General features: G+C 71.7%; 34 protein-coding genes and 2 pseudogenes (1 of these 36 running past the window's edge). 12 read left to right on the forward strand and 24 right to left on the reverse strand.

The features are described 5' to 3' along the window. On the forward strand, positions 1–2780 hold a 2780-nt coding region (dnaE, locus tag ABD987_RS03520; RefSeq protein ID WP_345386837.1), incomplete at its 5' end, for a DNA polymerase III subunit alpha. Here dnaE and lepB read toward each other — a convergent pair. The 7 genes from lepB to ABD987_RS03555 form a co-directional block, all read right to left on the reverse strand. Beyond that, on the reverse strand, positions 2770–3564 hold the full coding sequence (gene lepB / locus ABD987_RS03525; RefSeq protein WP_345386839.1) for a signal peptidase I: 795 nt from the start codon (positions 3562–3564) through the stop codon (positions 2770–2772). The two genes, dnaE and lepB, sit on opposite strands and share 11 nt — an antisense overlap. Positions 3565–3603: 39 nt before the next feature. Continuing rightward, on the reverse strand, positions 3604–3936 hold the full coding sequence (locus tag ABD987_RS03530) for a YnfA family protein (protein ID WP_345386841.1): 333 nt from the start codon (positions 3934–3936) through the stop codon (positions 3604–3606). Positions 3937–3964: 28 nt separating this feature from the next. Beyond that, a complete protein-coding gene (locus ABD987_RS03535; protein WP_345386843.1) occupies positions 3965–5518 on the reverse strand; it encodes a serine/threonine protein kinase in 1554 nt (517 codons plus the stop codon). Continuing rightward, on the reverse strand, positions 5518–7656 hold the full coding sequence (locus tag ABD987_RS03540) for a transglutaminase TgpA family protein (RefSeq protein WP_345386845.1): 2139 nt from the start codon (positions 7654–7656) through the stop codon (positions 5518–5520). The genes ABD987_RS03535 and ABD987_RS03540 overlap by 1 nt, the downstream gene beginning before the upstream one ends. A 165-nt stretch (positions 7657–7821) precedes the next feature. Then, complete coding sequence (locus ABD987_RS03545) at positions 7822–8964, reverse strand: DUF58 domain-containing protein (RefSeq protein WP_345386847.1); 1143 nt, start codon at positions 8962–8964, stop codon at positions 7822–7824. Beyond that, positions 8964–9932 carry an AAA family ATPase gene (locus ABD987_RS03550; RefSeq protein WP_345386848.1) on the reverse strand — a complete coding sequence of 323 codons (969 nt, stop codon included), beginning with the start codon at positions 9930–9932 and terminating at the stop codon, positions 8964–8966. Before ABD987_RS03550 ends, ABD987_RS03545 begins: the two co-directional genes overlap by 1 nt. Next, positions 9929–12106 (reverse strand): fibronectin type III domain-containing protein, encoded by a 2178-nt coding sequence (locus tag ABD987_RS03555; protein WP_345386850.1) that lies wholly within the window; start codon positions 12104–12106, stop codon positions 9929–9931. The genes ABD987_RS03550 and ABD987_RS03555 overlap by 4 nt, the downstream gene beginning before the upstream one ends. A gap of 112 nt (positions 12107–12218) precedes the next feature. Here ABD987_RS03555 and ABD987_RS03560 point away from each other — a divergent pair, with 112 nt between their 5' ends. Then, the gene (locus ABD987_RS03560; RefSeq protein ID WP_345386852.1) at positions 12219–13142 is read left to right on the forward strand and encodes a DUF5829 family protein; all 924 of its coding nucleotides are present in this window, start codon (positions 12219–12221) and stop codon (positions 13140–13142) included. An 18-nt stretch (positions 13143–13160) separates the two neighbouring features. Here ABD987_RS03560 and ABD987_RS03565 read toward each other — a convergent pair whose 3' ends face one another. From ABD987_RS03565 to ABD987_RS03575, 3 genes are read right to left on the reverse strand one after another with little or no spacing between them, the layout of a single operon-like run. Continuing rightward, on the reverse strand, positions 13161–13805 hold the full coding sequence (locus ABD987_RS03565) for a maleylpyruvate isomerase N-terminal domain-containing protein (protein WP_345386854.1): 645 nt from the start codon (positions 13803–13805) through the stop codon (positions 13161–13163). A 40-nt stretch (positions 13806–13845) separates the two neighbouring features. Beyond that, positions 13846–14550: a class I SAM-dependent methyltransferase gene (locus ABD987_RS03570; protein WP_345386856.1), complete on the reverse strand. Its 705-nt coding sequence runs from the start codon at positions 14548–14550 to the stop codon at positions 13846–13848. Positions 14551–14584: 34 nt separating this feature from the next. Then, on the reverse strand, positions 14585–14929 hold the full coding sequence (locus tag ABD987_RS03575) for a hypothetical protein (RefSeq protein ID WP_345386858.1): 345 nt from the start codon (positions 14927–14929) through the stop codon (positions 14585–14587). A gap of 193 nt (positions 14930–15122) precedes the next feature. On the opposite strand from ABD987_RS03575, the gene ABD987_RS03580 reads away from it, so the two are divergent. Together ABD987_RS03580 and ABD987_RS03585 are read left to right on the forward strand one after the other, a co-directional pair. After that, positions 15123–15860: a class I SAM-dependent DNA methyltransferase gene (locus tag ABD987_RS03580; RefSeq protein WP_345386860.1), complete on the forward strand. Its 738-nt coding sequence runs from the start codon at positions 15123–15125 to the stop codon at positions 15858–15860. 99 nt (positions 15861–15959) lie between these two features. Next, positions 15960–16697, forward strand: a complete 738-nt coding sequence (locus ABD987_RS03585; RefSeq protein WP_345386863.1) for a DUF3558 domain-containing protein — start codon at positions 15960–15962, stop codon at positions 16695–16697. 139 nt (positions 16698–16836) lie between these two features. Here the strand turns inward: ABD987_RS03585 and ABD987_RS03590 are convergent, their stop codons facing one another. Both ABD987_RS03590 and ABD987_RS03595 read right to left on the reverse strand, forming a co-directional pair. Continuing rightward, positions 16837–17490: a cutinase family protein gene (locus ABD987_RS03590; protein WP_345386865.1), complete on the reverse strand. Its 654-nt coding sequence runs from the start codon at positions 17488–17490 to the stop codon at positions 16837–16839. A 205-nt stretch (positions 17491–17695) separates the two neighbouring features. Further along, complete coding sequence (locus ABD987_RS03595) at positions 17696–18064, reverse strand: VOC family protein (RefSeq protein ID WP_345386867.1); 369 nt, start codon at positions 18062–18064, stop codon at positions 17696–17698. 63 nt (positions 18065–18127) lie between these two features. Between ABD987_RS03595 and ABD987_RS03600 the strand changes: the two genes are divergently transcribed. Beyond that, on the forward strand, positions 18128–18583 hold the full coding sequence (locus ABD987_RS03600; protein ID WP_345386869.1) for a MarR family winged helix-turn-helix transcriptional regulator: 456 nt from the start codon (positions 18128–18130) through the stop codon (positions 18581–18583). Between the two features lie 293 nt (positions 18584–18876). After that, positions 18877–19260, forward strand: a complete 384-nt coding sequence (locus ABD987_RS03605; protein ID WP_345386871.1) for a VOC family protein — start codon at positions 18877–18879, stop codon at positions 19258–19260. An 87-nt stretch (positions 19261–19347) separates the two neighbouring features. Here the strand turns inward: ABD987_RS03605 and ABD987_RS03610 are convergent, their stop codons facing one another. From ABD987_RS03610 to ABD987_RS03640, 7 genes are read right to left on the reverse strand one after another with little or no spacing between them, the layout of a single operon-like run. Beyond that, a complete protein-coding gene (locus tag ABD987_RS03610; RefSeq protein ID WP_345386873.1) occupies positions 19348–19752 on the reverse strand; it encodes a metal-sulfur cluster assembly factor in 405 nt (134 codons plus the stop codon). Then, positions 19749–20198: a Fe-S cluster assembly sulfur transfer protein SufU gene (gene sufU, locus ABD987_RS03615; RefSeq protein WP_345386875.1), complete on the reverse strand. Its 450-nt coding sequence runs from the start codon at positions 20196–20198 to the stop codon at positions 19749–19751. The genes ABD987_RS03610 and sufU overlap by 4 nt, the downstream gene beginning before the upstream one ends. Position 20199: 1 nt before the next feature. Beyond that, positions 20200–21486, reverse strand: coding sequence for a cysteine desulfurase (locus tag ABD987_RS03620; protein WP_345386877.1), 1287 nt, complete (start codon positions 21484–21486; stop codon positions 20200–20202). Between the two features lie 50 nt (positions 21487–21536). Beyond that, positions 21537–22304: a Fe-S cluster assembly ATPase SufC gene (gene sufC, locus ABD987_RS03625; RefSeq protein ID WP_345386879.1), complete on the reverse strand. Its 768-nt coding sequence runs from the start codon at positions 22302–22304 to the stop codon at positions 21537–21539. 33 nt (positions 22305–22337) lie between these two features. Beyond that, a complete protein-coding gene (sufD, locus tag ABD987_RS03630; protein WP_345386881.1) occupies positions 22338–23510 on the reverse strand; it encodes a Fe-S cluster assembly protein SufD in 1173 nt (390 codons plus the stop codon). Between the two features lie 2 nt (positions 23511–23512). Further along, entirely contained in the window at positions 23513–24973 is a 1461-nt protein-coding gene (gene sufB / locus ABD987_RS03635; RefSeq protein WP_345386883.1) for a Fe-S cluster assembly protein SufB, read from the reverse strand. Next, entirely contained in the window at positions 24970–25749 is a 780-nt protein-coding gene (locus ABD987_RS03640; RefSeq protein WP_345388215.1) for a helix-turn-helix transcriptional regulator, read from the reverse strand. Before ABD987_RS03640 ends, sufB begins: the two co-directional genes overlap by 4 nt. A 218-nt stretch (positions 25750–25967) precedes the next feature. Between ABD987_RS03640 and mptB the strand changes: the two genes are divergently transcribed. From mptB to ABD987_RS03655, 3 genes are read left to right on the forward strand one after another with little or no spacing between them, the layout of a single operon-like run. Then, on the forward strand, positions 25968–27575 hold the full coding sequence (mptB, locus tag ABD987_RS03645; protein ID WP_345388217.1) for a polyprenol phosphomannose-dependent alpha 1,6 mannosyltransferase MptB: 1608 nt from the start codon (positions 25968–25970) through the stop codon (positions 27573–27575). A 5-nt stretch (positions 27576–27580) separates the two neighbouring features. Next, positions 27581–28507 (forward strand): ABC transporter ATP-binding protein, encoded by a 927-nt coding sequence (locus ABD987_RS03650; protein ID WP_345386885.1) that lies wholly within the window; start codon positions 27581–27583, stop codon positions 28505–28507. 55 nt (positions 28508–28562) lie between these two features. Beyond that, positions 28563–29348, forward strand: coding sequence for an ABC transporter permease (locus ABD987_RS03655; RefSeq protein WP_345386887.1), 786 nt, complete (start codon positions 28563–28565; stop codon positions 29346–29348). Between the two features lie 80 nt (positions 29349–29428). On the opposite strand, the gene ABD987_RS03660 is transcribed toward ABD987_RS03655, so the two are convergent. Then, positions 29429–30319 carry a phosphotransferase gene (locus ABD987_RS03660; RefSeq protein ID WP_345386889.1) on the reverse strand — a complete coding sequence of 297 codons (891 nt, stop codon included), beginning with the start codon at positions 30317–30319 and terminating at the stop codon, positions 29429–29431. Between the two features lie 243 nt (positions 30320–30562). Between ABD987_RS03660 and ABD987_RS03665 the strand changes: the two are divergent. Together ABD987_RS03665 and ABD987_RS03670 are read left to right on the forward strand one after the other, a co-directional pair. After that, positions 30563–31324 (forward strand): annotated as a pseudogene (locus tag ABD987_RS03665) (lysozyme); the annotation flags it as partial. 796 nt (positions 31325–32120) lie between these two features. Further along, positions 32121–32873 (forward strand): thioesterase II family protein, encoded by a 753-nt coding sequence (locus ABD987_RS03670; protein WP_345386891.1) that lies wholly within the window; start codon positions 32121–32123, stop codon positions 32871–32873. 16 nt (positions 32874–32889) lie between these two features. On the opposite strand, the gene ABD987_RS03675 is transcribed toward ABD987_RS03670, so the two are convergent. Together ABD987_RS03675 and ABD987_RS03680 are read right to left on the reverse strand one after the other, a co-directional pair. Then, positions 32890–33657: an ABC transporter ATP-binding protein gene (locus ABD987_RS03675; RefSeq protein WP_345386893.1), complete on the reverse strand. Its 768-nt coding sequence runs from the start codon at positions 33655–33657 to the stop codon at positions 32890–32892. Positions 33658–33790: 133 nt separating this feature from the next. Further along, a complete protein-coding gene (locus ABD987_RS03680) occupies positions 33791–44062 on the reverse strand; it encodes an SDR family NAD(P)-dependent oxidoreductase (protein ID WP_345386895.1) in 10272 nt (3423 codons plus the stop codon). A 292-nt stretch (positions 44063–44354) separates the two neighbouring features. Here ABD987_RS03680 and ABD987_RS03685 point away from each other — a divergent pair, with 292 nt between their 5' ends. Next, positions 44355–46883 (forward strand): ABC transporter permease, encoded by a 2529-nt coding sequence (locus tag ABD987_RS03685; protein ID WP_345386897.1) that lies wholly within the window; start codon positions 44355–44357, stop codon positions 46881–46883. A gap of 79 nt (positions 46884–46962) precedes the next feature. On the opposite strand, the pseudogene ABD987_RS03690 reads toward ABD987_RS03685, so the two are convergent. After that, positions 46963–52209, reverse strand: a pseudogene (locus tag ABD987_RS03690) (type I polyketide synthase); the annotation flags it as partial. Between the two features lie 49 nt (positions 52210–52258). Further along, positions 52259–57671, reverse strand: the end of a protein-coding gene (locus tag ABD987_RS03695; RefSeq protein ID WP_345386901.1) for an SDR family NAD(P)-dependent oxidoreductase. It continues 10367 nt past the right edge of the window; 5413 of the gene's 15780 nt are visible here — the last part of the coding sequence; its start codon lies off the right edge, out of view; it ends in the stop codon at positions 52259–52261.

The following is a 57671-nucleotide window of genomic DNA, read 5'->3' on the forward strand; positions in this document are numbered from 1 at the left end:
ACGGGGATGGTTACTACCTGAAGTCGGCCGCGGAGATGCGGGAGTACTGGGACAAGGAGGTCCCCGGTGCCGCCGACTCCACCCTGCTGATCGCCAAGAGCGTCGAGTCCTACGAAGAGGTCTACGCACACAAGGACCGCATGCCGGTGTTCACCGTCCCGGATGGACATACCGCCGAGAGCTGGCTCCGCGCGCAGGTGACGGACGGGCTGCAATGGCGTCTCCCGGGCGGCGTCCCGGACGCCTATCTCGAACGGGCCGAATACGAGATCGACGTCATTGTCCACAAGGGATTCCCCGCCTACTTCCTGATCACCGCGGACCTGATGGCCCACGCCCGCCGGGTGGGTATCCGGGTCGGCCCCGGCCGTGGCTCGGCGGCGGGCTCGCTGGTGGCCTACGCGCTGGGCATCACGAACCTCGACCCGATCGATCTCGGCCTGCTGTTCGAGCGGTTCCTCAACCCCGAACGCGTCTCGATGCCCGACATCGACATGGACTTCGACGACCGGCGCCGGGGCGAGATGGTGCGCTACGCCACCGAAAAGTACGGTGCCGACCGGGTCGCCCAGGTGATCACGTTCGGCAAGATCAAGACGAAGGCGGCGATCAAGGACGCGGCCCGTGTCCACTTCGGACAACCGGGGTACGCCATCGCCGACCGGATCTCGAAAGCGCTTCCCCCACCGGTCGCGGCGAAGGACATCCCGCTGTCCGGCATCGTCGACTCCCAGCACGAGCGCTACGGCGAGGCCGCCGAGGTCCGCGCGCTGGTCGAGACCGACGAAGAGTGCAAAACGATCTTCGAAACGGCGCGGGGGTTGGAGGGCCTGATCCGCAACGCGGGTGTGCACGCCTGCGCCGTGATCATGTCCGCCGAACCACTGGTCGAGGCGATTCCCCTGTGGCGGAGGGACGACGGCGCGGTGATCACCGGCTGGGACTATCCCTCGTGTGAGGCCATCGGCCTGCTGAAGATGGACTTCCTCGGCCTGCGGAACCTGACCGTCATCGGCGACGCCATCGACAACATCAAGGCCAACCGCGGCGCCGACATCGACCTCGACACGCTCGGCGTCGACGACGAGGAGACCTATCAGCTGCTGGTACGCGGGGAAAGCCTCGGCGTGTTCCAGCTCGACGGCGGCGCCATGCGCGATCTGCTGCGCCGGCTGCGGCCGACCGGCTTCGACGACATCATCGCGGTCAACGCGCTCTACCGCCCCGGCCCGATGGCGATGAACACGCACAACAACTATGCCGACCGCAAGAACAACCGGCAGGCCATCGTCCCGATCCACGCCGAGCTCGCGGAACCACTGAAGGATATCCTCGCCGAGACCCACGGCCTGGTCGTGTACCAGGAGCAGATCATGAAGATCGCCCAGCGTGTCGCGGGTTTCTCGATGGGCCGCGCGGACGTACTGCGCAAGGCCATGGGCAAGAAGAAGAAAGACGTTCTGGAAAAGGAGTTCGCTGGTTTCCGGGAAGGTATGCGCGGCAACGGTTTTTCCGACGACGCGGTCCAGGCGCTCTGGGACACGATCCTCCCGTTCGCCGGGTACGCGTTCAACAAGTCCCACGCCGCCGGGTACGCGCTCGTCGGCTACTGGACGGCGTATCTGAAGGCGAATTTCACCGCGGAGTACATGGCGGCGTTGCTGACGTCGGTGGGGGACAACAAGGACAAGTCGGCGGTGTATCTGTCGGAGTGTCGCCGGCTGGGGATCAAGGTGCTGCCGCCGGATGTGAACGAGTCGGCGTTGCGGTTCGCGGCCGTCGGGGACGACATCCGGTTCGGGCTGGGTGCGGTGCGGAACGTGGGCGCGAACGTGGTCGAGTCGATCATCAAGACGCGTGAGGAGAAGGGGAAGTACTCCTCGTTCACCGATTTCCTGGACAAGTCGGAGCTGGTGGCCTGCAACAAGCGGGTGATCGAGTCGCTGATCAAGGCGGGCGGGTTCGACTCGATGGGCAACACCCGCCTGTCGATGATCCAGGTCCACGAAGACGCCGTCGAAGCCGTCGTCCCCCTCAAACGCCAGGAAGCCATGGGCCAGTTCGACCTCTTCGGCGGTGACGACACCCCACCCGACTCGGCCGCCTCCCCGCTCGCCCACCTGAAGCTCACCGGCGCGGAATACCCGCGCAAGCAGCTCCTCGGCTACGAACGGGAGATGCTCGGCCTCTACGTCTCCGCGCACCCGCTCGACGGCGCGGAACGGATTCTCCGCAAGCACGCCAGGAAACCCCTGGCAGCGCTTCTGGCAGATCCTCCGAAGGAGGGCGAAGTGGTGCTCGCGGGGCTCATCACCGCGCTGGAACGCCGGGTCAACAAGAAGGGCGAGCCCTGGGCCATCTGCACGGTCGAGGACATGGACGCCGCGCTGGAAGTGCTGTTCTTCCCCAAGGCCTACGCACTTTTCGCGGCGGAACTCGTCGAAGACAACGCGGTCGCCGTGAAGGGCCGCGTCAACTGGAGGGAGGACAAGATGTCCGTGTTCGGCGGCGGACTCGTCCCACTCGACCTGTCCGATGTGGACAGTAGCGACGCGGATCAGCCGCTGGTGCTGCTGGCCGTGGCCGAAAGGCTCGACCTCGCCGTGGTGAGCGAGCTGAAACAGACCCTGCTCGCCCACCGCGGCGACACCCCGGTGCGGCTCGAGCTCGTCAGCGAGCGGCGCCGCAGCCGCTACGCCCTCGACGACTACCCGGTGACGGTCGGCTCTCCCCTGCTGGCCGAACTGAAGGGCATCCCCGGTGTGTCGGTCAGGGGATGACTTTGGCGAGCCGTCGCTTCCGCGCGGACCGGGTGATGACCACGAGGAAACCGACGAACCCGGCCAGGAACACCACGGCCCCGCCGAGGAACAGCCAGCGGGCCGTCGCGTACCCGCTGTCGGCCAGCGGGGCGCCGGGCAGCCCCGCGTCGGTGAACGCCGTCGTCGGGGTGAGCGCCCGCGCGGTCACCGGGTTCCCGGCCGCCACGACCACGCCGTACACCTCGGACACCGGAATGGCTCCCGCGCCGGATTCCGTGCTGATGATCCGCGAGTCGAAGGAGTTGTTCCGATGGTCGCCCGCGACGAAGACCGTCCCCGGCGGTACCTGCGCGGTGAAGGCCATCTGGTCCTTACCCTCCTCGGGCGGCAGGTGGAGGTACTCCTCCGCGACCGGTTTCCCGTTGACCTTGATGCGGTTCTGCTGATCGCAGCAGGTCAGTGTGTCCCCGCCGAGGCCGATGATCCGTTCGATCACCCGGCCCGAACGGTCGGCGCCGGGGTAGGAACCGAAGTCGAAGACGATGATGTCCCCACGGTGGAGTTCCACGCCGTCGGCCGACCGGTAGGCGATCATGCCCTGCGGCAGGGTCGGTCCCATACCGGAGGCCCTGACCGCTACCCGGTGATAGCCGAAAAGGGCGGTCCAGCCGCCGTAGACGGCCACGCCCGCCCCGAGGAGCGTGGCGACGATCATCAGCGCGAGTAGCGGCGAAACCCCGCGCCGCGCCGGGGCCGGGGATGACGGCGGCGGTGGGGGCAGCGGAAGATCCGGTTCGGTCACGTCACTCTATCGGGTGAGGCCCCCGTCCGTTACGGAAACTCATCCCGAGCGGGGCGCGTACATGATCACCGCGACCCCGGCGAGACACAGCAGCGCGCCGATGACGTCGTAGCGGTCGGGGCGGTAGCCGTCCGCGACCATGCCCCAGGCGAGCGAGCCCGCGACGAACACTCCCCCGTACGCGGCGAGGATCCGGCCGAAGTGCGCGTCGGGCTGCAGGGTCGCGACGAACCCGTACAGGCCCAGCGCGAGGATGCCGCCGCCGATCCAGATCAGGCCGCGGTGTTCGCGGACTCCCTGCCACACCAGCCAGGCGCCGCCGATCTCCAGCACGGCCGCCGCGACGAACAACAGGATCGACCGGAGAAGCATGCCGTCACCGTAACGGACCGGACCCGGCTCACGACGCGCACTGCGCGCCCCGCACCGGAATCCGGCTGCTGTGGTAGACCTGACCGCCCTCCGTGGCCTGCACCTCGAAGCAGTACCGCAGTTTCGGGTCCACAGGCACCGTCAGGGTGGTGGCCCGCAGCACCAGCTGGGTCCGGGTGCCCTGTCCTTCCGTGGCGATCACCACGCCGGACTCCATCGGCCGGGGTGTCCGCCAGGTGAGCACGATGTCGTTGCCCCGGTCGATCGGCGGGTCCACCACGATCTGGACGTCGGGGGTCGTGGGCGGGGCGGGCGAGGGGGACGACGACGTGGACGGTGCGGGTGCCCCGGACGAACCGTCCAGTGACAGCCACACGACGGTCGCGCCGGCGAGCACACAGGCGGCACCGACCCCCGCGAACGACAGCACTCGCAGCGACCCGGCGACCTTGCCCTTCCCCTCGACCGGCTTGGCGAAGTCCACTTCGGACGGCAGGACGACCGGCGTCACCGCGGAGGAGGCCCCGCGGGACGGCGTGGCGGAGGGCTGGAGCGCGACGGAGGGATCCGGACCGGGCGCCGCCGGGCCCGGGGGTTCGGTGCGGGGCAGGGGCACCGGCGGGAACGTCGAGTCGGTGCCCGACGACGGCGTGCCGGAGAACCCGAAGGGCTCGTCGGGCTGCGTTTTCGGCTGCCACGCCTGGTTTTCGTCTTCCGGCCACTGCGCGACCGGGAACACGACCGGCGCGAGCGACGCGCCCGGCAGCAGATCGGCCAGCTGCTCGGCCACCCACGCGGCGCCCGGCGGGCGGAGTCCCGGCTCGGGCAGCAGCAGCCGGGCGACCAGCTCGGCCAGCGGGCGCGGGACGCCGTCCCGTTCGATCATCGGCACCCGGGTCTTCAGCAGCCGCAGCATGCGGTCGCCGATGCGTTCGCCCAGTTTGCTCGGCAGCGGCGGCTCCCCGGTGAGCGCGGTGTGCAGCAGGGCGCCGAGCCCGTAGAGGTCGCTGCGTTCGTCGAGGGTGTCGGACCGCAACGTCTCCGGCGCGAGGCCGTCCAGCAGCTGTTCGGCCGGCGGCCGGAACGCCCGCCGCAGGGCCACCCCGAAGTCGGCCAGCACCGGCTGCCCGGACATGCGGATCAGCACGTTCGACGGCTTGACCCCGCCGTGCACCACCCCGACCGCGTGCGCCGCCGCGAGCGCCGCGGCGACGGCGTGCCCGAGGCCGAGGACCGCTTCCGGCGTGAGGGCGCCGATCCGCGCGACCACGCCGGCCAGCGACTCCTGGCACAACTCCATCCGCAGCGCGTGTTTGCCGTCGCTGACCTGGTCGATCTCGTGCACCGGCAGGATCGCGTAGGTGTCCACGAGCCTGGCCAGCTTCGTCTGTTCGTCCTCGACGGCGACGAGCGTGCGCCGGTCGAACCGCTCCGGGAACACCTTGAACGCCACCGGGGCGCCCTCGGCGTGTCCGGAGTAGACGGTCGCGACCGGTCCGGCGCCGATCGGGGCCGACCAGGCACCCGGCGAGGTCGTGCCGCCGGAGCGCCTGCGCCGGAAGGACGAACGTTGCTGGGTCATCATGCCACCGCCACCACCTCTCGTGGAGGGAACAGACAGCGTGGATCGAACGCCGCCCGCACCCGTTCGCGCCGCGAACGCCCGGCGAGACTCCGGCGGATCGCGGCGACGGCCGCCCAGGCCTGGCTCAGCGTACCGCCGTCCGCCCCGGTCCCCGACCAGAGCGCGATGTCCACCTGGGCGGCCAGCCACACCAGGCCGTCCACCACGGTCCGGTCCAAGGTGGCCGAGGCGGCCACGGACAGCTCACGGACCGTGGTGCCCGCCGGGCAGGCGACCCCGTGCGCGCGCACCAGGTCCCGCGCCTCCCACCAGGCCGCGATCACCCCGGCGGCACCGGTGCGGCGGCGACGGCGGTGCCGGCGCACGGCCTTGACCACCGGCAGCCCGGCCACGCCCAGCACCGCCAGCACGACCAGGCCCAGCAGCACCGGCAGCAGCACCCGCAGGAACGGGAACCCGGCCGTGCCGGTGTCCCCACTGTCCTCATCGGACGGTGGGAGCTGGGGATCCTTCAGTTCCTTGGTGGGCGGGAGATCCGCGCGCGCCTGCGCGGTCGCCGCGGCCAGCCCGGTCGGCGCGGCGCCCCGAGGGCCGCCGGGGCCCGCCGCCGTGCCACTCGGGTCCAGCGGCACCCAGCCGATCCCGGCGACGGCGACCTCCGGCCAGGCCAGGACGTCGCCGTCGCGCACCACCACCGGCGCGCCGGGCGGGCCGGCGGGCGCGCGGAACCCGACCGCGATCCTGGCCGGGATACCGACGATCCTGGCCAGCGCCACGTAGGCCGCCGCGAACTGCTCGCTCGTCCCGCGTTTGGTGCGGAGCAGGAAGTTCCCCAGCTGCGGCCAGCCGCTGCCGGTGGGCAGGTCCGGGCCGGTGGCGACGTGGTAGTTCGTGCTCAGGTAGCGCTCCAGCACGAACGCGGCCTGGAACGAGGGCCGCAGCCCGCCGACGGCCGTCCTGGCCAGCTCGCCGATGCCCGGCGGGACGGCGCCGAGCCCGTGGGCGGGCACCGTCGAGTCGATCGGGGCGTCCGCGAGCTTCCTGGCGTCGACGTCCGGTTCACGCCAGCTCAGCCGGTAGTCGACCGGCCCGGGCGGCTGCTGGGCCAGCAGCATGCCCGAATCGGGGGCGATCAGCGGGGCGGTCCCGGTGAACTCGGCGGGCGCGGCCTGGCTCGGCAGCCACGGAACGTCCACAGTAGACGCGGTGACCTGTGCGCTGTGGACGGTCGTGGGCACGGTGAGGCCCGGCGCGGCGTCGAGCCTGCTGCCCATCCTGCGGTAGTCGTCGTCGGGGAACCAGCTCGCGCCGTCGAACTCCGCCAGCACGGCGAGCCGCCAGCGATCGACCCGGTCGGGGCTCGTGTAGCTGAACACCGGCGTCTCCGGCCGCTTCAGCCGGGCCGCGACCTCGTCGAGCGGATTGACCACCCGGGTCGGCGGCAACGGCACCTCACGGCCGGTCCGTGCCGAGAGGGACGGCCGGTTCCCCTGGTCGAACACGGTCACCAGCACCGCGCCCGCCGTGCCCAGCAGCACCGGCGCGACCAGTGCCAGCGCGGTCACCCGGCGGGCGCTGACCGACGACGGGCGGCGCAGCACGAACAGGGTGGCCGCCAGCGCGGCGTAGGCCAGCCCCGCGGCCGTCGCGACCGGCCCCGTCAACGCGACGTACGCCTGGCTCAGCCCGAGCAGCGCCAGCCCCGGCACCAGCGCGGCCGGGGTCCAGCGCAGCAGTTCGACGGCCGCCACGGCGGCGAGCAGCACCGCCAGCGGCACGAAGAGCAGGAGTTCGGCGTCCGGTCGCGCCGGCCAGGTCGACTGCAGGGTCAGCTGCCACGACTGGCTCGCGCCCGCCACGAGCGCCCGCAGCGTCTCGCCGGTCGGCAGGCCCGCGCTCGTGGTGTCGCGCAGTTCGGTCTCGACGATCGCGATCAGCCCGAGGACCACGGCCAGCAGCGGCCGCCACGGCCGCAGCACCGGCAGCCGCGCGCAGAGCTCCGCCACGAGCGCGCACGAGACCAGCACCGCCGCGATCGGCAGCAGGAGCGGGACGAACCCGAACACCGGCGTGAACATCAGCCCGGGCACCGCCGCCGCGAGCAACGCGCACCAGACGGCCAACCGCGACCTCATGCGATCGCCTCGCTCCGCGAGACAGTGTCCAATTCCTTATGGCGCATGATGTCTTCGATTCGCTCGCAAGCGTCGCTCATGCGATCGCCTCGCTCCGCGAGACAGTGCCCAATCCTTCTTGGCGCATGAATCCCTTACAGCGCAACATATCCATGGTTCGGTCACTCATCGCGGCATCACCGCGTTCCAGCGGCGGACGGCGTCCACCGCGCCGTGCGCGGCCACGACCTTCGCCCCCGGCACCACCGGCACCACCCCACCGCCGAGGGCGACCACGACGAACGGCGAGTACCGCGAGCGCACCCCGGTCAGCGACGCCAGATCGGTGGCGGGCAGGGCCCCGGTGACCACGGCGAGCCCGCCGCCACCGGACCGCGCGAGCGGACCGGGCACCAGCGCCAGCCCCTGGTCGCGGTGCGGGGCGAGCAGGGTCAGCTCGTCCAGCAGCAGCCGCACCGCCGTCGGCCCGCCCGCGGTCGCGACGTCGAGACCGCACGAGGTGAGCAGGCGGCAGCGGTGGCCCGCCCCGGCGGCGGACGCCGCCAGCGAGGCGGTGAGATCGACGGCCTCTTCGAACTTCTCGTCGGGGAACCGGGTGTCGAGCAGGACGGTGAACCTCGGCTGGTCCGGGTCGGTGTACTCCCGCACCATCAGCTGCCCGGTCCGCGCGGTGGCCTTCCAGTGCAGGTGCCGCACCTCGTCCCCGACCGTGTACTCGCGCACCTCGCGCAGGTCGAAGGAACCGCGCAGCGCTTCGTTCGACCCCACGCCTTCGTGGTGGTGCCGGGGATGCCCGCCCGCGAGCGCGCGGACCGGGTGCACCCGCGGATGCACCCACAGGGTGGTGGTGTCGCCGGTGGTCACCCTCGCGCGGCCGAGCCCGAACGGGTCGACGCGGTCCAGCGTCAGCGGCCCGACCTGATGCCGTCCCCGCCGGTCGGTCGGCAGATCGTAGACCCGCTCGGCCTCCCGGCCCGGCCGCAGCGCGGGCACCGCGACCGCGTGGAACCCGCGCCCGATCCGGTCGCCCGCGGTGAAGCCGGCCTGGCGCCGGTTCGCGGTGCTGCGCACCCGCAGCTTCGCGAACGCGGCCCCGCCGCGCTCGACGCGTTCGGGATAGACCTCGCGGGTGACCTCCACCCGGGGCCGCCGCGCGGTGAGCGCCAGCGCCGCGAGCAGGGTTCCGCCGCAGAACCCGGCCAGCGCGAGGAGAAGCGGATAGCCCGCCCACTGGCCGGCGGCGAACAGGACGGGGGTGGCCGCGAGTACCGCCACGCCCCGCCGGGTGGGCCGCATCGCCGGGGTCATCAGGCCCCCGAGCGGGTCATCCCGGGCGCCGGCACGGCGGCGAGCACCTTGTCGATCACCTCGGCGGGCGAGACCTGGTTCAGCTCCGCCTCGGAGGTCAGGATGACGCGATGCCCGAGCACCGGATGCGCGATTTCCTTGACGTCGTCGGGAGTGACGAACGCGCGGCCACGCGTGGCCGCGACCGCCTGCGCCGCGCGGATCAGCGCGATACTGCCGCGCGGGCTCGCCCCGTACCGGAGCGCGACGTGCTCGCGCGTGGCCGCCGCCAGCTTCGCCGCGTACTCGCAGATCGCGCGCTCGACGTGCGAGGCCCGCACCTGCGCCACCGCGCCGAGCAGCGTCGGGATGTCCACCACCGGGGACAGGTCGTCCGGATCGACACCCGCGCAGTCGCTCATGATCACCATGACCTCCGCCGCGAGATCGGGGTAACCCACCTCCAGCCGCATGAGGAACCGGTCGAGCTGGGCCTCCGGCAACCGGTAGGTGCCCTCCATCTCGATCGGGTTCTGCGTCGCCACCACGAGGAACGGGCGCGGCACCTCGTGCCGCACGGAGTCCACGGTGACCGTCCGCTCGGCCATCACCTCCAGCAGCGCCGACTGCGTTTTCGGCGTGCCGCGGTTGATCTCGTCGGCGAGCACGATGTTGGCGAACACCCCGCCGGGATGGAACTGGAACCGCTCCGCGTGCTGGTGGTACACCGGGACCCCGGTGATGTCACCGGGCAGCAGGTCCGGGGTGAACTGGATGCGGTTCCAGCCGCCGCCGACACTGCGCGCCAGACAGCGGGCCAGCGTGGTCTTGCCGAGACCGGGGACGTCCTCCACCAGGAGGTGTCCCTCGGCGAGCAGCGCGGCGATCGACAGGCGCACCAGGTCGGGCTTGCCACGGACCACGGTCTGCACATTCGCCGCGATCCGTTCGTAGACCTCGTGCGCCGGTACCGCAGGCGCTCGATTCATCGTTTCTCCCACGTAATCGTATTGGATCTTGTGATCACTCTGCCGTTGGCGTCAAGCACTTCGATCCGGACGTTCTGACCGGGCTGGTCGTAATCGATCTTGTTGTAATTCACGGAACCGTTCGCGTCGGTCGGAGTGGCGTTCTCCTCGTGGACGACGTGGCTGGCGCCAGAAACCAGCCTGAGTCTGTATACAGTATTCGCTGCGAAGCCCCTCAAAGACGCGTTGACCCAATAGCAGTTCTTAGAGCACTTGTCGCTAGAGGCTGGCGCGCCCTGGCTGATCGTGATACTCCCCTGCGTCGCGATCTGGAGCGTCGTCGACCTGGATGGGCCGTTCAGCGTTTGTCCGTCGGCGGTTTTCGTGACCGCGTAAACAGTGAAGGTGACCGAGCCGCTTAGCCCATTGAATGTCGCGCTCGTCCCGGGAACGTTTTGCGTGGGCTTACCGGTCGCACTGACCACATAATTCTGAAGCGTTCCACCATTCATCGGGGGCGCTCCCCAGGTTACAACCGCCGCGTTGCCGCCCTGCTGCTTCGCGGCGAGGTTGGTCACCGCACCCGCGGCGGCGACTGGAGTCACCGTGGCCGACGCGCCCGGTCCGGTGCCCGCCTTGTTCACCGCGCTCACCGTGATCGTGTAGCGGGTTCCGTTGGTCAGCCCGGAAATCGGCGCGCTGCGCGCGTCACCGGGGACGGTCGTCGACCCGCCCGCCCAGCTGATCTTGTAGCCGGTGATGGGTGCGCGGTTGTCCGCCGCCGCACCCCACGACACCGTCGCCGAGCCGTTGCCCGCGGTGGCCGACACCGAGGACGGGGCGCCGGGCGGGCTCGCGGGCGCCACTGGCGGCTGGGGCGTCGGGGGCGGTGGCTTCGGCGGTTCGACGGGCGGCGCCGCCGGTGGTACCTGGGGTTTCGGCGGTTCCGGCCGCCGGGGTTCCTCCCGGCCCTGCGGGCCCTGCCGGTCCCCCGGTCCCTGCTGGTGCTGCCCACCGGGCGGCGCGGTGGTGCCCTGGCCGCCGGGACGGTCCGCGGGCGGCACGACGCTGCCGTCCGGCGGGTTCTGCGGTTTCGGCACGTCACCGGTGCGGTCGCCGCCGATGGGGACGTCGACGATCTTGCCGTCGTGGTCGACGACGAGCACGTGCGCGCCCTCGGCGCCGTCGACGTAAACCCGGCCGTCCTCGCCCCGGCTCACCCGCGGCGGACCCGCCTCCTCCGGAACCGGCTGCGAGCCGACCTTCCTGCCGGTGACGTCGTAGGTCACCAGGGTGTTCGACTTCCGGTCGACCAGCGCGACGACCCGGCCGGTCGACACCGGATCGCTGTACTCGCCCTCGGGCAGCTCGACGATCACCGGCTTCTCGCCAGGATTCGCGCTGACGAAGTACAGGTGCCTGCTCGGCCGGTCCAGGATCGCGACCCGGCCGGAAACATCGTTGGCCGCCGGGTTCGCGTGCGGCGAGGGGGTGAAACCGAGCGGCACCGGTGTGCCGAGGCCCGCCGCGCCGACCGGCCGCAGATGGGCCGCGGTGGTGTCGACGAACCAGGGCTGGTCGGCGACCAGGGTCAGCGCGCCGGTGTGTCCCGGCGGGACGGTCACCGGGCAGGCCGAGAGCTGGTCCGCGCCGCTGACCAGATCGCACAGCAGCGCGGAGGTCCTGCGGAACAGCCACAGCGTCCCGTTGCTGGTGGCGACGGGATCGCCCACCGGCCCGCCCGCCGACATCGACGCGGGCGGACGGCCGAGCCGCACCACCCGGCCCGCCTCGCGGTAGACCAGGTACGGCCCGCCCGCGGTCTCGACCCCGACCGCGACCTCACCCGTCGGCGGCGCGATCGAAGGCTCCACATGGAGATTCGACTTGCCGAACTCGGTGATCCGGTCCTGGCCGACGACGTAGCCGCTGCTGTCGCCCTGCACCACCTGGCTGCCCGGCCCGCCGGGGACCGGGGCCTGGGCGTCGACGCTGCTGGTCGCCCCGTCGACGTGGAACACCGAGCGCGCGGCGAGGTTGTAGACCCAGTGCCCGACCGGCAGGAACTGCATCCCGCCCAAGGGCTTCGCGGCCCCGGTCAGCGCGACGGTCACCGTCGCGCCGCAGGTCACGGCGATCAACACCACTGGTACACGACGGCGCCAGGCACGGGCGCCCGCAGTCGTCCCCTTCACCGGGCGGAGCCTAGACCCGGCCGCCGGGAGGGGTCCCGAAACCGCCGGACAGCCGTGGCGGAGCGGCCGAAAAGACCACCGGAACGGGTTACGTCGAATTACCATCCCTGCCATGACGATTCGCCGGACGTTGCGCAAGACCTTGCTGTTCACCGCGGCACTGACCGTCGCCCTCTCCGGGGTGGCGACAGCACAGGCCGAGACAACCACGCCCGAAAGACAGTTACTGTTCTTCAATCACTCTTATGGAGTACTGGACCGGGAAACCGCCGACGCCATCGAGCATTCGGCCTACCTTCGGGACTTCGCCAGCTTCGAGGTCCGCACCACGACCGGGTCGGGCGGGGAGAAGTGGACCGGCCGCTACCTGCGGGGCCGCGAAACCTACCTCGAACTGTTCGGGGTCGGCGACGTGGCGGGCCAGGACGGCACGCTCGGTGCCGCCGGGATGGGGGTCTCGGTCGAGCGGTCCGGTGACCTCGCCACGGTCGCCGACCGGCTGAAGGACGAAGGAGTCACCCCGCTCAAGTTCCTGCAGACGCGGGACTTCGGCGACGGCGTCCCGGTGCCGTGGTTCGACGCCGTCTTCACCACCGAAAAGTACGACGGCTTCGGCGCCTGGGGCATGGAATACCGGCCCGAGTACTTCGCCGACGCGCGAAGCAAGACCGAACCGGCGCGCTTCCCCGGCGACGTCGGCCGGGAACGCTACCTGAACAACGACTACCGCGATCACCAGATGCGGGACGTCGCGGGCATCCACCTCGCGGTCACCGAAGGGGACCTCGCCAGCACCGTCCCGTTGCTGAAGGCGGGCGGGTTCGCCGTCCGGACCGTCCCCGGCGGCGTGGTGGCCACGCGCGGCGGCACGACGATCCGGTTCGAGGCCGTCCCGCGCGCCGCGGCCGGGCTGCGTCAGGTCGAGCTGACACTCAACCGGCCGGTGGCGGGCAGGCACGAGGAGCGGATCGGGCACTCGACGCTGGTCGTCGGCCCCGGTTTCCGCGCCGTGTGGACGTTCCCGGCGAACGGCTGAGGAACACCGGTTCCCGGGTCAGAAGGCGGAAATCACCCGGGAGCGCTCTCGCCGCGTCAGCGCGCTGATCACCGCGGACTGGCCGTGCCGCCGCACGGCCAGCCGCACCAGCAACGCGCGCACCGGGGCGAACACCTCGTCCGGGAACTCCGGAGTGGGCACGCCGACGCTCAGCGCCAGATCGTCGGCGTGCACCACGATCTCCAGCATCCGGGTGAGCAGGAAGTCGTCCCGGCGCAGTGCCCATCCTTGCCAGGGAAGGAAAACGGTGTCTCGCGCGCGGCCGTCGGCGAGGATCCCGCGTACCGTCTCCGATGCCGTGGCGACCCGCTCCAGCAGCGCCGCCACCCCCAGTTCCGCCTCGGCGTCGTCGGGGCCGCGGTCGTTGGCCGGATCGTCCGGCGAGGTCGAGGTGACCCACGCGGCCCGGTGGTAGTGCGCGTCCACCGAGTCCAGCGCCGGGACGTCCGAGGGCACCGGCAACAGTTCCGCGGCACGCACCATCTGCCGTCCGAAGTGACACGCCAGCGCCCCGACCGACAGTTCCGGCAGGACGCTCGGCCGCGCCCACCGGTCGGCGACCTCGGGGCGCCGGATCAGGTCGAGGGTGATCGCCCCCGCCGTCGGGAACACCGCGTCCAGCTGATCGATTCGTGTCCGCACCCGGGCAGTCTGGCAGATCTTTCCCCGGCGCCCCAAGGCATTAACCGGGGAAGGGCCGGGCCTTCAGCCACAGGAACAACGGGAACCGGGTGCCGTGTTCCCAGAGCCCCTGCTCGTCCCGGACCTTCGCGGCGGGTTCCCGGATCGAGGTGATCGCCAGGCCGGCGGCTTCCAGGGCGCCGGCGTAGGTTTCGATCGGCCGGGCCCACCCGGCGAAGTGCATGCTCAGGCCCCGTGCCTCGGCGGCGGTGTCGAAATGCCGCTGCTCGAAGTACGTTTCGCCCGCTTTGAGGAGTTCGAGATCCACCAGCGGATGCACGACCGAGAGGAACAGCGTCCCGTCCTCGCGCAGCACCCGTTTCATCTCGCCGACCGCCGCGGGCACGTCCCGCACGTCCATCAACATGTTATAGGACATGACCAGGTCGAAACTCGCGTCCTCGAACGGCAGAGCGCCCGCGGGCGCGACGACGTACTCGTGCGCGGACCCGGCCTGCTCCGCGGCGGCGACCATCTCGGCGACGGCGTCGGCCGCGGTCACCTGGTAACCGAGGGCGGTCAGCAGCCGCGAAACGCGGCCCTCGCCGCACCCGACGTCCAGCGCTTTCCCTTCGCCCGCACCGAGACAGTCCGCCAGCGCGTCGCGGTAGGCCCAGAAGGCGTCGTGGTCCGGCGCCCGCGCCCAGTCCACCCACTCCGCCGCAACGCGCGTCCAATGTTCCTTGTCTCCGCGCGCTTCCCCCATGAAACCTCCTTGTCGTGGAACGGGAACGGTGCCGTCAGCGCACGGTCAGGTTGGCCACCATGATGACGCCGAGGAGCATCCCGATCCCGCACAGGACCATGCCCACGATCGCCAGCGCCTTGCCGCGGCGCGCACCGAGACAGCCGATGATCCCCAGCGCCACGCCAACCACACCGGGCGGGAACGCGACGTAGGCACGCACCCCGGTCAGGTCGACCGGGAGGAGCGGCGCCACGCAGGCGCAGAGGCCGAGCACCAGCGCCGCGACGGCGTAGCCCATCCCCTGTGGACGGTCGGCCGGCGGCGGCCCGCCGGGCCATCCGGCACCACCCGGCTGTGGGACCGGCGCGTTCGGTTGCGACGGCGGGCCATACGTCATGGGAAATCCTCACTCGCGAAGGACCATCGGCACACACGGGCGGGAGCTCGGCGGGCTTCCGAAGCGCACGTTCATCGAAGCCGTTCCCCCGATCGGAGGACGACGTTACACCACGTCCCGGCCGTCCGGACGGGTTCCGGCGCGTCCCGAAAATCGGTGGACGGCGCGGCCGGACGCGGTGATGGTGGAGTGCATGCGCCAGGAGGAGATCTGGGATGCCGACGCCGCGCAGCACTACGACACACCGGGTACCGGCATGTTCGCGCCAGAGGTGCTGGGACCGGTGGTGGACCGCCTCGCCGCGCTCGCGGGCGACGGTCCGGCACTCGAGTTCGCCATCGGCACCGGCCGGGTCGCCGTCCCCCTCTCCGCGCGCGGGGTACCCGTCACCGGCATCGAACTGTCCCGCCCGATGCTCGACCGGCTCCGTACCAAGGTGGACGAACAGACGATCCCGGTGGTCGTCGGCGACATGGCCACCGCCACCGCGCCGGGGCGCTACCCGCTCGTCTACCTGGTCTACAACACGATCTCGAACCTGCTCACCCAGGACGAACAGGTCGGCTGTTTCCGCAACGCCGCGCGGCATCTCGTCCCCGGCGGCCGGTTCGTGATCGAACTCGGCGTTCCCGATCTGCGGACGCTCCCGCCGGGACAGGACGCCGTGGTCTTCCACTCCGAATCCGGCTATCTCGGCGTGGACACCTACGACGTCGTGCGCCAGCACCTCGTCTCGCATCATTTCGAGTTCGGCGAGGGCAGGCGGTTCCGGCTGGGCCGCAGCCCGCACCGCTACGTCTGGCCCGGCGAACTCGATCTGATGGGCAGGCTGGCCGGGCTGGAGCTGGAGTCCCGGCACGCCGACTGGTCCGGCGCCGAGTTCACCGCCGAATCCACCTCCCACGTTTCCGTCTATCGCCTGCCCGTATAGGTCGTTATACGCAGCTCAGCCTGGCCGGCCCCGGGCCGATCTCGGCGATATCGGCGCGGCAGGCCGCGCCTCGCGTCGAGGGCGGGCACAATCTCGATGGTGATCACGGAGATTTCTCGCCGTCGAGGTAAGGGCCCGGATCCGGCCGCACAGCACCGAAGCCGGGCGGAGCAAGATGACCGCGAGCAGATGAACCAGGAAGCAAGGGAGTCTGAGCACCAGATGCCGCACCGCACCGTCCGACTCGCCGCGGCCGCCGTCGCCGCGATCGGCCTGCTCGCCGCCTCCGCCTGCGGCGGTGGGACCGGCGGGGCCGGAGGAACTGCTCAGCCGCCGGCCGGCGCAGGCTCAAGCGCTCCGGCCGACAGCGGCGGCTCGGGTCCCAAGGTCCCGTCCCCGCTGCCTGCCAAGGACCTGATCGCCGACCCGTGCGGCGTGCTCAACGCCACGGAGGCAGAGCAGGTCGGCCTCAAGTATCCCGGTGAGAAGAGCACCGGCGCGCTGAACGGCTGCCGCTGGACCTCCTCCGGAAGCAACCTGAACTTCGTCAACAACACGCCGATCGAGCAGAACAAGCACGGGATCAGCGACATCTACGCCCAGAAGGCCAAGCAGGCCTACTTCGAACCCACCACGATCAACGGCTACCCGGCCGTCTTCGCCGCCACCGAGGACAGCCGCTCGAACGGCGTCTGCACCCTCTGGGTCGGTGTCACCGACCAGCTCGCGGTCTCGGTCCTCCCGAACATCAGCATGGGTTCGAACAAAAAGGACCCCTGCGGCATCGCGAAGAAGTTCGCCACCGCGATGATCGGACACCTTCAGGGGACATCGTGACCGTCACTCGACCTCCGCGTCGGCTCACCGGCTGAAGCTGTGGTCACAGCCGACCAGCTGATGGCCCGCGAAAAGACAGGCCATCAGCTGGTTCCGCACTCCGTTTCCGCGAATCCGGCCGCCCCTGGAGGCGTTCCGGCTACCAGTTGGCGGGGTGCCAGGCGCCGTTGAACCACATTTCGTTGGCGTTGTCGTTGTGGTGGTTGCCGTCCCAGTCGCTGGGGTAGTTCTCCATGTGGGCCTTCGGATACTGCGTGGGATCGGCGGACGCGTCACAGATGTAGTCCCAGTTGCAGACCGTCTTGACGGGCACGTTGCCGAAGAACCTGTCGGTACCGGCCAGCGGGAATCCGATCACACCGCCGAACGGCTCACCCGAGCCGTTCGCCCCGGGAGGGCCCTGGCGCTTGGGGTCCGCGATGAGGATGGCGTTGACGTTGTCGAACGTCTGCCAGTTCTCCGTGACCCACGTGTGCACCACCGCGGCCCCCAGGGAATACCCCATCATCTTGACGTGCTGGCCCGGGCACGCGGCACGCTGGTCACGGACCAGCCGGTTCAGCTCGTTGACGCCGGTCCGGGCGTTGGCGCCGGTGGGAAAACGAGCGTCGTACCCGACGTGCTGCGTCACGTTGTAAAAGCCGTCGTGATCCCAGGTGCTGCCCGTCCCGCCCACCGCGATCGAGTACGTGCCCTCGCACGGAGCGGTCGCGTGCGCGGCCGGCGCGCCGACGAGCGCCTGCCCCGCGATCGCCAGAACACCGGCCACGAGAACCGAAAACCTTTTTCGCATGCAAACCTCCGCATTCGGTTGTTCTACCCGTGGCGACGGTAATGACGACCGATGAAATATGGATGACACCGGAGACGCACCCGCACGGCAGCCACCCACGATCCCTCGAATGGGCTACTCGGCCTCACCTTCGAGAACCCGCACAGTTCTCGAAACGCCTTTACACCATCGTATTTTTCCGCGCTCCTTCCACCACGTTCGCCCGTCAGGTGCGGTCGTGGAGGGTGACCCGGTAGCCGTCGGGGTCGGCGAAGGTGAACGTCCGGCCGAAGGGGCCGTCGATCGGCGCGGAGACGATGGTGTGACCGTCGGCGACGAGCGCGTCGTGAATGGCCTGGACGTCGGTGGCGTGCAGCCAGATCGCGGCGCCGATACCGGGCTGGGCGACGGAGTCGAGATCGGTGCCGGGAACGATGTCGCGCAGGGCGAACGCGATCGGCTTCGTCTCGAAGACGACGGCGTGCGGAGGTCCGGCCGGCGAGCGGACGAGGCCGAGGTACTTCTCGTAGAAGGCCTGCGAGGCGTTCAGGTCGCGTGCCTGGAACGAGATGAAGTCGGGGCCGGTGGCGGGCATGGTGCTACTCCTTCTTTTCGTGTCAGTCTTCTGACACGAGTCAATGTATGTCAGAATACTGACATGAGTCAAGACGGGGCGGGTGTCAACCTGGAGACGTCACTGGGTTACCTGCTGAAAGAGGCGTCGACCGCCCTCCGCGTGGCCATGGAGGAGGTACTGCGGCCGCTCGGGATGAGCGTGACGCACTACTCCTGCCTCGAACTGCTGGCCCAGCGGCCGGGCCTGTCGAACTCCGAACTCGCGCGGGGCGCGTTCGTGACCCGGCAGTCGATGAACGTGCTGCTCCAGACCCTGGAACGAGAGGGCCACGTGACCAGGCCGACGGAGGCGCCCGTCGGGAAGGTTCTTCCCACCCGGCTCACGCCTCGCGGACGACGGAGTCTCGAAAAGGCCAGCGCGGCGGTCCGGTCCGTCGAGGTCAGAATGCTGGCCGGCCTGACCGGGGCCGAGCGGGCGGAGGCGTTCCGGATCCTGCGGGGCATGATCCGTTCCCTGCGCGAGGGCGACGGCGCATAGCTCGTCACACCCACGCCGGGCGCACACCCCTACCGGCCGGATTTCCTTACCCGGCCGGATATTACTCGTCGCGGGCGACCGGGCCACCCTCGGCGGGCACCGGTAGCCCGCAGACGGTGTCGCCCAGGGAAGCCAGAAGAGCGGAGACTTTCCGGTGGCGCGCACCCCTTGCCGCTGTCATCGCACCATCGTGCCATCGACGGGCAAGCGCCTTGACCTCCAGTAAACTGGACATTTTATCGTCGGCAGTGGTCCGGTGCCGACCGCGCCGGCCCGACACCGGAGGGAGCATCATGGCCATCCAGCTGAACCACACGATCGTCGCGGCCCGCGACAAGGCGGCGTCGGCGGCGTTTCTGACCGATCTGTTCGGACTGCCCACCGCGTCACCTCTCGGCCCGTTTCTGGCGGTACAGGTGGACAACGACGTGACGCTGGACTACGTGGACAGCGAAGGCGAAATCACCTCACAGCACTACGCGTTCCTGATCAGCGAAGAGGAGTTCGACACCATCTTCGGCCGGATCACCAAACGCGGCCTGGACTACTGGGCGGACCCGCACAAGGAAAAGCCAGGCGAGATCAACCACGCGGACGGCGGGCGCGGCGTGTACTTCGACGACCCGAACGGGCACAAGCTGGAGATCCTCACCCGCCCGTACGGCAGCGGAAGCTGATCAGCCGGAAACCAAGCCAAAGAGCCGTTAAGGCCGCCTTACGGGCGTCTGACGCCCGTAAGGCGGCCTTAACGGCACGATGAAGATCTAGACGGTGAAGCCGAGGGCGCGCAGCTGTTCGCGGCCGTCCTCGGTGATCTTCTCCGGGCCCCACGGCGGCATCCAGACCCAGTTGATCCGGAAGTCGCTGACCAGCCCGCCGGAGGTCAGCGCCGCGCCGGTCTGGTCCTCGATGACGTCGGTCAGCGGACAGGCCGCCGAGGTCAGCGTCATGTCGATGGTGGCGGTGTTGTCCGCCTCGACCCGGATGTCGTAGACGAGGCCGAGGTCGACGACGTTGATGCCCAGCTCGGGGTCGACGACGTCCCGCATCGCCTCCTCGACGTCCTCGACCTTGGCGACGTCGGCGGCGGGCGCCGCCTGCTCCGGCAGATCGGCGGCCGTGCGGCCTTCCCGGTGCTCGGGGGTCTCGGTGGTGATGGGTTCGGTCATGCTGTTTCAGCTCCACTGGTGGTTCGGGCTACCGCGTCCTTGAAGGCCATCCAGCCGAGCAACGCGCACTTGACCCGCGCCGGGTACCTCGCGACACCCGCGAAGGCGACGCCGTCCTCCAGCACGTCCTCGTCCGGTTCGACCTTGCCCTTGCCCTGCATCAGTTCCACGAAGGCGTCCATGGTGGTGAACGCCTCCTCCACAGTGTGCCCCACGACGAGATCCGTCAACACCGACGTCGAGGCCTGGCTGATCGAGCAGCCCTGACCCTCGTACGAGATGTCGGCGACCTTCCCGTCGTCGAGCTTGACGCGCAGCGTCACCTCGTCGCCGCAGGTCGGGTTGACCTGGAACGACTCGGCGTCGAACGGCTCACGGAGCCCTCGCCCGTGCGGGTTCTTGTAGTGGTCCAGGATGATCTCCTGGTACATGCTCTCCAGGTTCATCTCACGCGACCCCGAAGAACTTCTGCGCCTCGCGGACACCGGCCACCAGCGCGTCCACTTCGGAGGGTGTGTTGTAGAGGTAGAACGAGGCGCGCACGGTCGCCTGCACCCCGCACGCCCGGTGCAGCGGCCACGCGCAGTGGTGCCCGACCCGGACCGCGATGCCGAGGCTGTCCAGCACCTGGCCCGCGTCGTGCGGGTGCACGCCCTCGATCTCGAACGCGATCGTGGCGCCGCGGCTCTCCAGATCCGCGGGCCCGACGATCCGCACGCCGGGGATCGCGCTCAGCCCGGCCAGCGCGCGCTCGGCGAGCAGGTGCTCGTGCGCGGCCACGCGGTCCATGCCGATCGCCGAGAGGTAGTCGACGGCCGCGCCGAGCCCGATGGCCTGCGAGGTCATCGGCACGCCCGCCTCGAACCGCTGCGGCGGCGGGGCGAACGTCGAGCCCTCCATCTTCACCAGCTCGATCATCGAGCCACCGGTGAGGAACGGCGGCATCGCGGCCAGCAGCTCCTGGCGTCCATAAAGGACACCGATGCCGGACGGGCCGAGCATCTTGTGCCCGGAGAACACCGCGAAGTCGACGCCGAGGGCGTGGAAGTCGACCGGGAAGTGCGGCACCGACTGACAGGCGTCCAGCACGGTGAACGCGCCGACGGCCTTCGCCTTCTCCACGAGGAAGTCGACCGGGTTGACCGTACCGAGCACGTTGGACTGGTGCGCGAACGCGACCACCTTGGTGCGCGGCGTGATCAGCTCGTCCACATCGGACAGATCGAGCCTGCCCTCGGCGGTCACCCTGAACCACTTGAGCGTGGCCCCGGTGCGCTGGCACAGCTGCTGCCACGGCACGAGGTTGGCGTGGTGCTCCATCTCGGTGATGACGATCTCGTCGCCGGGACCGACGACGAAGCGCGCGGCCTCGGGGCCCGCCGTGGCGGCGTTGCCCATGGAGTAGGCGACGAGGTTGATGCCCTCGGTGGCGTTCTTGGTGAACACCAGCTCCTCCGGGTCCGCCCCGACGAACTCCGCGATCCGCGCGCGGGCGGACTCGTAGGCGTCGGTGGCTTCCTCGGAGAGCTGGTGCGCGCCACGGTGTACCGCCGCGTTCGAGGTCTCGACGTAGTGCCGTTCGGCGTCGAGCACCTGCGCCGGCCGTTGCGAGGTCGCCCCGGAATCCAGATACACCAACGGTTTTCCGTCGCGCACGGTGCGCGACAGGATCGGGAAGTCGGCGCGCAGCGCCGGCACGTCCAAGGGGACAGAGCTGGCCGAGGTGGTGGTCATCGGCTCGACTCCTCTCGGTGGGTAGTCATGATTCCGGGGCGAACGACACGTCAGACGGCGGCTTCGGCCTTGCCGACGTACTTGACGTAGCCGTTCTCCTCCAGCTCGTCGGCGAGTTCCCGGCCGCCCGACTCGACGATCTTGCCGCCGGCGAACACGTGCACGAAGTCCGGGGTGATGTGCTTGAGGATGCGGGTGTAGTGCGTGATCAGCATGACGCCGACCTCGCTCGAAGCCTTGTAGTCGTTGACACCCTGCGAAACGACGCGCAGCGCGTCGACGTCGAGGCCGGAGTCGGTCTCGTCGAGGATGGCGAACTTCGGCTTGAGCAGCGCCAGCTGCAGGATCTCGTGGCGCTTCTTCTCACCGCCGGAGAAGCCCTCGTTGACCGAGCGCTCGGCGAACTCCTGCGAGATCTCGAGCTTGCCCATCTCCTCCTTGACCTCCTTGACCCAGTGGCGCAGCTTGGGGGCCTCGCCACGGACCGCGGTGGCCGCGGTGCGCAGGAAGTTGGACATGGACACGCCCGGCACCTCGACCGGGTACTGCATCGCGAGGAACAGGCCCGCGCGGGCGCGCTCGTCGACGCTCATCTCCAGGACGTTCTCGCCGTCCAGCAGCACCTCACCGGAGGTGACCTCGTACTTGGGGTGCCCGGCGATGGCGTAGGACAGCGTGGACTTGCCCGAGCCGTTGGGCCCCATGATCGCGTGGGTCTCGCCCGAGCGGATGGTCAGGTTGACGCCCTTGAGGATCTCCTTGGCACCCTCGTCGGTGGTCACCGACGCGTGCAGATCCTTGATTTCCAGCGTTGCCATTTCTTTCCTAAAGTCTGTTGTGGACGGAGGGCGTCAGGCGCCGACGGCTTCGAGTTCGGCCTCGATCGCGGCTTCGAGGCGCTCGCGCACCTCGGGCACGTCGATCTTGACCAGGATCTCGTGGAAGAACCCGCGCACGACCAGCCGCCGCGCCGCCTCTTCCCCGATCCCGCGCGACTGCAGGTAGAACAACTGCTCGTCGTCGAACCTTCCCGTCGCGCTGGCGTGTCCGGCGCCCTCGATCTCGCCGGTCTCGATCTCCAGGTTCGGCACCGAGTCCGCGCGGGCACCCGGCGTCAGCACCAGGTTGCGGTTGAGCTCGTAGGTGTCGGTGGCCTCGGCGGCCGCCCGGATGAGCACGTCGCCGATCCACACGGTGTGCGCGTCGTCGCCCTGCAGCGCGCCCTTGTACATCACGCGGGACCTGCAGTTGGCGACCGCGTGGTCCACGAACAGCCGGTGTTCCTGGTGCTGGCCCTTGTCCGCGAAGTACAGGCCGAGCATCTCGACGTCGCCGCCCTTGTCCGCGAAGGTCGCGGTCGGCGAGACCCGGACCAGGTCGCCGCCGAGGGTGATGACGATGTGCTTGAGCGTGGCGTCGCGGCCGAGCTTCAGGTGCTGCTCGGACACGTGCACCGCGTCGTCGGCCCAGTCCTGGACGCTGACCACGGTGACCTTCGCGCCGTCGCCGACGACGAACTCGACGTTGTCGGCGTAGCTGCCGGAGCCGACGTGGTCGAGCACGATCACGGCCTCGGCGAACGCCTCGGCGCGGACCTGGAGGTGCCCGTAGGCGACCTCGCCCTCGCCGGGGCCGTGGATCCGCAGCACCGACGGCTTCGACGCCTTGGTCTCCTTCGGCGCGGTGACGATCGTGGCCTTGGCGAAGGCGGAGTACGCCTGCGCGGCGATCCGGTCGCTGGGCACGCCCGCCTCGCCGAGACGGGAGTCCTCGCGGCCGACAGTCTCGATCTTCAGCTCGGGCGCCGCCTCGGCGTCCAGGGTGATCTCGCCGGTGGCGGCCGCGCTGCCGTCGTGCAGGCCGCGCAGCCGCTTCATCGGCGTGAAGCGCCAGTTCTCCTCACGGCCGCCCGGGACCTCGAAGGCCTGGACGTCGTAGGAGGTGAACCGCTCCGCGCGGGAGGTCGCCGGGACGACGACCCCCTCGCGGACCGCTTCGGAAACGTTGTTCTCGGTAACCGACATGACTAGCCGACGGACCCTTCCATCTGGAGCTCGATCAGGCGGTTCAGTTCGAGCGCGTACTCCATCGGCAGCTCGCGCGCGATGGGCTCGACGAACCCGCGCACGATCATCGCCATGGCCTCGGCCTCGTCGAGGCCGCGGGACATCAGGTAGAACAGCTGCTCTTCGCTGACCTTGGACACCGTGGCCTCGTGGCCCATCGACACCTCGTCGTTGCGGATGTCCACGTACGGATACGTGTCCGACCGCGAGATCGTGTCGACCAGCAGCGCGTCGCAGACGACGCTGGACCGCGAGTGGTGGGCCCGCTTCGCGACCTTGACCAGGCCGCGGTAGGAGGTCCGGCCGCCGCCGCGCGCCACCGACTTCGACACGATGGTCGAGGAGGTGTACGGCGCGAGGTGCTCCATCTTCGCGCCCGCGTCCTGGTGCTGGCCCTCGCCCGCGAACGCGACCGACAGGACCTCGCCCTTGGCGTGCTCGCCCATGAGGAACACCGACGGGTACTTCATCGTCACCTTGGAACCGATGTTGCCGTCGATCCATTCCATGGTCGCGCCCTCTTCGCACTTGGCGCGCTTGGTGACCAGGTTGTAGACGTTGTTCGACCAGTTCTGGATGGTCGTGTAGCGGCAGCGGGCGCCCTTCTTGACGATGATCTCCACGACCGCCGAGTGCAGCGAGTCGGACTGGTAGATCGGCGCCGTGCAGCCCTCGACGTAGTGCACGTAGGCGTCTTCGTCGACGATGATCAGGGTCCGCTCGAACTGGCCCATGTTCTCGGTGTTGATCCGGAAGTAGGCCTGCAGCGGGATCTCCACGTGCACGCCCTTCGGCACGTAGATGAACGAGCCGCCGGACCACACCGCGGTGTTCAGCGCGGAGAACTTGTTGTCCCCGGCCGGGATCACGGAGCCGAAGTACTCACGGAAGATCTCCGGGTGCTCCTTGAGCGCGGTGTCGGTGTCCAGGAACAGCACGCCCTGCTCCTCCAGGTCCTCGCGGATCTGGTGGTAGACGACCTCGGACTCGTACTGCGCGGCGACACCGGCGACGAGGCGCTGCTTCTCCGCCTCGGGGATGCCGAGCTTGTCGTAGGTGTTCTTGATGTCCTCGGGCAGTTCCTCCCAGGAGGTGGCCTGCTTCTCCGTGGACCGCACGAAGTACTTGATGTTGTCGAAGTCGATCCCGGAGAGGTCCGCGCCCCAGTTCGGCATGGGCTTCTTCTCGAAGAGCTTGAGCGCCTTCAGTCGCGCTTCGCGCATCCACTCCGGCTCGGACTTCTTCGAAGAGATGTCGGTGACGACGTCCTCGTTCAGCCCGCGACGGGCGCTGGCGCCCGCCTCGTCGGAGTCCGCCCAGCCGAACGCGTACTTGCCAAGGGACTCGATGGTCTCTTCCTGGCTCAGCGGCTGGCTCGGGGACTCCGTGGTGGGAGTGCGCTGCTCGGCAGCGGCAGTCATGCGGGTTTCCCTCCATTCGGGATCCGTGCTGTACGTCCCGGGGACGGCGGGGCCGCCTCGGGACGCTCTGTGCTCCCCGGCTCTTGCGGAGCCGGGCTACCCGCCGTAGTGGCGGGTACGTGTGTGGTGCACGCGTTGTCCCCGCGTGCGATGGTCGCCAGCCGCTGCACGTGCGTGCCGAGCAGCTTGGCGAACGCCTCGGTCTCGGCCTCGCACAGCTGCGGGAACTCCGCGGCGACGTGGGCGACCGGGCAGTGGTGCTGGCAGAGCTGTTCGCCGACCCCGACCTGACGGGTCGACGCAGCGTAGCCCTCCCTGGTCAGGGCGGTCGCGAGGGCCTCGGCCCGTGCCACGGGGTCGTCCTCGCCGGTGATCGCCTTGCGGTGCGGCTCGACGAGCGAGGCGACGCGACGCTCGGCGAAGGCGCGTACCGCGTCCTCGCCCGCGTGCTCGGCGAGGAACCGGATGGCCGACACGGCGAGGTCGTCGTAGGCGTGCCCGAAGCGGGCGCGACCGGACTCGGTGAGCAGGAACAGCTTCGCCGGACGGCCCCGCCCTCGAGGCCCGCGGCGCGGCGCGTCCCTCGTCTCGGCCTCACCGTCGGCGAGCAGCGCGTCGAGGTGACGACGGATCGCCGTCGGGCTGATCCCGAGCTGCTCGGCGACCGTCACCGCGGTCATCGGGCCCTGTTCGAGCAGCAGCCGGGCGACCTCGTGCCGGGTCCGCCCCTCGGCGCTGACCTGCACGGGAACAGGGGGAACCCCGGCGGAGTACATGTCGTCACCCACCTGCTCACCCGCTCCCGTCTTTTTCACAACACAAGTGTGTCTTATTTCCGCCCGGACTTCAAAGGCGGGGTGTCCGGCAGTGACCCGAGTCACCCTCAAGCCGACTCGATACGCTTCGTGGCGTGGCAGTCGGCGAGCACCCCGCGCAGCGGGACCCTGGGGAAGACAAGGCCCGCGCGAACGGCACCGTCGGCGCCCCGGTGGCGATGGTCCCGGACGCGCCCTCGCCCGCCGGGCCGCTCGAACCGGAGCCGCTCGACCCCCGCGAACGGCGCGCGCTGGACGTCGTCCGGCGGTTCGGCACCGTGGGCGCGCTGTTCCTCGCGCTCGGCTCGCTCGGCGCGGGCGCCGCCCCGGTGCTGAACCCGGTGCAGGAGATCCCGGTCCTGCGGCTGTTCACCCGGATCCCGACGGTCTCGCTGGCGATCGCCTTCGCCGGGATGGGCATCCTGGTGATCAGCTGGCTGATGCTCGGCCGCTTCGCCCGCCCGGACCGCGCCCGCCTGGCCAGCCAGGCCCAGCTCGCCCGCACGATCGCGATGTGGGTGGCGCCGCTGCTGCTCATCCCGCCGCTGTTCTCCCGCGACGTCTACAGCTATCTCGCGCAGAGCGAGATCGTGCACCGCGGGATGGACCCCTACACCCTCGGCCCCGCACAGGCCCTCGGCGTCGCCGACCCGCTCACCGCCGGGGTGTCCAACCTCTGGCGCGAGACCCCGGCGCCGTACGGGCCGCTGGACCTGCGGCTGGGCGGCTGGCTGGCACCGCTGGCGGGCAACAACATCGTGGTCGGCGTGCTGCTGCAACGCGGGCTGGCGCTGGTCGGCGTGGTGCTGATCATCTGGGCGCTGCCCCGGCTGGCGCGGCGCTTCCGCGTGCAGCCCGCGACCGCGCTGTGGCTGGGCGCGGCGAACCCGCTGCTGATCTTCCACTTCATCGCCGGGGCCCACAACGACTCGCTGGCGATCGGGCTCATGGTCGCCGGGGTGGAGGTCGGCATCCGGCGGCTGCCGAGGCGGGGCAAGGGCGACACGCCCCCGCCGCTGGCCAAGGGGGAACTGCTCTACATCGGTCTCGGCGTCGCGATCATCACACTCGGGGTCGCGGTGAAGGCGCTGCCCGTGGTGGCACTGCCGTTCCTGACCGTGATGGTCGCGCGGCGCTGGCACGGCCGGATCAAGGACCTGGTGCTGGCCGCGCTGCCGATGGCGGCGTTGTTCGGCGTGCTGCTGGTCGCGGTGTGCGTGGGCAGCGGGCTCGGCTTCGGCTGGATCGGCACCACCTTCAACACCCCGGGCCTCGTCCGCAGCTGGATCTCCCCCACCGCCGAGCTCGCGCAGCTCGACGGCGTGCTCGGCATCGCGCTCGGGCTGGGCAACCACACCAACGCGCTGGTGCCGATCTTCGGCACGCTCGGCTACCTCGTCGCGGGCGTGATCACGTTCAAGTTCCTGTGGGACAGCTTCAACTGGCGCTACCGGCCGATCATCGGCCTCGGCGTCGCGCTGGGCGCGGCGACGATCCTGCAGATCAACCTCCAGCCGTGGTACGTGCTGTGGGCGGTGATCCCGCTCGCCGCGGCGGCGGGGACCTCGCGGTTCCGGATCCTCGCCACGGTCGTCAGCGCGGGCCTGCCGTTCCTGCTGCCCCCGACCGGCAGCACCTTCGACGGCCGCTCGTACGTGCTGCCGTGGGCCTACGGCGCGGCCATCGTCGTCGTACTGACCGGGCTGGTGATCGTGCGCAGGCAGGCGCCGCTCCTGCTGTCGAGGCCGTCCCCCGCACTCCGGGCGAAGGCCGACGCCGTATCTTGACAGATGTGAGTGCCCCCGCCGTCGAGATCACCGGCCTGGTGAAGCGTTACGGTCCCACCACCGCCGTCGACGGTCTCGACCTGCGGATGGAACGCGGGTCCGTGCTCGCCCTGCTGGGCCCCAACGGGGCAGGCAAGACCACCACCGTCGAGATCTGCGAGGGTTTCCTGAACCCGGACGCCGGTTCCGTGCGCGTCCTCGGTCTCGACCCGGCCCGCGACGGCGCCGCGCTGCGTCCCCGCGTCGGCGTCATGCCCCAGGGCGGCGGCGCGTATCCCGGCGTCCGCGCGGGCGAGATGCTGCGGCTGGTCGCCTCGTGCGCGGCGAACCCGCTCGACCCGGCCTGGCTGCTGGACGTGCTCGGCCTCGCCTCGGCGCGGCGGACGCCGTTCAAACGGCTCTCCGGTGGGCAGCAGCAACGGCTTTCGCTGGCGTGCGCGCTGATCGGGCGCCCGGAGCTGGTGTTCCTCGACGAGCCGACCGCCGGGATGGACCCCCAGGCGCGGCGCCTGGTCTGGGATCTGGTGACCGCGCTGCGCGCCGACGGGGTGAGCGTGCTGCTCACCACCCATCTGATGGAGGAGGCCGAAACCCTCGCCGACTCCGTCGTGATCGTCGACCACGGCAAGGTCGTCCTCGCGGGTTCGCCGCAGGCGCTGACCGTGGAAAGCGGTGACGCCGCGCAGTTGCGGTTCAAGGCGCGGACCCGGCTCGACACCGCCCTGCTGAGCACCGCGCTGCCCGAGGGGTACGTCGTCCGCGAGTCCTCGCCGGGCGCCTACCTCGTGGAGGGCGCCGTGGATCCGCAGGTGGTGTCCGCGGTGACGTCGTGGTGCGCGCAGCAGGGCGTGCTGCCGGAGGAACTGCAGGTGGGACGGCGGACGCTGGAGGAAGTCTTCCTGGAGCTGACCGGACGGGAGCTGCGCGCGTGAGTCACCCCGGCGAGCGAACCCAAGACATCATGCGCCACAAGGGATTCGACATCGTATGACCACCTTTCCCGCCGGTACGTTCACGCCCGCGCCGGGCCGCGGCTCGCTGGGCCGCATGCTGCGCACCCACGCGCGCGTCGAGGCGAGCCTGACCCTGCGGCATGGCGAGCAGATCCTGCTGACCCTGCTGATCCCGCTCGCGCTGCTGATCGGGTTGTCGCTGCTGAACATCCTCCCCGCCGCGCAACTCGGCTCGACGTCCAAAGTGGACTGGATGACGCCGCGTGTGCTGGCGGTGGCGGTGATGTCCTCGGCGTTCACCGGCCAGGCGATCGCGCTCGGCTTCGACCGCCGCTACGGCGTCCTGAAACGGCTTTCCGCGACCGCGCTGCCCCGCTGGCTGCTGGTCGCCGGACGGGTGGCCGCGGCGCTGGTCGTGGTCGCGCTGCAGTCGGTGATCATCGGCGCGGTGGCGCTGCTGCTCGGCTGGTCGCCCTCGGCGGCGGGCCTGGCGTCGGCGGTCGTCCTGCTGGTGGTGGGCACCCTCGCCTTCGGCGCGCTGGGCGTGCTGCTCGGCGGCGCGCTGCGGGCCGAGGCCGTGCTGGCGCTGGCGAACGTCGTGTGGTTCGTGCTGCTGCTGGCGGGCGGGATCCTGCTGGCGCCCTCGACGATGCCCGCCGGGATCGGCACGGTCGTCTCGCTGCTGCCCTCGGGCGCGCTGGCGGAGGGCCTGCGGGCGGCGCTGGTGGACGGGACGTTCGCCTGGGGACCGCTGGGCGTGCTCGTGGTGTGGGCGGTGGCGGCGGGCGCCGTCGCGAGCCGCACCACCCGCCTCACCTGAGTTCCCGTTCCCCGGCGGTCAAACGCCCCAGCAGTCTCTGAAGGCCACCTTGAGGACGTTTAGGTCCCTCAAGGTGGCCTTCAGAGCGTCGGAACCCGGGAGTTCAGCAGCGTGGCCAGGTCCGTGAGGCGCCGGACCGAGTCCCGCGCCCGTCCGGGATCCGGCGCCTCGGACAGGAACACCAGCGCCAGCATCACCGCGGCGTCCAGCCGGAGCAGCAGTTCCTCGGCCTCGGACAGCTCCGGCAGCGGGCGGACCGACGCGTAACCGGCCAGGAACGCGTCGCCGGGTTTCTCGTTCTCCAGCACGCGATACAGGTCGAGCGCGGCGGGGCCGACGAGCGCGTTCGACCAGTCCACGAACGCGAGCAGCCGTCCGGCCCGCGCCCGGAGATTGTCGGCGCGCACGTCGAGATGCAGCAGGCTGGGTGCGAACCGGTCGAGTCCCCGCGCGATCCCGGCGAGCCGGTCCTCCCCCGGCAGTTCCGGCAGGCCCGCCACCAGTTTCCGCGCCTCTCCCCAGCGGCGCGTGACGCGACGGCCGAGCAGGAGCGACGTCGGCAGGCCCTCCTGCGCCACGGGGGTGATCGGCGGCGGGGGCACGGCGTGCAGCCTGGCCACGGCACGGCCGAGCCCGGCGGGATCGGGCTCGGTGCCGTCGTCCTCGACGTAACCGGTCAGCAGCGCGGTCCGGCCACCGATCCGCAGCAGCCGGTACGCGACCGGGACCGGCACGTCGTGGTCCGCCAGGTGGGTCAGGATCGCCCATTCCTGGTCGAGCAGGGCGCCGGCGGAGACGTGCGGGTCGTTCACGTTCCGGTAGACGGTCTCCTTCGGGACCCGCAGGGCGACCGTGCCGTACGCCGGCGACTCGGCCCGGTACACGGAGAACTCCAGCCCTTCGCCCGCCGGTGTCACGTCCCGCAGGTCCGCCGCCTCGGCGAACGGCAGCACCCGATCGTCCGGCTCCATCGATTCCCCCGGCTCACCGGGCTCACCCGGGTGAGTGATCTCTGTGGGACCCCGGGCCGCGCCGTCGTCCAGCGGCAACGCCGTGTCCAGGGCGGACGTCGCTCACTCCCACGAATCCCAGGAGTCACACTGAGTGCCAAATGACACAGAAATTTACAACTACCACTTTAGTCACGCACACTCCTACCGAGCGTGAGGACGCCTGCGGCGTGTCGCACGCGGTGCGGGCAAAGGGAGGCCGTGATGAAACTGGGCGTCAGGCTGGCGATCGGAAGCTTGTGCGCCGCCGCCGCGGCGGTGGGCGTGCTGGTGACGGGCGGCCCCGGCGGTCCCGCGGACGGCGGCACCGAGGCGGCGGTGAACCTCGCGGCGGCGGGTGACGACGAGATCGCCGGGATGGACGTCTCCTCCCACCAGGGCAACGTCGACTGGGGCGCGGCATGGCGCAACGGGGCCCGGTTCGCCTACGTCAAGGCCACCGAGAACACCAACTACACCAACCCGTTCTTCGCGCAGCAGTACAACGGTTCCTACGACGTCGGCATGATCCGCGGCGCCTACCACTTCGCCGTCCCGAACGCGACGAGCGCGGTGGCGCAGGCGGACTACTTCGTCGCGCACGGGGGCGGCTGGTCGCCCGACGGCCGGACGATGCCGCCGATGCTGGACATCGAGTACAACCCCTACGGCCCCACCTGTTACGGGCTGTCCCAGCCCGCGATGGTCTCGTGGATCAAGGCCTTCTCCGACCGGATCCACGAGAAGACCACCCGGTGGCCGATGATCTACACGACCACCGACTGGTGGCAGACCTGCACCGGCAACAGCCCGCTGTTCGGCGACACCCATCCGCTGTTCATCGCGCGCTACGCGAACAGCGCCGGTCCCCTGCCCAGCGGGTGGAAGTACTACACGCTCTGGCAGTACTCCGACGCCGGGAAGTTCCCCGGCGACCAGAACGTCTTCAACGGCCCGATGGACCGGCTGAAAGCGCTCGCACTGGGCGAGGGCCGCACCGAGGTGCCGCCCGCCAGGCCCGCGCCGACCACCAGCGCCGCGCCCTCGTCGAGCAAGCCCGCGACCAGCGCGCCACCGCCGGGCAGCAAGTCGACCACGCCCACTTCGAGTTCGCCGTCGAGCACGGCGCCGAAGAGCAGTTCGCCCAGTTCGGCGCCGAAGACGAAGACGTCGCCGAGTACGTCGTCCAAAGCGGCGCCGACGACGTCCGGCCGCGCGGAGAGTACCCCGGGCCTGGTGTGGGCGGGCGGTAAAACCCCGGCGAAACAGCCGCGTGCCGAGCTGACACCGCCGAGCAGCCGCACGAGCGAACCCGCGCTGGTCGCGGTTCCGGTGACCACCGCCCCCGGCTCGCCCGAGCCGAGCGCCACCCCCGTCACCAGCGCGCTGCCGGACGTCCCGGTCGCGGCGCCCCCGGCCGCGCCCGCCGACGCGGCGGCGACCCGGGCGAGCGGCGACCTCGCCAGCACCGGGGTGTCCACCGCCCGCACGGTGGTGTTCGGCGCGAGCCTGATCGTGCTCGGCGCGTGCCTGCTGATGCTGCTCCGGATGATGGTGCTGCGCCGCCGCCCGAAACGGATCCGGTGACGGGACGAACCCCACCGGCACGATCGCTTTTCAGACAGCCGGACCGGCACTTCGCGGGGTGAACCGCGAAGTGCCGCGATCCGGTCCGGGTGACGCCCGGCTCAGGTGTTCCAGGGGCTCGCTGGGGTAGACCACCGGCTTCCCGTCCTGGCAGATTCGCCGGAAGCATCGGCGAATCGACGAGATCGGACGGGAAATGACGGTTTCGACCGACGAAAAACTCTGGCTCAGGCGATTCCATCCGGCGCCCGGCGCGGCCACCAGGCTGGTGTGCTTCCCGCACGCGGGCGGTTCGGCGAGCTATTTCCACCCGGTCTCCACCGCACTTTCTCCCCGTGCCGAGGTGCTGGCCGTGCAGTATCCGGGCCGTCAGGACCGGCGGGCCGAGCCGCTGATCGACGACCTCGCCGTCCTGGCGGACCGCCTGGCCGAGCTGGTGGCCCGGCAGCTCGATCGGCCGACGGTGTTCTTCGGGCACAGCATGGGCGCGTCGCTCGCGTTCGAAGTCGCCAGGAGACTGGAGGCCCGGCAGCGGGTGCTGGCCGGGTTGTTCGTGTCCGGACGCCGGGCCCCGTCGGCGCATCGCGACGAACGGGTACACCTGCGCGACGACAAAGGCCTCATCGAGGAGATAAAAAGCCTCAGCGGCACGGACGCGTATCTGCTCGACGACGACGAAGTCGTCCAGATGATGCTCCCGGCGGTACGCAACGACTACCGGGCGGCCGAGACCTACCGCTACCGGCCGGGGCCGGACGTCAGCTGCCCCGTCACGGCGCTGCTGGGCGACACGGACACCAAGGTGACGGAAACCGAGGCGGCTGCCTGGCGCGAACACACCTCCGGCCCCTTCGAACTGCGGGTGTTCCCGGGCGGTCACTTCTACCTCAACACGCACCACGCGGCGGTGAACCGGCTGCTGGCCGAACACCTCGCGACGGTGTCCTGAACCGTCGCCGCCCGTCTCAGCGGGCGGCGACCCGCTCCTGCCAGGCGCCGATCCGGGTCATCCGCTCGGCGACCGAATCCGGGGTCGGCGAGCGCAGCTCACCGGCGAGCCGCCCGTCGGCCAGGAAGATCGCCTTGTCGGCGTAGGAGGCGGCCATCGGGTCGTGGGTGACCATGACGATCGTCTGCCCGTCCTTGTCGACGGCGTCGCGGAGCAGGCCGAGTACCTCCCGGGCGGTGCTGGTGTCCAGCGCGCCGGTCGGCTCGTCGGCGAAGATCACCGCGGGCCCGGTCGCGAGTGCCCGCGCGATCGCCACGCGCTGCTGCTGCCCGCCGGACATCTGCCCCGGCATGTGGTCACGGCGGTTGGCCAGCCCCACCTTGCCGAGCACGGACTCGATCCGCGCCGCGTCCGGCTTGCGCCCGGCGAGCCGCATCGGCACGGCGACGTTCTGCGTCGCGTTCAGCGCGGGCAGGAGATTGAACGCCTGGAAGACGAACCCGATGCGATCGCGCCGGAGTTTGGTCAGCTCGTTCTCGCTCATCCCGGTCAGTTCGACGCCCTCGATCGTGACCGACCCCGCGTCCGGCTGGTCGAGCCCGGCGGCGCAGTGCAGCAGGGTGCTCTTGCCGGAACCCGAAGGTCCCATCACCGCGGTGAAAGTCCCTTGGGCGAAGCCGACGGTGACGCCGGCCAGCGCGACCACCTCGGAGTCGCCGGCCCCGTAGGTCTTGCGCACGCCTTCGAGACGAACAGCGTCGCCTTCGTTGCCGGGCCTGTCCATGTGCTCTCCTCGAGTCGCCTTCGCGCCGAACATCTGACCTCGTTTCTTTCGAAAAGATATGGGAATCGGCGAATCGGGACCAGGGGGCGCACCCGCGCTTCGCCGGTGGGGTTCGCCCTACCCCTACCGCCCCCTAGCCCCCGAGTTCGCTGTCCAGCACGGTGAAAAGCTCGTCGTCGGTGGCCAGCTCGTAACCGCCCGCCGGTACGGCCACCGCGTCCTGGTGCCGATCGCGCCATCCGCGCAGCAGCGCTTCCAGCCGTGCGGTGATCTTCGCGTCCTCGCCGTCCGACGGCACCCAGCCCGCCAGCACCGTTTCGAGCCGGTCGACCTCCTGGAGCGGCGACCGGGCGGGGCCGGTGTCTCCGGGTTCCAGCACGGCGAGCACATACCGGGCCGCGGCGCGGGAGGTCGGATGGTCGAACACCAGCGTCGCGGGCAGCGGAAGCCCCGTGCGCCCGCTCATCCTCCGGTGCAGCTCGACCGCCGCGAACGAGTCGAACCCGAGTTCCTGGAACGCCCGGTCGGGCTCGATCGCGTCGGCCGAATCATGGCCCAGCACGGCGGCGACCTCGGCGCGGACGAGCTCCATGACGGCGTGTTCCCGTTCGGCGGCCTCGAGCGCGGCGAGTTTCCGCCGCAGGCCGCCGTCCGGACCGGCACCCGCGCGCGACGAGATCCGTACCACGCCGCGTAGCGGCCCGGGGAGCCCTGCCGGGTCCGCGCGCAAGGTGACGTAGTCGAGTTTCATCGGCAGGACAACGGTTTCGTCCACGCCCAGCGCGTCGTCGAACACCGCGAGGCCCTCCGCCTCGGACAGTGCGAGCAGGCCGGTCGGCTCGGATTCCCCGCCGGTGTCCCACGAGCCGGTGGCGATCGCGAGCGCGGGCAGGCCCCGTGCGCGCCGATGCCGGGCGAGCGCCTCCAGGAAGCCGCTCGACGCCGCGTGCTCCGTCCGCCTCAGCGTGTGCGGGAGACCGTCCTGGGCGGAAACCAGCACGAACGCGTCGAGGTCGAGCCCTTCGGTGAGCCGGTGCAGCCGCCACGCGACGTCGATGCCGGCGAGCGGCGGCCCGTCCGGCGCTTCCCCTGCCGTGCCGTCCGGTGGCTCGGCCACGTACATCACGGCGGACAACGGATACTCCGTCGGCAGGTCGGTCAGGGCCTGTTCCAGCACACCCGGGTCCGCGGCGTCCGGGCCGAGGCGGACGACCCGCCCGACGTCCGGGCGGGCGGCCAGATGCCGCGCCAGAAGCTCGCTCCGCGGCCCGGCTCCCCCGGTGACCAGTACCGTGCCGCCGCGCAGGGTCCGCGGCGCGTCCCGGGTGACCTTGGCCAGTGACTGCGCGAATCCGCGCCCCGCCCGCACCGCGAACTCGGGTTCCCCGGACGCGACGAGCGAAGGCAGCGCCTGCCAGGACGCCGCCGAGCCGTCGATGTCGGCCAGGACGAAGCGCCCCGGGTGCTCGTCTCGCGTCGCCCGGACCAGGCCGGCGACGGCGGCCGCGATCAGATCCACCGGGTTTCCGGCCACCTCGACGGCGTGGCGGGTGACGACGACCAGCTTGGCCGCCGCCGGCCGCTCGGCGGCGAGCCAGGACCGCATCGCCGTCCGGACCCGGCCGGCGGCGGACCGGGCGGCGGCGGGCAGGTCCGTGGTGCCGGTGTCCTCGCGGTTCTCGGGACACAGCACCACGATCGGCGGAATCTCGGCACCCGTGTCCTCCCAGTGGGGCAACGCGGGGAGGTCCGTGGCGGGCGGGGCGGGGAGGGCGTGCCAGCGCGGCGCGAAAAGCTCGCCCCCGCGGGCGGCGGTGAGCGCGGCGGGCTCGACCGGGCCCAGCTCCAGTGAATCCGCGGACAGCACGGGCGAACCGGTCTCGTCCGTGACGCTCAGCCGTACGCCGCCGGTTCCGGCGGGGGCGATCCGGATCCGCACGGCCGATCCGGCCGTGCCCTGTCCTGTCACCCCCGCCCACGCGGTGGCCTCCCACAGTCCTCCCTCGTGCCGGGGGAGCGCCAGCTGGACGGCCGCGTCGAGCAGCGCGGGGTGGAGCCGGAAGCGCCCGGGATCCGTTTCTTCCGGGAGGACGACGTCGGCGAACAGCTCGTCCTCGCGTCGCCAGATCGCGCGAACCGCCGGGAAGCCGGGTCCGTAGGCGTGGCCGGCCGCCAGCAGCCCCGCGTGGAATTCGTCCACTTCGGACGGTGTGGCGCCCGGCGGTGGCCAGGACTCGTGGTCACCGGGCGGTGCCGAGGAGCCGGGTTCGAGGAACCCGGTGGCGTGGAGAATCCAGGGCAGGTCCGGGTCCTCGCCCCGCGCGTGGACGCGGACGGGCCGGGCCCCGGCCTCGTCCTGGGCGCCGACCGCCACCCGGAGCGCGAGGGAGCCGTCGGGCGGCACGACCATCGGCCGGGCACAGGTCAGCTCACGCACTCTGCCGCAGCCAAGGCTTTCCCCGGCGTGCAGCGCGAGTTCGGCGAGCCCGGCGGCCGGAAACACCGTCGAGCCCGCCAGATCGTGGTCGCTCAGCCAGGGATGCGTGGACGCCGACAGCCGCCCGGTGAACACGGCGCCGTCGGTGTGCGGCAGCGCGATCATCGCCTCCAGCACCGGGTGCTCGCCGCGGTCGAGGCCCGCTCGGGCCAGGTCGGGCCCGCCGGGCCGGGAGTCCAGCCAGTACCGCCGCCGCTGGAACGCGTAGGTGGGCAGGTCGGCAGGCCTCGCGCCCGAACCGGCGAAGTACGCCGCCCAGTCGACGGCCGTCCCGCGCACGTGACAGGCTGCGAGCGCCGCCAGGATCTGGTCCCGTTCACCACGATCGCGGCGGAGCAGGGGAACGAAGGCGGCGGTGTCCGCGTGGGCGGTGCCCATGGCGGACAGTGCCGCGTCCGGCCCCAGTTCGACGAAACTCCGTACTCCCTTCGCTTCGAGATACCCGAGCGCGTCGGCGAACCGGACGGTGGCCCTGGCCTGCCCCACCCAGTACTCCGGCGAAGCGAAATCCTCCGCCACGACACCACTCACCGTGGAGACCACCGGAATCCGTGGCTCCGCAAAGGAAAGCTCCGCGACCACCGCACGGAAATCCTCCAGCATCGGATCCATCAAGGCCGAATGGAACGCGTGGGAAACCGCCAGCCGCCTGCACTTCCGTCCCTCGGCCCCGGCCCGCGCAGCCACCGCGAGCACCAGGTCCTCCGGACCGGACACCACCACCGATTCCGGCCCGTTGACCGCCGCCACGCTCACGCCCTCCGGCAACCAGGGCACCACCTCCGCCTCGGCCGCACGCACCGCGAGCATCGCACCGCCCTCGGGCAACGCCTGCATCAACCGACCCCGCGCCACCACCAGCTTCGCCGCATCCGCCAACGACAACACACCAGCCACATGAGCCGCCGCGATCTCCCCCACCGAATGACCCGCCACAAAATCCGGACGCACACCCCAGGACTCGAACAACCGGAACAACGCCACCTCAACCGCGAACAACCCCGGCTGCGCGAACTCCGTCCGATCCACCACCCCGGCATCCTCGCCCCAGAGCACCTCCCGCAACGAAAAACCCAGATGTTTGTCGACTTCGGTTACCACCACGTCAAAAGCCTCGGCGAAAACCGGGAAAGCCTCACACAGCTCACGACCCATCCCCACCCGCTGCGCACCCTGACCCGTGAACAAAAACGCCGTACCACCATCGACCGGAGAACCGACAACCACCCCGGGCCCCGTCTCGCCCTCGGCCACCGCACCCAGCCGCCGCACCAGCTCGTCCCGCCCCGCGCCCACGACCACCGCGCGATGCCCGAACACCGCACGACCCGTCGCCAACGAGAAACCCACATCCACCGGCGGCAACTCCGGCTCGGACTCCACAAAGGACAGAAGACGCGCCGCCTGCGCCCGCATCGCCTCCGGCGTCGCACCGGACAGCACCCACGGCACCGGTTCGCCGGTGTGCCCCGTGCGGGGCCCGGCGTCCGCGGCCGGAACGTGTTCGAGGATCACGTGGGCGTTGGTGCCGCTGATGCCGAACGACGACACCGCCGCCACGCGGGCCCGTCCGGTCTCCGGCCACTCCCGGGCCTCGGTCACCAGTTCCACCGCGCCGGTGGTCCAGTCCACCTGCTCCGAAGGCGCCTCCGCGTGCAACGTCTTCGGCACCACCCCGTGCCGCATCGCCTCGACCATCTTGATGACCCCGGCCACCCCGGCCGCGGCCTGCGTGTGCCCCAGATTCGACTTGACCGACCCCAGCAACAACGGACGCGCACGGTCCTGTCCGTACGTGGCCAAAAGCGCCTGCGCCTCGATCGGATCACCCAACGCAGTACCCGTTCCGTGGCCCTCGACCACGTCAACGTCCGAAGTGGACAGTTCGGCGTTCGCCAGCGCCTGCCGGATCACCCGTTCCTGGGAGGGGCCATTCGGCGCCGTCAACCCGTTCGACGCACCATCCTGGTTCACCGCCGAACCCCGTACCAGCGCCAGCACCGGATGCCCGTTCCGCCGGGCGTCCGACAACCGCTCCACCAGCACCAGCCCGACACCCTCGGAAAAGCCCGTCCCGTCGGCGCCCGCGGCGAACGACCGGCACCGGCCGTCCGGCGACAACCCACGCTGACGGGAGAACTCCACGAACATCTCGGGCGTGGCCATCACGGTCACCCCGCCGGCCAGCGCCAGCGAACACTCCCCCGACCGCAACGCCTGCGCGGCCAGATGCAACGCCACCAACGACGACGAACACGCCGTGTCCACCGTCACCGCCGGCCCCTCCAGACCGTAGTTGTAGGCCAGCCGCCCGGAAGCGACCGAGCCGCTGGCGCTGTTGAGGGCGTAGTCGTGGTACATCGAGCCGACGAACACGCCCGTGGGAGTGCCGCGCAGTTTCCCGGTATCGACGCCCGCGCGTTCGAAAAGCTCCCACGAGGTTTCCAGCAGCAGGCGTTCCTGCGGGTCGGTCGTCGCCGCCTCGCGCGGGCCCATACCGAAGAAACCGGCGTCGAACTCGGCCGCGTCGTGCAGGAAACCGCCGGCCTTCGTGGAGCTCTTTCCCGGGGTGCCCGGCTCGGGATGATAGATCGACCCGACGTCCCAGCCCCGGTCGGCCGGAAACGGCGAGACCACTTCGGCTTCGTCACGCACCAACCGCCACAGCTGCGCGGGCGACCCCACCCCGCCCGGGTACCGGCAGGCCATCGCGACGATCGCGATCGGTTCGTCGTCCACTTCGGTCACCGGGACCGCCGCGGTCCCGGCGGTGGTCCCGCCGAGCCGTCCCCGCAGATACCGGGCCACGGCCTCGGCCGAGGGATGGTCGAAGACCAGGGTCGCCGGCAGTTTCAGGCTGGTCGCCGTCTGGAGCCGGTTGCGCAGTTCGAGGGCGATGAGCGAGTCGAACCCGAGTTCCCGGAACGCGCGCGCGGGCTCCACCGCCGCGCCGGAACCGTGCCCGAGCACGACCGCGGCCTCGGCGCGCACGAGCTCCAGCAGCTCACCCTCCGCCGCGGCCCGCCACCGCAACGGGGGCGCGGTGTGGCCGGTGTTCGCCTGCTTCCGGACGGGCACGAGCTCGCTCAGCAGGGGCGGCACCTCCCCGCTCGCGCGCACCGCGGGCAGATCGAGCCGGGCGAGCGCCGCGAAGGGTTCGTCCACGGACATCGCCGTGTCGAACAGGGCCAGCCCCTCGTCGACGGACATCGCCGGGAAACCCTGACGGCGCAGGCGTCCGATGTCCCCGTCGGACAACGCGGCCCCCATGCCGGGGCCCGCCCACAGGCCCCACGCCCAGGACGCGCCGGGCAGTCCGATGGCCCGCCGGTGCCGGGCAAGCGCGTCGAGGAAGGCGTTGGCCGCCGCGTAGTGTGCCTGTCCCGGAGCGCCGACCGTGCCCGCCACCGACGAGAAGAGGGCGAACACCGCGAGGTCCGCCCCCGCGGTCAGCTCGTGGAGGTGCCAGGCCCCACAGGCCTTGGGCAGCAGGACGCGGTCGATCTGGTCCGCGGTGAGCGAACCGGCCAGGCCGTCCTCCAGCACACCCGCCGCGTGCACCACCCCGGTCAGCGGATGGGCGGCCGGGACCGCGGCGAGCAGTTCCGCCAGCGCGGCCCGGTCGCCGACGTCGCACGCCGCGATGGTGACCGCCGCGCCCAGCTCGGTCAGCTCGGCTTCCAGCGTGTCCGCCCCCGGGGCCTCCGGGCCGCGGCGGCTCGTCAGCAGCAGGTGTTTCACGCCGTGTTCGGTCACCAGCCGCCGGGCGGCGAGGGCGCCGAGTCCGCCGGTACCGCCGGTGACCAGCACCGTGCCCCCGGGCGCCGGGCGGGCCTGGCTCGCGGTGTCCGGCAGTGTGGTCAGGCGGGGCACCAGGATCCCGCCGCGCCGTACCGCCGCTTCGGGCTCCCCCGACGCCAGCACGGCGGCCAGTGCCCCCGCCGGTGCCGGACCGGCCGGCTCGTCGGTGTCCACCAGAACGAACCGGCCCGGGTTCTCCGCCTCGGCGGCCCGGATCAGCCCCCACACCGGGGCGAGCGCGAGGTCCGCGGGCTCGGCGTCCCCGGTGGCCACGCCGTGGTGGGTCAGCACCACCAGCCGGGAGGACGCGAACCGGTCCTCCGCCAGCCACTGTCGCACCACCCGCAGCATCCGGTGGACGGTCGCGCGCATCCCGTCGGGCACGTCGCCGTCCGGCCGGGCGGGGCGAAGCAGCACCACCTCGGGTACCGGCCCTTCGGCGGGCAGGTCGTCCCAGGACACCGGCGTCTCCGCGGGTTCCGCCGAGACCGGGATCGGGCGCCAAGCGACCGTGTAGGCGGGATTTCCCGACCGGCCCGCGGCACGGAACTGTTCGGCGAGCACCGGCCTGCCGGCGAGCCCGGCCACCGACAGCACCGGCGCGCCGGAGGGATCGGTCATCCGGAGAGCCAGTTCCCGCCCTGTGCGGGTCAGCCGGACTCGCAGCGCTGTCGCGCCCCTCGCGTGCAGAGTCACGTCGGTCCAGGCGAAGGGCAGCACGGTCCCTTCCGCCTCGTCGAGCAGGCTCGCGTGCAGGGCGGCGTCCAGCAGCGCCGGATGCACGCCGAACCGGCCGGCGTCCGCGACGGCCTCCTCGGGCAGGACGACCTCCGCGAACAGTTCGTCGTCCCGCCGCCACACGGCCCGGAGGCCCTGGAACACCGGCCCGTACGCGTAGCCACGGGTGAGCAGCCGCGCGTAGAAGTCCTTCACCGGCACCGGCCGGGCGCCCTCCGGCGGCCATTCGGTCAGTGCGAAGGCGGGCTCCGGCCCCGGCGCGGACAGGGTCCCGGTCGCGTTGCACGACCACGGCGCGTCGGGATCGTCGGCCCGCGACGAGATGGTTACCGGCCGGGCGCCGTGCGCGTCCGGACCACCGACCAGCACCTGGACCTGCACCGCGGAGTCCCCCGGCAGCAGCAGTGGCTCCCGCAGGGTCAGCTCCTCCAGCACACCGCGGCCGCACTGCTCCCCCGCACGGATCGCCATCTCCACGAGCGCGGCACCGGGCACCAGAACGTGGCCCAGCGCCGCGTGATCGGCCAGCCACGGCTGCGTACGCGTGGAGAACCGGCCGGTGAGCAGGCAGCCACCGTCACCCGCCAGCGCGACCGCGGCGCCGAGCAGCGGATGCCCGGCGGTGAGCTGGCCGAACGCGGCCGGATCGGTGGCGCCCGCGGCCACGGAGTCCAGCCAGTACCGCTCCCGCTGGAAGGCGTAGGTGGGCAGGTCGACGGCACGGGCACCGGAACCGTCGTGGAACTTCGCCCAGTCCACCGGAGCGCCGTGGACGAACGCTTCGGCGAGCGACGCGGTGAACCGGGCGGCCCCGCCCTCGTCACGACGGAGCGAGCCGACGGTGACCGCGGCAGGCCCGGCGGTCTCGAACGTCTCCTCGAGCCCGACCCGCAGCACCGGGTGCGGGCTGCACTCCACGAAGAGCCCGGCACCGTCGCCGAGAAGCGCGGTCACGGCCTCCTCGAAGCGCACCGTCTGCCGGAGATTGGCGTACCAGTAGGCGGCGTCCAGCCCGGTGGTGTCGAGCGGCCCGCCGGTCACGGTCGAGTAGAACGGGATCTCGCCCGCCCGGGGGCGTACCGGCGCCAGCGCCGCCACCAGTTGCTCGCGGATGCGCTCCACGTACGGCGAATGGGACGCGTAGTCGACGGGGATCTTCCTCGCCCGCAGGCCTTCCCCGGTCAGCACCGCGTGGAGTTCGTCCAGCGCGCCCACCTCACCGCAGACCACCACCGAGGCCGGGCCGTTGACCGCGGCGAGGCACAGCCGCTCGTGCCACGGCGCGAGCCGGTCCCGGACCTCGCGCGCGGGCAGGGGAACCGACATCATCCCGCCGTGCCCCGCGAGCTCGGCCGCGATGAGCCCGCTGCGCAGGGCGACCACCCGCGCCCCGTCCTCGAGCGACAGGGCCCCGGCGACACAGGCCGCGGCGACCTCACCCTGCGAATGCCCGATCACGGCGGCGGGCTCGACCCCGGCCGCCCGCCACATCCCGGCGAGCGAGACCAGCACCGCCCAGAGCATCGGCTGCACGACGTCCACCGCGTCCAGCGCCGCGTCTCCCGGGCCCCGCCGGGCGAGTTCGAGCAGGTCCCATTCCACGAACGGGGCGAGGGCGCGGGCACAGTCCGCCATCCGCCCGGCGAACACCTCCGACGAGGAGAGCAGTCCGGCCGCCATCCCCGGCCACTGGGAACCCTGACCGGGGAACACGAAAGCCACCCGCGCCGGGGTCACCGCGGGCCCGGCCGGGCCCGCGGTGGCGGTTCCCCGGCCGGCGAGCCCGTCCAGCCCCGCGAGCAGCTCGCCGGGATCCGCGCCGAGCACGACGGCCCGGTGGTCCATGACGGCGCGGCGGGTCGCCAGCGAGAAGCCGACGTCCACCGGATCGAGTCCCGGACGTTCGGCGAGGTACGCCCGCAACCGCTCGGCCTGCGCACGCAGGGCGGTTCCGCTCCTGGCCGACAACACCCAGGCCAGTGGCCCCCGGGACGCCGGCCACGTCCCTGCCCCGGCGGCGTCCGGCTCGTCGGGGGCCTGCTCGACGATGACATGGGCGTTCGTCCCGCTCACGCCGAACGAGGAGACCCCGGCGCGGCGGGGCCGTCCGGTCCCTGGCCAGTCGCGGGCCTCGGTGAGCAGTTCGACCGAGCCCGCCGACCAGTCGACCTCCGGCGTCGGTTCGTCGACGTGAAGGGTCTTCGGCAGGACGCCGTGCCGGATCGCCTGCACCATCTTGATGACACCGGCGACGCCCGCAGCGGCCTGGGTGTGCCCGAGATTCGACTTGACCGAACCGAGCCACAGCGGCCGCTCGCGGTCCCGTCCGTAACAGGAAAGCAGGGCCTGTGCCTCGATCGGATCGCCGAGCTTCGTGCCGGTGCCGTGTGCCTCGACCACGTCGATGTCCGAAGTGGACAGTCCGGCGTCGGCCAGCGCCCTGCGGATCACCCGCTGCTGCGCGGGACCGTTGGGCGCGGTCAGCCCGCTCGACGCGCCGTCCTGGTTCGTCGCGGTACCCGCGACCAGCGCCAGCACCCGGTGGCCGTGACGCCGGGCATCCGACAGCCGCTCGAGCAGGAGCACGCCGGCTCCTTCACCCCAGCCGGTCCCGTCCGCGGCGGCGGCGAAGGACCGGCAGCGGCCGTCCGCGGAAAGCGCGCGCTGCCTGCTGAACTCCACGAAGGTGCCCGGCGTCGCCATCACGGCCACCCCACCGGCGAGCGCCAGCGAGGACTCGCCGGAGCGCAGGGATCCCACCGCCAGGTGCAGGGCCACCAGCGAGGACGAGCACGCGGTGTCCACCGTGACACACGGCCCCTCCAGACCGAACACATAGGACACCCGGCCGGACGCGACCGAGCCGGAGCTGTCGCTCTCGGCGTAGTCGTGGTACATCATCCCGGTGAAGACCCCGGTCTCGCTGCCCCGGAGCGAAACCGGATCGATACCCGCCCGTTCCAGGGCCTCCCACGAGGTCTCCAGCAGCAGCCGCTGCTGCGGGTCCATCGCCAGCGCCTCACGCGGCGAGATCCCGAAGAAGCCCGGATCGAAGCGCGCGGCGTCGTGGAGGAACGCGCCGGTCCGGGTATAGGTCCGGCCCGGCACGCCGGGTTCGGGATCGTAGAGCGCCTCGACGTCCCAGCCGCGGTCGGCCGGGAAGTCCGACACCGCGTCCTCGCCGGCGTCGACCAGCCGCCACAGTTCCTCCGGCGAAGTCACCCCGCCCGGATACCGGCAGGCCATTCCGATGATCGCGATCGGTTCCCGGTTCGGATTCCCTTGTGCGTCGGCAAGTTTTTTACGTGTTTCACGCAAATCCGCGGTCGCTCGTTTGAGGTAGTCGAGAAGCATTTCCTCGTTGCTCACTCGGGCTACTCCTTTGTGACGGTCCGACGGCGGATGTATCGGAGAAGGCAGCTCACCGATGCTGGACGCTACGTTCGGCCGATCGCCCGGGTCGACCCCTGCGAACCCCCAAACACCCCCAGAACGCCCGCACCCCGGCCACCGGGCACGGCAAAGGAGCAGGTGAGAACAGTGGGGTAAGGTTTGCCCTACCCCCCGCGCACCGGTGCGCCCCCTTTCCCGCTCCCGGCCCCGCCCATAGCCTGGCTGGAGGACTCGCACTTGGCGGTCCATGGGGAGACGGGATCGGCACATGTGGCAAATCGCTCTGCGAACACTCAGTTTTCGCAAAACGGCGTTCATCGCGAGTTTTCTCGCGTTGTTCGCCGGAGCGGCCTTGGTGACCGCGTGCGGCACTCTGCTGGAAACGGGACTCCGCAGCGCCGTGGCCCCGCAAACGCTCGCCGCCGCGCCGATCGTGGTCGCCGGTGACCAGGACAACGCGTCGGAAACGGTTTCCGAATGGGCCAGGGTGAACGCCGACGCCGCGGCCGCCGCCCGATCGGTACCGGGCGCCGCCACCGTCGTCGACCACCTCTCGTTCCCCGCGACCGTGGTCAGCGGAGGCAGGCCGGTGGGCCAGGGTTCCCTGGGCCACGCCTGGACTTCCGCGCCACTCACGCCCTACACGCTGAGTTCGGGCACGGCGCCGGACGCGCCCGGCCAGCTCGTCCTGGACGCGGGACTCGCGGCGCGGGCCGGGGTGAAAACCGGTGACACCGTGGAAATCGCGGCACACGGGACGACCGGGCGGTTCGCCGTGTCCGGGCTCGCCGGCCCGTCCGGGCCCACGGTCGACCATCCCTCCGTCTTCTTCTCGGCGTCCGACGCCGCCCGGCTCACCCCGCACCCCGGCCAGGTGGACGCGCTGGCCGTGTTTCCCGCGCCCGGCACCGAGATCAGCGATCTGGCGAAGCGCCTGACGGCGGCGGTCGGCGGCAAGCACGCCGTGGTGCTCACCGGGGACCAGCGCGGCCTCGCGGAGTTCCCGGAGGTCGGGACCGGCGCCGGGCGGTTGCAGATCCTGGCGGGCGCGTTCGCGGGCTGGACGCTGCTCGCCACGTTGTTCGGGGTCGCGTCGATGATCGCTTTGTCGATCCAGCAGCGGCAGCGGGAGTTCGCGCTGCTGCGGGCGATCGGCACCACACCCCGCCAGGTACGGCAGATGGTCGTCGCGGAGACGCTGGTGCTTTCGGTACTGGCGGCGGCGCTGGCCGCGATCCCCGGCGGGTACCTCGGAAAGCTGTTGTTCGACCAGTTCACCACGCACGGCGCGGCCTCCCCGCTGCTCGGGTTCGAACGCGGCTGGATCCCGGCGGTGATCGGCGCGATCGCGACCATGGCCGCGGCGCTGGGCGCGGCGGCCCTCGCGAGCAAGCGCGCGGCGCGGACCAAGCCGGTGAACGCCCTGTCCGAGGTCACGATCGAGGGCCGGTGGCTGAGCAGGCCGCGGCTGGTCTTCGCCCTCGTCTTCCTCGGCATGGGCCTGTCGCTGGCCACCTTCACCATCGCGGTCATGCGCGGCCCGTTCACCGTCAGCGTCGCCGGTCCCGCGTCGATCTTCTTCGCCATCGGGCTCGCCCTGCTCGCCCCCGGGATCACGAAGCTGATGCTGAAGGTGCTGGGCGCCCCCATCCGGCGCACGGGGGTCATGGGCGACATCGCCGTGCTGAACGCCCGCGCCCGCACGCAACGACTGGCGGCGGCCGTGACCCCGGTGATCCTGCTGACCGGCATCGCCACCGGCGTGCTCTACCTCCAGGCCACCGAGGACTCGGCCAACCAGCGCCTCTACAGCGACAACCTCAACGCCGACGTCGTGGTCGGCTCGTCGGTCGGCGGGTTCGCGCCCGGCGTGGTGGACCGCGTCCGGACGGTTCCGGGGGTCGCCGCCGCGTCGGAGTTCGTCACCGCCACCGGGCAGCTCGAACAGCCCAGGGACACCTCGCAGGTCGGCGGCTGGAAGCTGCAGGGGGTCAACGCCGGGAACGCGACGGCCACCGCGTCGGCCGACCCGGTCGAGGGCGACCTCGCCGGGCTGACCGGTGACACCGCGGCGATCCCGGTCAAGACCGCGCGGCAGCACGGGGTCCACGTCGGCGACACGATCAAGCTCACCTTGGGGGACAACAGTTCCCTGTCCCCCAAGGTGGTCGCCCTCATCGCGGCGACCGACGACAGCGCGCGGATCCTGCTGCCCGCGGACGTACTGGCCCCGCACACGACCCCCGGGCTGCCGACGCGGATCCTCGTCCGGGCCGCACCGGGCACCGACGTCGGCGGGCTGACCGCCGGGATCATGCGGGACGGGCAGAGCGTCCCGGGGCTCTGGGCGGCCGACCGCGGTGCCCTGATCGCCGGGCAGTCGAGCGTCCAGCAGATGCTGCGCGCCGGGAACTACGCGGTGGTCATCCTGGTCATCGGCTACGCAGCGCTGTCGGTGGTCAACACGATGGTCGCGGCCACCGGGCACCGCCGCCGGGAGTTCGGCCTGCAACGGCTCGCCGGCTCCACCCGGCGCCAGGTGCTCCGCATGATGAGCGTCGAGGGGCTGATGGCGGCGATCATCGGCATCGTGCTCGGCAGCGTCGCCTCGGTGATCACCCTGGTGCCGTTCAGCCTCGTCAAGAACGGGGGCCCGATTCCCTCCGGTCCACTGTGGATGTACTTCGCCGTACTGGGCTTCGTCGGGGCGGTGACCCTGGTGTCGACGCTGGCCACCACCTGGCGTTCGACCCGGACACGGCCCATCGAGGCCGCCACCGCGGCCGGGGCCGAATGACCGGACGCGAAGACACAGTCCGCGGCGGCCGGTTCCGGGGTTCCCGGAGCCGGCCGCCGCGGGTCGTGCGGGCCGTCGGTCAGCGGGGAAGGTCCAGTTCGTTGTCGAGGATCTCGAAGAGCTCGGCCGCGGTGGCCGAAGCGAGGTCGTCGGCTCCGGTCCCGTCACCACCGGTCAGCTCCCCGGCCAGGTGCGCGGCCACCGCGGTGATCGACGGGTGGTCGAAGACCAGCGTCGGGGGCAGCCGGTGGCCGGTCGCGGTCGCGAGCCGGTCACGGAGTTCGAGCGCGCTCAACGAATCGAAGCCGATGTCGAGGAAGCCGCGGCGCACGTCGACCGCGCCCGGCGTGTCGTGGCCGAGAACCGTGGCGGCGTGCTCCCGTACCAGCTCCACCAGAACGCGTTCCCGTTCCTGGTGGGAAAGCCCGGCGAGACGCGCCACCAGCGCGGGCGCTCCGGGGCTTCCCGCTCGCGACACCGGGCGGGGCGGTGTCCGCGTCAGGCCGCGCAGCAGCGCCGGCAGCTCGCCGGTCCTCGCCGCCAGCGCGACCGGGTCCACCCGCATCGGCACGAGAACCGCCTCGTCCGCGTCCCATCCCGCGTCCAGCAGGGCGAGGCCCTCGGCCACCGGCAGGGCGGGCAGCCCCTGCCGTGCCATCCGCGCCAGGTCGACGTCGCTCAGCTCCCGGCTCAGGCCGGTTTCCACGTCCCACAGCCCGAACGCCAGCGAGGTCGCGGGCAGTCCGGCGGACCGGCGGTGTTCGGCGAGACCGTCGAGGAACGTGTTCGCCGCCGCGTAACCACCCTGTCCCGCCGCGAGCACGAGCCCGGCCGCGGACGAGAACAGCACGAACGCCGACAACGGGAGATCCCGGGTCAGCTCGTGCAGATACCAGGCGCCGTCGGCCTTCGCCCGCAGCGCGAGATCGAGTGTCTCCGGCGTCAGCGCGCCGATCAGGCCGTTCTCGGCGAACCCGGCGGCGTGGACGACGCCGGTCAGCGGCCGCTCGGGCGGGACACCGGCTAGCAGTTCCGCGAGGGCGTCCCGGTCCGCGACGTCACAGGCCGCGACGGTCACCTCCGCGCCCAGCGCGGTCAGCTCGGCGGCCAGCTCCGCGGCACCGGGCGCGGCTTCCCCGCGCCGGCTCGCGAGCAGCAGGTGGCGGACTCCGTGCGTGGTCACGAGATGCCGGGCGGCCAGCGCGCCCAGCCCGCCCGTGCCCCCGGTCACCAGGACGGTGCCCGGGGTGCTTCCCCGCTTCCCGGCGGGCGGCACGGGAGCCGCCTCCAGCCGGGGCGTCAGGACCGTGCCGCCGCGGATCGCGGTCTCGGCCTCGCCCGAAGCGACCGCCGTGCCGAGCAGGCGATCGGATCCGGGATCGCGGTCGAGGTCGGCCAGCAGGATCCGGCCGGGGTGCTCGGCCTGTGCCGCGCGGACCAGCCCCCACACCGGTGCCTGGCCGAGTTCGAGGTCACCCCCGGCCGCCACCGCTCCCCTGGTCGCCACCACCAGTGTCGCCTTCGCGAACCGCTCGTCGGCCAGCCAGTCCTGGACCTCGGCGAGCGTGCGGTCCAGGGTTTCGCGGACCGCGGCCGGGGGATCGCCCGCCCCGGGGGCAGGGCGCAGCACCACGACCTCCGGCACCGGCGCTCCGGCGCCGACGGCCGCGGCCAGCGCGCGCACGTCCGGAAACGCCTCGCCGAGGGCCGGGTCCAGCTCGCCCGAGCCGATCCGCGCCCAGCGGCGTTCGGGCTCCTCGCGCACCGGCGCCGGGCTCCACACCAGCCGGAACAGCGACGGTGCCCCGTCGCGGGCGGCGTGGAGCCGGTCGGCGGAAACCGGCCGGGAGACCAGCGAAGCGGCGGTCAGCACCGGCTGCCCGTCCTGGTCGGCCACCGCCACCGAGGTGACCTCCTGGCCGTCCTCCCGGCGGACGCGGACCCGCAGCGCGGCGGCTCCCGGCCGGTGCAGTGAGACGTCGGTCCAGGCGAACGGCAGGAAGGCCTCGTCCCCGTCGTCGGCGCCGAACAGGTCGGCGTGCAGCGCGGCGTCCAGCAGTGCCGGGTGCAGGCCGAACCGGTCCGCGCCGGCACTGTCGGCCAGGACGACGTCGGCGAAGACCTCGTTCCCGCGCCGCCACAGTGTCCGCAGTCCCCGGAAGGCCGGGCCGTAGTCGTACCCGCGCCCGGCGAGCCGCTCGTAGCCGCCGTCGAGCGACACCTCGACGGCGCCTTCCGGCGGCCATTCGGTGGTCTCGAAGGGTTCGATGACGCTTTCCCCGTCCTCGGCCGTGAGTACTCCGGTGGCGTGGTGGACCCAGTCCGCGCCGTCCTGTCGCGAGTGGACGGTCAGCTCGCGGTGCCCGGCCTCGTCCGCGGCGCTCGCCATGACCTGGAGGGCGACGCCGCCTTCTTCGGGGAGCGGCAGCGGAGCGTGCAGGGTCAGTTCCGCCAGCCGGGGCCGGCCGGTGAGCTCGCCCGCGTGCAGGGCGAGTTCGACGAAGGCGGTGCCCGGCAGGAGGGCCACCCCGTGTACGGCGTGGTCGGCCAGCCAGGGGTGGGTCTCGAGCGAGAGCCTGCCGGTGAGGACGGTCCCGTCCGCGCCCGGCAGTTCGAGCAGCGCGCCGAGCAGGGGATGCGGGGCGGGTGTCTGGCCGAACGTCCTCGCGTCCCGCGCGAGCCCGGCCTGGCCGTCCGCCCAGAACCGGCGCCGCTGGAAGGCGTAGGCGGGCAGTTCGACCAGCCGGGCGTCCCGGCCGGCGAACAGCCGCGGCCAGCCGACGTCGACGCCGCTGCCGAACGCGTGCGCGAGGCAGGTCAGCACCGCCTCGATCGCGGGCCGGTCCCGATGCGCCGCCGCGGCGAAGACCAGGCCGTCCTCGGTGGCGCATTCCCGGGCCAGCACCGACAACACCGCGTCCGGTCCGAGTTCCAGGAAGCGGGTCACCCCTCGCGCGGTAAGGAACTCGATCGCGTCGGCGAACCGGACAGTGTCACGCACCTGCCGGACCCAGTACCCCGGCGAAGCGAAATCCTCCGCCACGACACCACTCACCGTGGAGACCACCGAAATCCTCGGCTCCGCAAAGGAAAGCTCCGAAACCACCGCACGGAAACCCTCCAGCATCGGATCCATCAAAGCCGAATGGAACGCATGCGACACCGTCAGCCGCCGGACCTTCCGCCCCTCCGCCGCCAACCGCGAAGCAAGCCGCTCGATCTCCGCCACGGGGCCGGACACCACCACCGACCCCGGACCGTTCACCGCCGCCACCCCGACACCGCCGGGCAACGGCGGCAGCTCGTCCTCGGCCGCCCGGACCGAGAGCATCGCGCCGCCCTCGGGCAGCGCCTGCATCAACCGGCCCCGCGCCACCACCAGCTTCGCCGCGTCCGCCAACGACAACACACCAGCCACATGAGCCGCCGCGATCTCCCCCACCGAATGACCCACGACGAAATCCGGGCGCACGCCCGCATCCTCGAACAACCGGAACAACGCCACCTCAACCGCGAACAACCCCGGCTGCGCGAACTCCGTCCGATCCAGTGCCCCCGCGTCCTCGCCCCAGATCACCTTCCGCAACGAACGACCCAGCTGCCGATCCAACTCCGCGACAACCTCGTCGAAAGCCTCGGCGAAAACCGGGAAAGCCTCACACAGCTCACGACCCATCCCCAACCGCTGCGCACCCTGACCCGTGAACAAAAACGCCGTGCCGCCCTCAGCCGGAGAACCGACGACCACCCCGGGCGCCCGCGCGCCCTCGGCCGCCGCCCCGAGGCCACGCACCAGCTCGTCCCGGCCCCGCCCGGCCACCACCACGCGATGCGCCAGCACCGTACGCCCCGTCGCCAGCGTGAAACCCACGTCGACCGGGGACAACTCCGGTTCTTTCTCCACAAAGGACAGAAGACGCGCCGCCTGCGCCCGCAACGCCTCCGGCGTCGCACCGGACAGCACCCACGGCACCCAGCCGTCGGAACGGCCCGCGCGGGGCCCGGTGTCCGGTGCCTCCTCCAGCACCACATGGGCGTTGGTGCCGCTCATCCCGAACGACGACACCGCCGCCCGGCGCGGCCGTCCGGTCCCGGGCCACTTCCGCGCCTCGGTCAGCAGTGCGACCGCGCCCGCGGCCCAGTCGATCCGGGGAGACGGATCCTCGGCGTGCAGGGTCTTCGGCAGCACCCCGTGCCGCATCGCCTCGACCATCTTGATGATCCCCGCCACCCCGGCCGCGGCCTGCGTGTGCCCCAGGTTCGACTTGACCGAACCCAGCCACAACGGATCCCCGTCGCGCCCCTGACCGTAGGTCGCCAGCAGGGCGTTCGCCTCGATCGGGTCACCCAGCGCCGTTCCGGTGCCGTGCGCCTCGACCACGTCGATGTCCGAAGTGGACAGATCGGCGTCGGCGAGCGCCCGCCGGATCACCCGCTGCTGCGCCGGTCCGTTCGGCGTGCTCATCCCGCTGGAGGCCCCGTCGGAGTTGACGGCGCTGCCGCGGATCACCGCGAGGACCCGATGACCGCGCGCCCGTGCGTCGGAAAGCCGTTCCAGCACGAGCATTCCGACGCCCTCCGCGCAGCCCGTCCCGTCGGCCCGCGCGGAGAACGACTTGCACCGGCCGTCCGGCGCGAGCCCGCGCTGGGTGGTGAAGTAGACGAACATCTCCGGTGTGGTCATCACGGTCACGCCGCCCGCCAGTGCCAGCGAGCACTCCCCGGACCGCAGGGACCGCAGCGCCCAGTGCACCGAGACCAGGGAGGACGAGCACGCCGTGTCCACGGTCACCGCCGGGCCGCGCAGCCCCAGCGTGTAGTTCACCCGGCCGGTGACGTCGCTCCCGCCGCTGGTGGTGACCCCGTAGTCGTGGTACATCACCCCGGCGAACACGCCGGTTTCGCTGTCCTTCAGCGAACGCGGGTCGATCGCGGCGTGTTCGAGCGCGGCCCAGGACGTTTCCAGCAGGAGTCGTTGCTGCGGGTCGATCGCGACGGCCTCGCGGGGCGAGATCCCGAAGAAGGCGGCGTCGAAGTCCGCCGCGTCGTACAGGAAGCCGCCCTCCCGCGCGTTGCTCTTCCCCGGAGTGCCCGGCCGGGGGTCGTACAACCCGGCGAGATCCCAGCCGCGGTCGGTGGGAAAGGACGCGACGGCGTCTTCCCCGGCCTCGACCAGCCGCCACAGCTCGGCCGGCGAACCGACCCCGCCCGGATAGCGGCAGGCCATGCCCACGATCGCGATCGGCTCCCCGGCGGCAAGCTCGTGGTTCGCCCTGCGCAGCCGCTCGTTCTCGAGCATCGACCGGCGCAGCGCCTCGACGATCTCGGCGACGGAGGTGCCGCTGTCGTTGTCTTCCACGTTCGCCTCGTTCACGTCAGCCGGATTCGCCCGCCCGCATCGCGGTCCGGACGAGCTCGTCGATGTCCATGGTCAGGATCGCCTCGCCGTGCCCGGCCCCCGTTTCCGCGACCGGGGTCGCGGGCGCGCCGTCCGCCTCGCCGGTCAGCTCGGCGAGCAGGAACCCGGTGAGCGCGAGGGGATTCGGGTAGTCGAACATCAGGGTGGCGGGCAGGCGCAGGCCGACCCGTTCGGCGAGCCGGTTGCGGAGTTCGATCGCGGCGAGCGAATCCAGTCCCATCTCGGTGAACCCCTTGTCCCTGTCCACCGATCCCGGCTCGGCGTGCCGGACCTGGGCGACCTCGGCGCGGACCAGGCCGAGCACGAGCTCGCCCCGCGCGTCCGCGTCGAGGCCGGCGAGCCGGTCCGCCAGCGAGACCTCCTCGCGCGGTGCCGCCGGGGCCACGGCGGACGGGCGCGGTACGCGCACCAGATCCCGGACCAGCGCCGCCGGCTCGGCTCCGGACTCCGCGTCGAACCGCATCGGCACGAGGACCGCCTCCCCCGAGGCGATCGCCGCGTCGAACAGGCCCAGCCCGTCCTCCCGGGACAGCGGCGGGAAGCCGAGCCGGGTCATCCGCAGTTCCTCGGCCGCTCCGTCGACCGCTCCCCCGCCCAGGCCCGTTTCGGCCTGCCACAGGGAATAGGCCAGCGCGGTCGCGGGCAGGCCCGCCGCGTGCCGGTGCCGGGCCAGCGCGTCCAGGAACCTGTTGGCCGCACCGTAGTTCCCCTGCCCGGCGCCGATCACCAGCCCCGCGAACGAGGAGAACAGCACAAAGGCGGACAGGTCCGCGTCGCGGGTCAGCTCATGGAGGTGCCAGGCGCCGTCGACCTTGGGCCGGAGCACGCGCTCCACCCGGTCCGGGGTCAGCGAGCCGAGCAGCGCGTTGTCGAGCACTCCCGCGGCGTGCACCACGCCCCGCAGCGGATGTCCGGCGGGGATCGTCGCGAGCAGTTCCGCCAGGCTTTCCCGGTCGGCGACGTCGCAGGCCGCCACGGTCACCTCGGCACCCAGACCGCGCAGCTCGGCGGCCAGTGCCGTGGCGCCGGGCGCGTCGCCGCCGCGGCGGCTCGTGAGCAGCAGCCGCCGCACGCCGTGCGCGGCCACCAGGTGCCGCGCGACGAGCGCGCCAAGGCCACCGGTGCCGCCGGTGATCAGCACCGTGCCGGACGGATCCCAGCGCGACGCCCCCACCGCACCGGGCGCGCCGTCCACCCGCGCCAGTCTCGGCACCAGCACGTCCGCTCCCCGGACCGCCAGTTCCGGCTCGGCGGTACCGGCCAGCCAGGGCAGCAGCGGGCCGAGCTCGGCCGGTGACTCGCTGTCCACGACCACGAACCGGCCGGGGTGCTCCTGCTGAGCCGCGCGCAGCAGGCCCCAGACCGGGGCATGGGCCAGCGCCGCCACACCCGCGCTTCCCGGCCCGGCCCCCTGGGTACGGACGACCAGCCGGGTACCGGAGAACCGCTCGTCGGCCAGCCACCCCCGCAGGAACCGCAGTACTTCGTCCACAGTGGACCGAACCGCCGAGGGGACGTCGTCACCGGCCGTCGCCGACGGCGAGAACAGCACGGCGTCGGGCACCTCCCGGCCGCCGTCGACGGCGGCGCGCAGCGCGTCCCAGCTCTTCTGCGTCTCGGCACCCGGCAGGCCGTCACCGACGGCGATCCACCGCGCGTCCGCGCCCGTCGCGGGGACCGCGACCGGGTTCCAGCCGATCCGGAACAGCGGGCGGTCCCCGGCGGTGAGCCGGTCTTCGGTCACCGGCCGCGCGGCGAGCCGGTCGACCGTGGCCACCGGCGCGCCGGTCTCGTCGGCGATCCACAGCGTCGACAGCTCGTCGCCGCGCAACCTCCGCAGCCGCACCCGCAGCGCCGAGGCGCCCGGCGCGTGCAGCGTCACCCCACCCCAGGAGAAGGGCAGGTAGGTCCTTCCGGCACGCAGGCCCGCTTCGTCGAGCAGGTCGGCGTGCAGGGCGGCGTCCAGCAGCGCCGGGTGCAGGCCGAAGCCCGGCTCGGCGGTCCCGGCCGGCAGGCTCACTTCGGCGAAGACCTCGTCACCGCTGCGCCAGGCCGCCTTGAGGCCCCGGAAGGCCGGTCCGTAGTCATAGCCTCGTCCGGCCAGCCGGGCGTACGCCTCGCCCACCGGGATCGGCGCCGCGCCGGGAGGCGGCCACGCGGTCAGTGCGAACGAGGGCGGTGCCCCGCCCGGCGCGATCGTTCCCGTCGCGTGGCGGACCCATTTCGCGCCGGGCCGGTCCTCGCGGCCGCGGATGCTGATCGGGCGTTTCCCGGACGCCGCGGCCTCGCCGACCACCACCTGCACCGCCACCCCGCCCCGTTCGGGCAGGGTGAGCGGCGCCTCCAGGGTCAGCTCCTCGACGACCTGGCAACCCACCTCGCCTGCGGCCCGCAGGGCGAGTTCCACCTGCCCGGTGCCCGGCAGGACCATCCCGCCGAACACCCGGTGGTCGGCCAGCCACGGCGTCGTGTCCACCGACAGCCGTCCGGTCAGCACGGCCACCTCCGCGTCCGCGCCGCCGGCCACCGCGCTGAGCAGCGGATGCCCGGCGGCGGACTGGCCGTGGTCGGCGGCCCGGCCGCCGGCCGCCGGAGGCGCGTCGAGCCAGAAGTGCTCGCGGCGGAAGGCGTAGGTCGGCAGTTCGACCGGCCGCGCGCCGGAACCGGCGAACACCGCCGCCCAGTCCGGTGACGCGCCGGAGACGTGCAGGGCGCCCAGCGCGGCGAGCACTGTCGTGGTCTCGGCGCGGTCCCGGCGCAGGGCCGCGACCACCGACGCGGCCGGTGCGCCGACCATGGCGGACAGCGCGGCGTCCGGTCCGAGTTCCAGGAACCGGGTCACCCCTCGCGCGGCGAGGAACTCGATCGCGTCGGCGAACCGGACGGTGGCCCTGGCCTGCCGCACCCAGTACCCCGGCGAAGCGAAATCCTCCGCCACGACACCAGTCACCGTGGAGACCACCGAAATCCTCGGCTCCGCAAAGGAAAGCTCCGAAACCACCGCACGGAAATCCTCCAGCATCGGATCCATCAAGGCCGAATGGAACGCATGCGACACACTGAGCCGCCGGACCTTCCGGCCCGCCGCCCCGAACCTCGAAGCAAGCCCCTCGATCTCCGCCACGGGACCGGACAACACCACCGACTCCGGACCGTTGACCGCCGCGACGGCGACGTCCCCCAACGGGGGCAGCGCTCCCTCGCCGATCCCCACCGCGAGCATCGCGCCGCCCTCGGGCAACGCCTGCATCAACCGACCCCGCGCCACCACCAACCGCGCCGCATCCCCCAGTGAAAGCACACCAGCCACATGAGCCGCCGCGATCTCCCCCACCGAATGACCCGCCACAAAATCCGGCCGAACACCCCAGGACTCGAACAACCGGAACAACGCCACCTCAACCACGAACAACCCCGGCTGCGCGAACTCCGTCCGATCCACCAACCCCGCGTCCTCGCCCCAGATCACCTCCCGCAACGAACGACCCAGACACCGATCCAGCTCCGCGACAACCTCGTCAAAAGCCTCGGCGAAAACCGGGAAAGACTCGTACAGCTCACGACCCATCCCCACCCGCTGCGCACCCTGACCCGTGAACAGGAACGCCGTACCACCCGCACCGTCCGCGGTACCGGTCACCACCCCGGGCCCCGTCTCGCCATCGGCCACCGCCCCGAGGCCACGCACCAGCTCGTCCCGATCCCGCCCGGTGACCACCGCCCGGTGTTCCAGCGCCGCGCGGCCGTTCGCCAGCGCGTGCCCGATGTCCGCGAAGGGCAGTTCCGGTCGTGACTCCACAAAGGACAGAAGACGCGCCGCCTGCGCCCGCAACGCCTCCGGCGTCTTCGCGGAAACCGGCCACACGGGTGTCGGGGTGGTCCCGGCGGTCTCGGCCACCGGTTCCCCGGCCGGGGCCTGTTCGAGGATCACGTGCGCGTTGGTGCCGCTCAGCCCGAACGCCGACACCCCCGCGCGGCGCGGGCGCGGCCCGGCGGGCCACGGGACCGCCTCGGTGAGCAGCTCGACCCGGCCCTCGGACCAGTCGACCCTCGGGGACGGCGCGTCGACATGCAGGGTCTTCGGCAGCAGGCCGTGCCGCATCGCCATGACCATCTTGATCACGCCGCCCACCCCGGCCGCGGCCTGGGCGTGCCCGATGTTCGACTTGACCGAGCCGAGCCACAGCGGACGATCGCGGTCCTGCCCGTAGGTGGCCAGGAGCGCCTGTGCCTCGATCGGGTCCCCCAGCCGGGTTCCCGTGCCGTGCCCCTCGACAGCGTCCACTTCGGACGGTCGCAGCCCGGCCGCCGCCAGTGCGCGGTGGATCACGCGCTGCTGGGACGGCCCGTTGGGGGCGGTCAGCCCGTTGGACGCGCCGTCGGAGTTGACGGCGCTGCCCCGGACCACCGCCAGCACGGGGTGCCCGTGCCGCCGGGCGTCGGAAAGCCGCTCGACCAGGAGCAGCCCGACGCCCTCGGACCAGCCGGTGCCGTCCGCGGCGGCGGCGAACGCCTTGCAGCGGCCGTCCGCCGCGAGACCGCGCTGACGGCTGAAATCCACGAAGATCTCCGGGGTCGGCATCACGGTCACCCCACCGGCGAGCGCCATCGTCACCTCACCACCGCGCAGGGCCTGGCAGGCCATGTGCAGCGCGACCAGTGAGGAGGAGCACGCCGTGTCCACGGTGACCGCGGGGCCCTCCAGCCCGAAGGCGTAGGCCACCCGACCGGAGGCGACGCTGGCGGCGCTGCCGTTGCCGAGATAGCCGGCGAGATCCTCGGGCACCTCGCCCAGCCTGCTCGCGTACTCGTGGTACATCACCCCGGCGTAGACGCCGGTACGGCTGCCACGCATCGCCACCGGATCGATGCCCGCCCGCTCGAACGCTTCCCACGACGCCTGCAGCAGCAGTCGTTGCTGGGGATCCATCGCGATCGCCTCGCGCGGCATGATGCCGAAGAACTCCGGGTCGAACTCCGCGGCGTCGTGGAGGAAACCGCCTTCACGGACATAGGTCCGGCCCGGGACTCCCGGCTCCGGATCGAAGAGGGCGTCACTGTCCCAGCCGCGGTCGGTGGGGAAGCCGCCGACCGCGTCCACCCCGTCCGCGACGAGCCGCCAGAACTCCTCCGGCGACCGGGCCCCGCCGGGGAACCGGCAGCTCATCCCGACGATCGCGATCGGCTCGTCCGGCGCCGGGACCGGCTCCGGCGGCGTTTCCGGGGCGGAGGTCGCCGGGGTGCCGGTCAGCCGCGAGGCGAGGTAGGCCGCGACGGCCCGCGCGCTCGGATGGTCGAAGACCAGGGTGGCCGGGAGCCGCAGACCGGTTTCCCCGGCGAGCAGGTTGCGCAGTTCGATCGCGGCGAGC

This window comes from Amycolatopsis samaneae (assembly GCF_039541975.1).
GTDB classification, from domain to species: Bacteria; Actinomycetota; Actinomycetes; order Mycobacteriales; family Pseudonocardiaceae; genus Amycolatopsis; species Amycolatopsis samaneae.

What these genes read in the sequence shown, in the direction of transcription:
- ABD987_RS03590 (WP_345386865.1), bottom strand. Translation starts at nt 17,490, where the DNA reads ATGCGAAAAAGGTTTTCGGTTCTCGTGGCCGGTGTTCTGGCGATCGCG.
- ABD987_RS03560 (WP_345386852.1), top strand. Translation starts at nt 12,219, where the DNA reads ATGACGATTCGCCGGACGTTGCGCAAGACCTTGCTGTTCACCGCGGCA.
- sufB (WP_345386883.1), bottom strand. Translation starts at nt 24,973, where the DNA reads ATGACTGCCGCTGCCGAGCAGCGCACTCCCACCACGGAGTCCCCGAGC.
- ABD987_RS03660 (WP_345386889.1), bottom strand. Translation starts at nt 30,319, where the DNA reads ATGGAGCCGGACGATCGGGTGCTGCCGTTCGCCGAGGCGGCGGACCTG.
- ABD987_RS03620 (WP_345386877.1), bottom strand. Translation starts at nt 21,486, where the DNA reads ATGACCACCACCTCGGCCAGCTCTGTCCCCTTGGACGTGCCGGCGCTG.
- ABD987_RS03685 (WP_345386897.1), top strand. Translation starts at nt 44,355, where the DNA reads ATGTGGCAAATCGCTCTGCGAACACTCAGTTTTCGCAAAACGGCGTTC.
- ABD987_RS03640 (WP_345388215.1), bottom strand. Translation starts at nt 25,749, where the DNA reads ATGTACTCCGCCGGGGTTCCCCCTGTTCCCGTGCAGGTCAGCGCCGAG.
- ABD987_RS03540 (WP_345386845.1), bottom strand. Translation starts at nt 7,656, where the DNA reads ATGAGGTCGCGGTTGGCCGTCTGGTGCGCGTTGCTCGCGGCGGCGGTG.
- ABD987_RS03580 (WP_345386860.1), top strand. Translation starts at nt 15,123, where the DNA reads ATGCGCCAGGAGGAGATCTGGGATGCCGACGCCGCGCAGCACTACGAC.
- sufD (WP_345386881.1), bottom strand. Translation starts at nt 23,510, where the DNA reads ATGTCGGTTACCGAGAACAACGTTTCCGAAGCGGTCCGCGAGGGGGTC.
- ABD987_RS03535 (WP_345386843.1), bottom strand. Translation starts at nt 5,518, where the DNA reads ATGACCCAGCAACGTTCGTCCTTCCGGCGCAGGCGCTCCGGCGGCACG.
- ABD987_RS03675 (WP_345386893.1), bottom strand. Translation starts at nt 33,657, where the DNA reads ATGGACAGGCCCGGCAACGAAGGCGACGCTGTTCGTCTCGAAGGCGTG.
- ABD987_RS03605 (WP_345386871.1), top strand. Translation starts at nt 18,877, where the DNA reads ATGGCCATCCAGCTGAACCACACGATCGTCGCGGCCCGCGACAAGGCG.
- ABD987_RS03670 (WP_345386891.1), top strand. Translation starts at nt 32,121, where the DNA reads ATGACGGTTTCGACCGACGAAAAACTCTGGCTCAGGCGATTCCATCCG.
- sufU (WP_345386875.1), bottom strand. Translation starts at nt 20,198, where the DNA reads ATGAACCTGGAGAGCATGTACCAGGAGATCATCCTGGACCACTACAAG.
- ABD987_RS03600 (WP_345386869.1), top strand. Translation starts at nt 18,128, where the DNA reads ATGAGTCAAGACGGGGCGGGTGTCAACCTGGAGACGTCACTGGGTTAC.
- ABD987_RS03545 (WP_345386847.1), bottom strand. Translation starts at nt 8,964, where the DNA reads ATGACCCCGGCGATGCGGCCCACCCGGCGGGGCGTGGCGGTACTCGCG.
- ABD987_RS03550 (WP_345386848.1), bottom strand. Translation starts at nt 9,932, where the DNA reads ATGAATCGAGCGCCTGCGGTACCGGCGCACGAGGTCTACGAACGGATC.
- sufC (WP_345386879.1), bottom strand. Translation starts at nt 22,304, where the DNA reads ATGGCAACGCTGGAAATCAAGGATCTGCACGCGTCGGTGACCACCGAC.
- ABD987_RS03575 (WP_345386858.1), bottom strand. Translation starts at nt 14,929, where the DNA reads ATGACGTATGGCCCGCCGTCGCAACCGAACGCGCCGGTCCCACAGCCG.
- mptB (WP_345388217.1), top strand. Translation starts at nt 25,968, where the DNA reads ATGGTCCCGGACGCGCCCTCGCCCGCCGGGCCGCTCGAACCGGAGCCG.
- ABD987_RS03530 (WP_345386841.1), bottom strand. Translation starts at nt 3,936, where the DNA reads ATGCTTCTCCGGTCGATCCTGTTGTTCGTCGCGGCGGCCGTGCTGGAG.
- ABD987_RS03610 (WP_345386873.1), bottom strand. Translation starts at nt 19,752, where the DNA reads ATGACCGAACCCATCACCACCGAGACCCCCGAGCACCGGGAAGGCCGC.
- ABD987_RS03570 (WP_345386856.1), bottom strand. Translation starts at nt 14,550, where the DNA reads ATGGGGGAAGCGCGCGGAGACAAGGAACATTGGACGCGCGTTGCGGCG.
- ABD987_RS03595 (WP_345386867.1), bottom strand. Translation starts at nt 18,064, where the DNA reads ATGCCCGCCACCGGCCCCGACTTCATCTCGTTCCAGGCACGCGACCTG.
- ABD987_RS03655 (WP_345386887.1), top strand. Translation starts at nt 28,563, where the DNA reads ATGACCACCTTTCCCGCCGGTACGTTCACGCCCGCGCCGGGCCGCGGC.